At 58.5% G+C, this 57,671-nt stretch carries 48 protein-coding genes and 9 pseudogenes (2 of these 57 only partly in view); 29 read left to right on the top strand and 28 right to left on the bottom strand.

What is annotated here, in order from left to right; genetic code table 11:
• The 3 genes from HDC32_RS01140 to HDC32_RS01130 all read left to right on the top strand — a co-directional run.
• Positions 1–1,883, top strand: the 3' portion of a protein-coding gene (locus HDC32_RS01140; RefSeq protein WP_184742138.1) for an LTA synthase family protein. Its footprint begins 328 nt before the window's first position; the window shows 1,883 of its 2,211 coding nt (coding positions 329–2,211); its start codon lies beyond the left edge, outside the window; it ends in the stop codon at positions 1,881–1,883.
• 428 nt (positions 1,884–2,311) lie between these two features.
• On the top strand, positions 2,312–5,044 hold the full coding sequence (locus tag HDC32_RS01135; protein ID WP_184742137.1) for a cation-transporting P-type ATPase: 2,733 nt from the start codon (positions 2,312–2,314) through the stop codon (positions 5,042–5,044).
• Between the two features lie 67 nt (positions 5,045–5,111).
• Complete coding sequence (locus HDC32_RS01130; protein ID WP_184742136.1) at positions 5,112–5,546, top strand: universal stress protein; 435 nt, start codon at positions 5,112–5,114, stop codon at positions 5,544–5,546.
• 419 nt (positions 5,547–5,965) lie between these two features.
• On the opposite strand, the pseudogene HDC32_RS01125 reads toward HDC32_RS01130, so the two are convergent.
• A pseudogene (locus HDC32_RS01125) lies at positions 5,966–6,223 on the bottom strand (DUF190 domain-containing protein); the annotation flags it as partial.
• Between HDC32_RS01125 and HDC32_RS32325 the strand changes: the two are divergent.
• Positions 6,223–6,357: pseudogene (locus HDC32_RS32325) on the top strand (transposase); the annotation flags it as partial. The pseudogenes HDC32_RS01125 and HDC32_RS32325 overlap by 1 nt on opposite strands.
• Before the next feature lie 497 nt (positions 6,358–6,854).
• Here the strand turns inward: HDC32_RS32325 and HDC32_RS01115 are convergent.
• The 4 genes from HDC32_RS01115 to HDC32_RS01100 all read right to left on the bottom strand — a co-directional run bounded on the left by HDC32_RS01115 (position 6,855) and on the right by HDC32_RS01100 (position 9,008).
• Positions 6,855–7,199 (bottom strand): hypothetical protein, encoded by a 345-nt coding sequence (locus HDC32_RS01115; RefSeq protein ID WP_221461863.1) that lies wholly within the window; start codon positions 7,197–7,199, stop codon positions 6,855–6,857.
• 71 nt (positions 7,200–7,270) lie between these two features.
• Positions 7,271–8,110, bottom strand: a complete 840-nt coding sequence (locus HDC32_RS01110) for an MBL fold metallo-hydrolase (protein WP_184742135.1) — start codon at positions 8,108–8,110, stop codon at positions 7,271–7,273.
• A gap of 21 nt (positions 8,111–8,131) precedes the next feature.
• The gene (locus tag HDC32_RS01105; protein ID WP_184742134.1) at positions 8,132–8,458 is read right to left on the bottom strand and encodes a hypothetical protein; all 327 of its coding nucleotides are present in this window, start codon (positions 8,456–8,458) and stop codon (positions 8,132–8,134) included.
• 4 nt (positions 8,459–8,462) lie between these two features.
• A complete protein-coding gene (locus tag HDC32_RS01100) occupies positions 8,463–9,008 on the bottom strand; it encodes a sugar ABC transporter (RefSeq protein WP_167655314.1) in 546 nt (181 codons plus the stop codon).
• A gap of 158 nt (positions 9,009–9,166) precedes the next feature.
• Between HDC32_RS01100 and HDC32_RS01095 the strand changes: the two genes are divergently transcribed.
• Complete coding sequence (locus tag HDC32_RS01095; RefSeq protein WP_184742133.1) at positions 9,167–10,069, top strand: LysR substrate-binding domain-containing protein; 903 nt, start codon at positions 9,167–9,169, stop codon at positions 10,067–10,069.
• A 108-nt stretch (positions 10,070–10,177) separates the two neighbouring features.
• Here HDC32_RS01095 and HDC32_RS01090 read toward each other — a convergent pair whose 3' ends face one another.
• Positions 10,178–11,203: a LacI family DNA-binding transcriptional regulator gene (locus tag HDC32_RS01090; protein ID WP_145338680.1), complete on the bottom strand. Its 1,026-nt coding sequence runs from the start codon at positions 11,201–11,203 to the stop codon at positions 10,178–10,180.
• Positions 11,204–11,401: 198 nt separating this feature from the next.
• Between HDC32_RS01090 and HDC32_RS31940 the strand changes: the two genes are divergently transcribed.
• The 6 genes and pseudogenes from HDC32_RS31940 to HDC32_RS01065 form a co-directional block, all read left to right on the top strand.
• Positions 11,402–11,530 carry a hypothetical protein gene (locus HDC32_RS31940; protein ID WP_259242521.1) on the top strand — a complete coding sequence of 43 codons (129 nt, stop codon included), beginning with the start codon at positions 11,402–11,404 and terminating at the stop codon, positions 11,528–11,530.
• 13 nt (positions 11,531–11,543) lie between these two features.
• A complete protein-coding gene (locus tag HDC32_RS01085; RefSeq protein WP_145338679.1) occupies positions 11,544–12,572 on the top strand; it encodes a Gfo/Idh/MocA family oxidoreductase in 1,029 nt (342 codons plus the stop codon).
• The gene (locus tag HDC32_RS01080) at positions 12,569–13,528 is read left to right on the top strand and encodes a sugar phosphate isomerase/epimerase (protein ID WP_184742132.1); all 960 of its coding nucleotides are present in this window, start codon (positions 12,569–12,571) and stop codon (positions 13,526–13,528) included. Before HDC32_RS01085 ends, HDC32_RS01080 begins: the two co-directional genes overlap by 4 nt.
• A 96-nt stretch (positions 13,529–13,624) precedes the next feature.
• On the top strand, positions 13,625–15,043 hold the full coding sequence (locus HDC32_RS01075) for a sugar porter family MFS transporter (protein WP_184742131.1): 1,419 nt from the start codon (positions 13,625–13,627) through the stop codon (positions 15,041–15,043).
• A 157-nt stretch (positions 15,044–15,200) separates the two neighbouring features.
• Positions 15,201–15,758, top strand: a complete 558-nt coding sequence (locus HDC32_RS01070) for an AraC family transcriptional regulator (RefSeq protein ID WP_167655312.1) — start codon at positions 15,201–15,203, stop codon at positions 15,756–15,758.
• 130 nt (positions 15,759–15,888) lie between these two features.
• Positions 15,889–16,092, top strand: a pseudogene (locus HDC32_RS01065) (OprD family outer membrane porin); the annotation flags it as partial.
• Between the two features lie 199 nt (positions 16,093–16,291).
• Here the strand turns inward: HDC32_RS01065 and HDC32_RS01060 are convergent.
• Complete coding sequence (locus HDC32_RS01060) at positions 16,292–16,822, bottom strand: TetR/AcrR family transcriptional regulator (RefSeq protein ID WP_178116815.1); 531 nt, start codon at positions 16,820–16,822, stop codon at positions 16,292–16,294.
• Positions 16,823–16,990: 168 nt separating this feature from the next.
• On the opposite strand from HDC32_RS01060, the gene HDC32_RS01055 reads away from it, so the two are divergent.
• Together HDC32_RS01055 and HDC32_RS01050 are read left to right on the top strand one after the other, a co-directional pair.
• Positions 16,991–17,872, top strand: a complete 882-nt coding sequence (locus HDC32_RS01055; RefSeq protein ID WP_145338676.1) for an SDR family oxidoreductase — start codon at positions 16,991–16,993, stop codon at positions 17,870–17,872.
• A 210-nt stretch (positions 17,873–18,082) separates the two neighbouring features.
• Positions 18,083–18,475: an MAPEG family protein gene (locus HDC32_RS01050; protein ID WP_131696421.1), complete on the top strand. Its 393-nt coding sequence runs from the start codon at positions 18,083–18,085 to the stop codon at positions 18,473–18,475.
• A gap of 513 nt (positions 18,476–18,988) precedes the next feature.
• Here HDC32_RS01050 and HDC32_RS01045 read toward each other — a convergent pair.
• From HDC32_RS01045 to glcC, 3 genes are all read right to left on the bottom strand, one after another.
• Positions 18,989–21,097, bottom strand: a complete 2,109-nt coding sequence (locus HDC32_RS01045; RefSeq protein ID WP_260403566.1) for a Tat pathway signal sequence domain protein — start codon at positions 21,095–21,097, stop codon at positions 18,989–18,991.
• 228 nt (positions 21,098–21,325) lie between these two features.
• Positions 21,326–21,538, bottom strand: a complete 213-nt coding sequence (locus HDC32_RS01040; protein WP_053187656.1) for a hypothetical protein — start codon at positions 21,536–21,538, stop codon at positions 21,326–21,328.
• A 133-nt stretch (positions 21,539–21,671) separates the two neighbouring features.
• The gene (glcC, locus tag HDC32_RS01035; RefSeq protein WP_184742130.1) at positions 21,672–22,439 is read right to left on the bottom strand and encodes a transcriptional regulator GlcC; all 768 of its coding nucleotides are present in this window, start codon (positions 22,437–22,439) and stop codon (positions 21,672–21,674) included.
• A gap of 232 nt (positions 22,440–22,671) precedes the next feature.
• On the opposite strand from glcC, the gene glcD reads away from it, so the two are divergent.
• The 4 genes from glcD to HDC32_RS01015 are packed head-to-tail and all read left to right on the top strand — an operon-like array spanning position 22,672 to position 26,878.
• The gene (glcD, locus tag HDC32_RS01030; protein ID WP_131696423.1) at positions 22,672–24,171 is read left to right on the top strand and encodes a glycolate oxidase subunit GlcD; all 1,500 of its coding nucleotides are present in this window, start codon (positions 22,672–22,674) and stop codon (positions 24,169–24,171) included.
• Positions 24,171–25,235 carry a glycolate oxidase subunit GlcE gene (glcE, locus tag HDC32_RS01025; RefSeq protein ID WP_184742129.1) on the top strand — a complete coding sequence of 355 codons (1,065 nt, stop codon included), beginning with the start codon at positions 24,171–24,173 and terminating at the stop codon, positions 25,233–25,235. The genes glcD and glcE overlap by 1 nt, the downstream gene beginning before the upstream one ends.
• Positions 25,236–25,238: 3 nt before the next feature.
• The gene (glcF, locus tag HDC32_RS01020) at positions 25,239–26,480 is read left to right on the top strand and encodes a glycolate oxidase subunit GlcF (protein ID WP_184742128.1); all 1,242 of its coding nucleotides are present in this window, start codon (positions 25,239–25,241) and stop codon (positions 26,478–26,480) included.
• Complete coding sequence (locus tag HDC32_RS01015; RefSeq protein ID WP_184742127.1) at positions 26,477–26,878, top strand: heme-binding protein; 402 nt, start codon at positions 26,477–26,479, stop codon at positions 26,876–26,878. Before glcF ends, HDC32_RS01015 begins: the two co-directional genes overlap by 4 nt.
• Before the next feature lie 34 nt (positions 26,879–26,912).
• Here the strand turns inward: HDC32_RS01015 and HDC32_RS32200 are convergent.
• Positions 26,913–27,203, bottom strand: a pseudogene (locus HDC32_RS32200) (hypothetical protein); the annotation flags it as partial.
• 27 nt (positions 27,204–27,230) lie between these two features.
• On the opposite strand from HDC32_RS32200, the pseudogene HDC32_RS01010 reads away from it, so the two are divergent.
• A pseudogene (locus HDC32_RS01010) lies at positions 27,231–27,452 on the top strand (UTRA domain-containing protein); the annotation flags it as partial.
• A gap of 52 nt (positions 27,453–27,504) precedes the next feature.
• Here HDC32_RS01010 and HDC32_RS01005 read toward each other — a convergent pair.
• Both HDC32_RS01005 and HDC32_RS01000 read right to left on the bottom strand, forming a co-directional pair.
• Positions 27,505–29,313, bottom strand: coding sequence for an ABC transporter ATP-binding protein (locus HDC32_RS01005; protein WP_184742126.1), 1,809 nt, complete (start codon positions 29,311–29,313; stop codon positions 27,505–27,507).
• A 223-nt stretch (positions 29,314–29,536) separates the two neighbouring features.
• Complete coding sequence (locus tag HDC32_RS01000; protein WP_184742125.1) at positions 29,537–30,430, bottom strand: DMT family transporter; 894 nt, start codon at positions 30,428–30,430, stop codon at positions 29,537–29,539.
• Positions 30,431–30,586: 156 nt separating this feature from the next.
• On the opposite strand from HDC32_RS01000, the gene HDC32_RS00995 reads away from it, so the two are divergent.
• On the top strand, positions 30,587–31,168 hold the full coding sequence (locus HDC32_RS00995) for a helix-turn-helix domain-containing protein (RefSeq protein ID WP_184742124.1): 582 nt from the start codon (positions 30,587–30,589) through the stop codon (positions 31,166–31,168).
• Between the two features lie 172 nt (positions 31,169–31,340).
• Here HDC32_RS00995 and HDC32_RS00990 read toward each other — a convergent pair whose 3' ends face one another.
• A complete protein-coding gene (locus HDC32_RS00990) occupies positions 31,341–32,276 on the bottom strand; it encodes a helix-turn-helix domain-containing protein (protein ID WP_131696429.1) in 936 nt (311 codons plus the stop codon).
• Between the two features lie 242 nt (positions 32,277–32,518).
• Between HDC32_RS00990 and HDC32_RS00985 the strand changes: the two genes are divergently transcribed.
• The 8 genes and pseudogenes from HDC32_RS00985 (at position 32,519) to HDC32_RS00955 (ending at position 41,098) form a co-directional block, all read left to right on the top strand.
• A complete protein-coding gene (locus tag HDC32_RS00985) occupies positions 32,519–33,577 on the top strand; it encodes a phenylacetaldoxime dehydratase family protein (protein WP_167655305.1) in 1,059 nt (352 codons plus the stop codon).
• A gap of 332 nt (positions 33,578–33,909) precedes the next feature.
• Positions 33,910–35,424, top strand: a complete 1,515-nt coding sequence (locus tag HDC32_RS00980) for an amidase (protein WP_167655304.1) — start codon at positions 33,910–33,912, stop codon at positions 35,422–35,424.
• An 84-nt stretch (positions 35,425–35,508) separates the two neighbouring features.
• Positions 35,509–36,093 (top strand): nitrile hydratase subunit alpha, encoded by a 585-nt coding sequence (nthA, locus tag HDC32_RS00975; RefSeq protein ID WP_184742123.1) that lies wholly within the window; start codon positions 35,509–35,511, stop codon positions 36,091–36,093.
• 40 nt (positions 36,094–36,133) lie between these two features.
• Positions 36,134–36,796 carry a nitrile hydratase subunit beta gene (gene nthB / locus HDC32_RS00970; RefSeq protein ID WP_184742122.1) on the top strand — a complete coding sequence of 221 codons (663 nt, stop codon included), beginning with the start codon at positions 36,134–36,136 and terminating at the stop codon, positions 36,794–36,796.
• Positions 36,793–38,052 (top strand): GTP-binding protein, encoded by a 1,260-nt coding sequence (locus HDC32_RS00965; RefSeq protein WP_131696434.1) that lies wholly within the window; start codon positions 36,793–36,795, stop codon positions 38,050–38,052. Before nthB ends, HDC32_RS00965 begins: the two co-directional genes overlap by 4 nt.
• A gap of 19 nt (positions 38,053–38,071) precedes the next feature.
• Positions 38,072–39,085 (top strand): annotated as a pseudogene (locus tag HDC32_RS32195) (PAS domain-containing protein); the annotation flags it as partial.
• A pseudogene (locus tag HDC32_RS32320) lies at positions 39,071–39,340 on the top strand (methyl-accepting chemotaxis protein); the annotation flags it as partial. The pseudogenes HDC32_RS32195 and HDC32_RS32320, both read left to right, overlap by 15 nt.
• Before the next feature lie 117 nt (positions 39,341–39,457).
• Positions 39,458–41,098, top strand: coding sequence for an AMP-binding protein (locus HDC32_RS00955; protein WP_184742121.1), 1,641 nt, complete (start codon positions 39,458–39,460; stop codon positions 41,096–41,098).
• Between the two features lie 30 nt (positions 41,099–41,128).
• Here HDC32_RS00955 and HDC32_RS00950 read toward each other — a convergent pair whose 3' ends face one another.
• From HDC32_RS00950 to HDC32_RS00890, 14 genes and pseudogenes are all read right to left on the bottom strand, one after another.
• Positions 41,129–42,199: a chemotaxis response regulator protein-glutamate methylesterase gene (locus HDC32_RS00950; protein ID WP_131696437.1), complete on the bottom strand. Its 1,071-nt coding sequence runs from the start codon at positions 42,197–42,199 to the stop codon at positions 41,129–41,131.
• Positions 42,196–42,714 carry a chemotaxis protein CheD gene (locus tag HDC32_RS00945; protein ID WP_131696438.1) on the bottom strand — a complete coding sequence of 173 codons (519 nt, stop codon included), beginning with the start codon at positions 42,712–42,714 and terminating at the stop codon, positions 42,196–42,198. Before HDC32_RS00945 ends, HDC32_RS00950 begins: the two co-directional genes overlap by 4 nt.
• The gene (locus tag HDC32_RS00940) at positions 42,707–43,510 is read right to left on the bottom strand and encodes a protein-glutamate O-methyltransferase CheR (RefSeq protein WP_131696439.1); all 804 of its coding nucleotides are present in this window, start codon (positions 43,508–43,510) and stop codon (positions 42,707–42,709) included. The genes HDC32_RS00945 and HDC32_RS00940 overlap by 8 nt, the downstream gene beginning before the upstream one ends.
• A 21-nt stretch (positions 43,511–43,531) precedes the next feature.
• Positions 43,532–44,056 carry a chemotaxis protein CheW gene (locus HDC32_RS00935; protein WP_131696440.1) on the bottom strand — a complete coding sequence of 175 codons (525 nt, stop codon included), beginning with the start codon at positions 44,054–44,056 and terminating at the stop codon, positions 43,532–43,534.
• 55 nt (positions 44,057–44,111) lie between these two features.
• Positions 44,112–44,624 carry a chemotaxis protein CheW gene (locus HDC32_RS00930; protein ID WP_131696441.1) on the bottom strand — a complete coding sequence of 171 codons (513 nt, stop codon included), beginning with the start codon at positions 44,622–44,624 and terminating at the stop codon, positions 44,112–44,114.
• Positions 44,625–44,627: 3 nt separating this feature from the next.
• Positions 44,628–45,206: pseudogene (locus HDC32_RS31925) on the bottom strand (methyl-accepting chemotaxis protein); the annotation flags it as partial.
• A gap of 321 nt (positions 45,207–45,527) precedes the next feature.
• Positions 45,528–46,151, bottom strand: a pseudogene (locus tag HDC32_RS31920) (methyl-accepting chemotaxis protein); the annotation flags it as partial.
• Between the two features lie 917 nt (positions 46,152–47,068).
• On the bottom strand, positions 47,069–49,213 hold the full coding sequence (locus tag HDC32_RS00920) for a chemotaxis protein CheA (protein ID WP_184742120.1): 2,145 nt from the start codon (positions 49,211–49,213) through the stop codon (positions 47,069–47,071).
• A gap of 4 nt (positions 49,214–49,217) precedes the next feature.
• On the bottom strand, positions 49,218–49,535 hold the full coding sequence (locus HDC32_RS00915; protein ID WP_184742119.1) for a lipid asymmetry maintenance protein MlaB: 318 nt from the start codon (positions 49,533–49,535) through the stop codon (positions 49,218–49,220).
• Positions 49,536–49,568: 33 nt separating this feature from the next.
• Entirely contained in the window at positions 49,569–49,937 is a 369-nt protein-coding gene (locus HDC32_RS00910; RefSeq protein ID WP_027605685.1) for a response regulator, read from the bottom strand.
• A 13-nt stretch (positions 49,938–49,950) separates the two neighbouring features.
• Positions 49,951–50,982 carry a methyl-accepting chemotaxis protein gene (locus HDC32_RS00905; protein ID WP_260403594.1) on the bottom strand — a complete coding sequence of 344 codons (1,032 nt, stop codon included), beginning with the start codon at positions 50,980–50,982 and terminating at the stop codon, positions 49,951–49,953.
• Between the two features lie 316 nt (positions 50,983–51,298).
• A complete protein-coding gene (locus HDC32_RS00900; protein WP_184742118.1) occupies positions 51,299–51,928 on the bottom strand; it encodes a response regulator transcription factor in 630 nt (209 codons plus the stop codon).
• Positions 51,928–54,825 (bottom strand): PAS domain S-box protein, encoded by a 2,898-nt coding sequence (locus tag HDC32_RS00895; RefSeq protein WP_184742117.1) that lies wholly within the window; start codon positions 54,823–54,825, stop codon positions 51,928–51,930. Before HDC32_RS00895 ends, HDC32_RS00900 begins: the two co-directional genes overlap by 1 nt.
• Before the next feature lie 653 nt (positions 54,826–55,478).
• Positions 55,479–55,664, bottom strand: a complete 186-nt coding sequence (locus HDC32_RS00890) for a hypothetical protein (protein WP_131696446.1) — start codon at positions 55,662–55,664, stop codon at positions 55,479–55,481.
• A 201-nt stretch (positions 55,665–55,865) separates the two neighbouring features.
• Here HDC32_RS00890 and HDC32_RS00885 point away from each other — a divergent pair, with 201 nt between their 5' ends.
• Together HDC32_RS00885 and HDC32_RS00880 are read left to right on the top strand one after the other, a co-directional pair.
• Positions 55,866–56,255: a DUF2946 family protein gene (locus tag HDC32_RS00885; RefSeq protein WP_184742116.1), complete on the top strand. Its 390-nt coding sequence runs from the start codon at positions 55,866–55,868 to the stop codon at positions 56,253–56,255.
• An 83-nt stretch (positions 56,256–56,338) separates the two neighbouring features.
• Positions 56,339–57,671: the 5' portion of a TonB-dependent receptor gene (locus HDC32_RS00880; RefSeq protein WP_260403565.1), read on the top strand. 755 nt of this gene lie beyond the right edge of the window; 1,333 of the gene's 2,088 nt are visible here — the first part of the coding sequence; it begins with the start codon at positions 56,339–56,341; its stop codon lies beyond the right edge, outside the window.

Here is a 57,671-nt window from a genome sequence, read left to right as displayed (position 1 = left end):
TCGCCCAGCCTTGGCTAGCCGCCACTCTGTTCCTTGGACTGGTGATTTGGCTGATCACGCAGTATCTGGGGCGCTCCACTCCCGCTCCGGGCTTGCCACGAAGCGCGTGGGGAGCACCGCTACTGCTATTGATCGCCCATTGGGGCGCTCAGCACTTGTACCCCTCAGAAGAAGACCAGTGGCGCTTGTTCAACCTCCCGCATCAGTTGATGGCCGCGAGCGTTGGCGATGTTCAGGCAAGCGCAGAAGAGTGGTTGGAGGGTGATGTTGTCGATGTCCCACCGCAAATGGCGGGGCTCACTCAACTCGATTTGGACGGACAAAAATTGCTCGCGGCACCGGGGCGTGCGCGCAATGTGTTGATCATCGCGCTGGAAGGTATTCCCGGCGCTTACGTCGGCGTCAACCGCCAAGCCCTGCACAGCAGCTATCAAGAAAACCTCATGCCCAACCTCAGTCGTTGGGCAGAGCGCGGCATGAATACGCCGGACTATGTACTGCATAGCCATCAAACCATTCGCGGCCTTTACGCGATGCTTTGCGGCGATTACGACAAGCTGGACAACGGCACGCCAAAAGGCCTCGAAATGTTGACCCAGAGCGAGCGCAACCAAGCCTGCCTGCCAGCCCAGTTGCATAAGAACGGGTTTGCCACGCACTACCTTCAGGGTGCAGGCCTTCGATTCATGGCAAAAGACAAGATCATGCCGCACATCGGCTTCGATGCCACCCATGGCTTGGAATGGTTCACCAACAGTAACTATCTGGAGTTTCCTTGGGGCAAAGATGACAAGGCGTTCTTCGAAGGGGCGCTCGACTACGTCGGCCAGCTGAAAAAGCAGAAAAAACCATGGATGCTGACCCTGCTGACCGTTGGCACCCACCAACCCTATTCGGCCCCTCAGAACTATCTTGAGCGCTACGACACACCCAAGCAGGCTGCCGTCGGATATCTGGATGATGCCCTCGGGCAATTCCTCAACGGCCTGGAACGCCAAGGCATCTTGAAAAACACCTTGGTGGTGATCACCTCGGACGAATCTCACGGAATTGATGGAGTGCGCCTAGCTTCCTCTTGGGGTTTCAACCTGATGTTAGCGCCCGAGCAGGATCAGTTGCCCAAGGTAAAGTCTGGGGTCTATGGGCATGTCGATCTGAGTGCCTCAATACTCGACTATTTCGCCTTACCTGTCCCCTCAGCCTTGAGCGGTCGCTCGCTGTTTCGTGACTATGAAACAGGCCGCGAGATCATGTCGTTCACCAACGACAAGCTGCGTTATCACGATGGCCAAGGCACCTTGATCGAGTGTGACTTTCAACAGCGTTGCAGGAATTACAATAGCGCAGGGTTCATTGCCGATCACGCTATCCTTGCTGGACAGTACGGGGGCAAACGAGCACGAGAAATCACAGCAAAAGCCTCGGCGCTGGATCATTCGCTGATCCGGACACCGTTGAATCAGCACTACCAGTTCGGCAGTCCCACCATCATCCCTCTTCAGGCACAGATCAAGGATGACTGGGCCGACAACCTGATCGGTGCTCAGTATCTGGAAATGCCCAAGGGCTCACAAACACGCGTGCGCCTGACCGTGCGCTCTTTAGATCCACAGCAGAACGCCTACATCCTGCTGAAAGCCAAGGAGTTGGAGCAGGATGTGCCACTGGGGCTGCCAGCAGAAATGGTCGTCACTGCCGATCAGCCGCTGGAGATGGACTTCAGTTTCGATAATCCGCAGCCGCGTAAAGCGTTCTCGTTCCACCTGCTTGGCTATGGGCTAGGTGCCGTTGAAGTAAGTGACTTTAGCGTGATTACCGAGTTGCTAGAAGCACCGGACGCGCTGGAAGAGTCCCAAGTTGATAACGTAGCTAAATCAAGTTAGGGCGCTATGCATAACTGGGATTAAGTTGAACGCATTAATATTCCGGGTTAAACAAGGCAACACAGGAATGTTGCAAGAGCCGTATACCCTAAATATTGAATAAACAGAGCTTTCTTAAAAACATCAGTAGTATTTACTCCTCCCCCATTTTTGATTCGCGCAGTGTTCGGTTGCCTGCAACATTAGATAAAAATGTAGAAGATTAAACTTATCACCAAAACATTTTGACACATTAATTGCTGCTGATAATTTGATCTGCATCAGTAATTGCTAATCGATTGATTGCGTTACAACTATAGTTCCTGTCAGCTAGAGGGAACTATAGGATGTAGGACCGAAAATAATGTTTTCAGCCTTATATTCCTACGCTCGCTCATGATCACCTCAGCCCGTCTCACTTGAGCTGTGTGCACAGGAGATACCGATTGATGAAGAAGGTGGTCGACGCATCAACGGAGCAAACACCAATCCCTCCGCATTCCGTGGCCTGGCACTCCCTACCTGTGGAGCAGGTGACAAACCTTCTTGAGGTCAATGAACATATCGGGCTGGAGGCCGCCGAGGTTCAAGCCCGGCTTGACCGCACAGGTTTCAATCGCTTGCCAGAAGCAGCACGGCGACCCGCGTGGCTGCGATTCTTGCTGCAATTTCACAACATTCTGATTTACGTGCTTCTAGGATCCGCTGCGATTACCGCGATGCTGCAACATCTGTGGGATACGGTGGTGATTCTGGCAGTGGTCATTGCAAACGCACTCATTGGCTACGTCCAGGAAGGCAAAGCGGAAAAAGCCATGGACGCTATCCGGCAGATGCTGGCACCGCACGCCGCCGTGATTCGCGCAGGCCAACGCTTAAGTATTGTGGGCGAGGAGCTGGTACCGGGCGATATTGTCTTGCTGGAGGCGGGAGACAAAGTCCCTGCTGATTTACGCCTGCTGCACGCGAACAGACTACAGATTCAGGAAGCGATTCTTACCGGTGAATCCGTACCCGTAGAAAAGCATACGGAACCAGTAGCCCTTGGAGCAGCCCTGGGTGATCGTACTTGTATGGCATTCAGCGGCACGCTCGTGACTTGCGGGCAAGCAACTGGGGTTGTCGTTGCGACCGCAGCAGCAGCTGAAATCGGACGCATCAGTACGCTGCTTGCCGGAGTAGAAACGCTGACCACTCCGCTGGTGCAGCAAATGAACGTCTTTGCCCGTTGGCTGACGATCTTGATCTTGTTAGTCGGCGGCCTTTTGCTCGTGTTTGGCCATTATGTTGGGCACTACGAGTTCACCGAGATCTTCATGGTCGTGGTAGGGATGTCGGTAGCGGCTATACCTGAAGGGCTGCCCGCCGTCCTTACCATTACGCTGGCTGTTGGAGTGCGAGCAATGGCTCGCCGCAACGCTATTGTACGTCGCCTGCCGGCCATCGAAACACTAGGCTCAGTATCCGTCATCTGCACTGACAAGACCGGCACACTTACCCGCAACGAAATGATGGTCGCATCGGTAGTGACGAACGACCTCATATTCAGGGTCGACGGCGAAGGTTATCAGCCAATAGGAAGCATCAGTCTTGCAGATCAGCTAGTCGACATATCGACTCACCCTGCGTTGGCAGAATTGGGGAGAGCAGCCGGCCTGTGTAACGATGCTGTACTGCGCCTGCATGATGACTTATGGAAGGTAGAGGGTGACCCAATGGAGGGTGCCTTGCTGGCATTTTCCGGAAAGATCGGTATTGATAGCGATGAAAATCATCAGGCCTGGCCCCGCACCGACACCATCCCGTTTGACGCGAAACACCGCTTCATGGCGACCCTGCATCACAACCATGGTCGACATGCCTTTATCTATGTAAAAGGCGCGCCAGAACAAATACTGGCCATGAGTACGCAGCAGCTCGTAAACGCTGGCGGGACTGAACCGCTCAATGCGGACTACTGGCACGTACAGGCAAACACCATTGCTGCCAAGGGGCAGCGTGTATTGGCATTTGCAGTTAGATCAGTTTCCCCCGAGCACACCGTGTTGGAGTTCGGGGACGTGCAAGGGAAGTTAACCTTGTTGGGTATGGTCGGGCTGATTGACCCGCCGAGACCCGAGACGATCCACGCCATTCAACAGTGCCAGGCGGCAGGTATTTCCGTAAAAATGATCACGGGTGACCATGGCGGTACCGCAGCCGCTATCGGTCGGCAGATTGGCCTGCAAAATCCCGACAAGGTGCTGACTGGCGTTGACCTGGACGCTATGAACGATGCTGCCCTCAAGGAAGCGGTAAAGGACGTCAATATCTTTGCTCGCACCAGCCCTGAACATAAGCTCAGGCTAGTAATGCTGCTGCAGTCGAACGGCATGACCGTGGCCATGACCGGCGATGGAGTGAACGATGCACCAGCGCTAAAGCGCGCCGATGCAGGTATCGCGATGGGTGGAAAAGGCAGTGAAGCCGCCAAGGAAGCCGCAGACCTGGTGCTGGCCGATGACAACTTCGCGTCCATCGTCGCTGCGGTTCGCGAAGGCCGGACGGTCTACGACAACATCAAGAAAGTGCTGAGCTGGACGCTGCCTACCAACGCGGGCGAGACCATGACCATCATCGTTGCCCTGCTACTCGGCATTACGCTCCCGGTGACGCCAATACAAATTCTGTGGATCAATCTGATTACCGCCGTGACACTTGGCATCGCGCTGGCGTTCGAGCCGACCGAAGAAAACACCATGCGCAGACCGCCCCGTTCACGTAAGGAACCACTCATAAGCGGTGCTTTAGTCTGGCATATGGTGCTTGTTTCCGTTCTGTTTCTCTGCGGCGTTTACGGTATTTTTTCGTATGCGCTCGACCGTGGTTACTCAGTTGAACTGGCCCGAACCATCGCAGTGAACACCTTAGTCGTGATGGAAATTTTCCATCTGTTCTTCATTCGCAATCTTTACAGCACATCACTTACCTGGAAGGGCATTCGTGGCACCAAGGTCGTGTGGATGACCGTCGCCGTGGTGACCTTAGCTCAGTTCGCCATCACCTATGCACCACCGCTGCAAAAGGTGTTTGCCACAGAAGCCATCCCCTTCCTTGATGGCCTACTGATCATCGGAGTTGGTGTTGCGCTCTTTGCGATCATCGAGATTGAAAAACAGATTCGAATCCGCCTGTCCGAGTAGAGCGGGTTGCAAGCTAGCAATCCCCTTACGACAAGCATCTCCATGCCACTGAAAGAGGGTTTAGAAAATGCATAAAATACTTGTAGCTGTCGATGGTTCCGAGCATTCGGAGCGCGCGATTCGTTACCTTATCGGGCTGATCCAAGATGGCGGATTGCTCGGCGGGAGCGTTGAGGTACATCTGGTTAATGTGCAGTCACTTTTACCAACTCGAATCGCACACGACATGAGCGAAGATGAGATTGATCGTTACTACGGTGACAAAAGTGCTGAGGACTCACAAAAAGCTGAGGGGCTTCTGAAACAGGAAGGGATTGCATTTACACTTCATATGTTACAAGGCGATGCAGCAAGCCAAATCGTGGCGTGCTCACATTCTTTAGGATGTGACAGCATCATTCTAGGCTCACATGGTAATGGTTTTCTGGCGGGGATCTTTCTGGGTTCTGTCGCGGCCAAGGTGATTCAGCTCTCGGATGTACCAATCACCTTAGTCAAATAAGAGATCGTGAATTGCTTGAAAGCACGGCCCCACAACTGGATTATCAAAGATGGGTACTCTGGAAAAATTTTGATTGAGCTTTGCCCGTAGCCGACCATGAAGCACATGCTATCGCGTTGTCTGCGTTATGGGCGGGGTCGCGCCGGGCACCCGAAAGGGTGCCCGGCGCGAGTGGTCGGTACCCCAACCTTCGCGGCTTTGCCCACCCCCATTGACCTAAGAAGTATCGCTTTGCTTCTTCATGATGAATTTCGCGATCAAGCAATCGCCTTCTACAATGCCCTCTTCAAAATCATTGATAGCAACGACCAGCCTGGACGAGCCGTGGTCAATGTCTCGTAGCACTGAAGATAGCTAGGCGAACCGTATCCTCCGCATAGCTCATATTCATAACCCCAGGATTCTAATGAGGGGTGAGGCTAGTTGGCCTTTTTGCCGACGGTGCCCATTTCGATTGGGGTCTTTATGTAAAACACGGAGATTTCCTCAAGCTCCAACCGCTTGAACAACCTTTCGTATTCGTCCTCGGTGATAGCCATGCGAATCTCGGTCGGCTGATCCGCCATTTCAAAAAAATGCGAGGAATGCAACCGTCCGGTATGCCCACCCCCCCCGATACCTGTAGAGAGGGTCGCGCCACGCAGCCCCATTTCTTTGGCCACATCAACGATCCAGTCCCAACACACGAGTGGTCTACGACCTCTTCCATGTGGTGGCCAAATATGGCCGAGAAGTGATTGATAGGGTCCGTGTCGACGAGGCTAACCGGTTGCGTCATGACAAGCCCCCCGCAAGGTCATCAAGCGGATGGCGTACGGTTACCGGGATAGCGAATTCTTTTTCATGAAGATCAAGAGCGCCTTTCCCGGTAATCCGCAAGGTCATATGACAGCACCAGCCACAGCCACAGGTAGCTGAGTTGGAACACCACCCAGGTCAATCCTGCTATCCACGGCGGTCACACGCTCAACCCATCACTGACCATTCGACGCTTACGAATGCCCGTGCGCGATTCTATCCATTCGGGCGTGGTATCCAGCCCTCTGGAAATTTACTGATTGTCAATTATCTGAGGCGGAAGGCAGCCTCCCAGGCCACACAAGATCACAGTCGCGATCAACTCCCTTGATTTAACGATGGTTCAGATGGCGTGTGGTGTCGCGCCCAGCCCTAGGTCACTTCCTGACGCGGGGCACGGCCCAGCGGCCAACCAAAATTCATGCCCGCCGCCACCACGGCGTAGAAAAAAGCCGAAGCCAGGGCCAGGCAGATGCCGAGCAAGTGTGACGAAGCTCCATCGCTATCCCCTCATCCAGGCACTTCGGTGCGTTCAGCACGGTTTTCTCGCATCTGCCAGAGCATCCAGACGATCCCCAGGCCCACGACAATCGCACCGACCCAGGCTGTGCTGGTCAGCCCCATCGCCTCCAGGCTGGCCCCGCCCAGCAGCGAACCCAGCGCGATGCCGCCATTGAAGCCGGCGATGTTCAGCCCAGCCGCCACTGCGGGTGCCTGCGGCGCGTGGGTGTGCGACAACTCGATCACCCGCGCCTGCAAAGCGGGTACCGCCACATAGGTCAACGCACCCAGCATGCCCGTCAGCAGTACCATCAACGGCAACGACTGCGCCGATGCCCAAATCGCCAGCAGCACCGCAGTAGGCGCTGTGGGATCAATGACCTCATTCGCCGCAGCCGATGCATCGTAGGCATCTCGAACAGCCGCTAAGTTTCGTAGGAAATTTTGTAGGTTTTACCTATCCGCTCGACCTGTGCAAATCCGAGTTCGCCAAGGTGCATACCAGCGATAAGAATCTTATCCGAGCTAACAACATTCAATAGTTTGGATCGTGTTTCGGCGGAAAGAAGCGGATCTTGGTCGAATGCAATGGATACGTCGGGACGAGCAATCTGAATTTGGGGGAAATGAACGATATCTCCCCAAACCAGCAGACTACGATCATTGGAATCGAGACGATAACCGGAATGTCCTGCGGTATGCCCCAGAAGGGGCATCGCACTAATGCCAGGGAGAACTTCGCTATCAGTAAACATGCGCGTCTTCTCCCGATACTGATCGAACACCTTCCGAGCAAAAAGGAAGTTGCCACGAGCACGCTCACTTGCTCGACTGAGATTGCCATCGTCCTCCCAGAAAGAAACCTCACGCTGGTGGACGACTAGCTCTGCATCGGGAAAGGCTGCTTCCCCTGAAGAGTCAAGCAGGCCCCCAACATGGTCGGGATGTGCATGGGTAAGAAGAATGGTGTCAATGTCAGCGGGTTGCACGCCAGCGAGCGCGAGATTCGCCTTTAGCTTGCCGCCCCACTGCTTGAAACCACCAGCCCCCGCATCGATGAGGATCGTGCGGCCCATTCCACGCACCAGGTAACAGTTGATGTGGATCGAGGATGGGTCGCTCACGCCTGCGTCCTGCTGCAACTTGGACGCCTCCGCAGGATCGATATTCGAGAGGAGATCCAGACTTGCGCAAAGGTATCCGTCACTGAGGGCCGTAATCGAAAACTCGCCGATCTGCTGGCCCGGAAATTTCATGTCGCTCATTGCGGTACTCCTTGCGCGTCATCAGTTCCGCGCGTAGATGGCGAGGGGCGAATAGCCGAAGCAACGGATGCGCGCCGTTAGCCCTGTATGGCGCTTTATGGTCACCTCCAATCGCGCCGTGAAGGCGTCCATGACTGATGGCGTTCGGAGCGGTTCGAGGCGGTACCTGATTTCCGCGTAAGCAGGATGCCCGCGCCCTTGGCGAACTGAGACATAGATGACATGCACGTTGTCCAACGTAGCCTGGAGGACATCCGTGCAAAGCCGAGTACATTCTTCAGTGAGTTCCGACAGATACGCTTCGGGCGGCATGTTTTCCGCCTGGATGAAGATCGTCAGGTTAGGCATGGTCCTACACCTGGGTCTGCGGCACTGTGCCGTCGTGACTCGTCAATTGCGCGGTCATCGGGGCATAGAGATGCACGCCCTTGGGAAGCGCATTCAAACCAAGACTAATGGCGCTATCCAGCTTCGCCAGCCACCTGTTTTCAGGACACTTCTCCAATGCGACAGCCCACATCTGCTCAGGCGTGAGCCCCATCTCGATGAGCGGCTCGGGACCGACTGCGCTCACGATCAGATGCTCGCCTTCACCGATGGCAGGTGCACGCTCAAGGCCGCCGTAAAGATTGCGGTGCCAATCGGTGATGTGCTGCTGCCAACGTGCGAAGTTGCCCCCGCCCTTCTGGCGATACTCATCGCCCTCAAGCACGGCCAGACCGTCGATCGAATGCACGGCAAGGTAGACAGGGCAACCCGTGCTCAACGCCTTGAAGCGCTGCGAGGTATGGAACCCGCTCACGGAAATAAGCGCGGGTAGCTTTTCCAGGCTATAGAAATCATTCCACTCTGCTTCGCTGGCTGGGTCGGCAAAGCTGCACTCTACGGTGTAGATCATGGATCACTCGCTACCGGACTTCTTGTACGTCCGGCCCTCTTTGTTGATGTCTCATCATCGTATGACCTTGATCTCGGCGCATAAAACGATTATTCGGTACGCTTCAGTGACAAAAGATCAAGCTAAGCTGGATCGCCATCTTCACAACGGAAACGCTTATGCGAAAGAAAATCCCGAGCAGCACGGCATTGACAGCATTCGAAGCGGCCGCTCGTCACGGCAGCTTCGCGCGCGCGGCAGAGGAACTGTCTTTGACTGAAGGCGCCATCAGTCGCCAGATTGGCCGGCTGGAAGCCTTCCTCGGTGTCGCGCTATTCGAGCGAGTCGGCAATCGTGTCCGGCTCCTGCCCAACGGGGAACGCTACGCGGCCCAAGTTCGCGAATCGCTGGACCGCTTGGATCGGGACAGTCAGTACTTAATGGGGCAGCCGAACGATGGCGCGAGCCTGGACATCGCCACTATCCCGACTTTCGCGATGCGATGGCTCATCCCTCGCTTGACACGATTCCAGCAAAAGCACCCGAACATCACTGTGCATTTGGCTGAGCGCATGGACCCCTTCGTTCTCGCCGGGAGCGGATTCGATGCTGCCATCCATTTCGAGCACCCAGCCTGGACGGGGATGCGGACTCACCACCTTTTGCATGAAGTGCTGGTTCCTGTTTGTCATCCTGCATTGCTCCAGGAGAGCACAGGAGCAGCAACACTGGACAAGCTTCCACGCCTGCACCGACGCCAGAACCCGGATGCCTGGCAGCGCTATTCCCTGGAAACGGGGATCCCACTTACCAATCCAGCGATTGGTGCACGCCACGATCTTCACGGCATGTTGATCGAGGCTGCATTGGCCGGCCTCGGTGTTGCGCTGGTCCCGCGTCTTTACGTTGAAACCGAACTTGCGTTAGGACGTCTGGTCGCTCCGTGGCCAGAGGGGAAAACCACTTCCAAAACCTTCTGTCTCATCCTCCCCGAGCCCATCGCATTGAGCAGAGAGCCAATACAAGCGTTTGCTCAATGGATGCTAGACGAAGCGAAGAAAACAACGACGGTTGAGTCGTAGGGAACCTCCTTTTGCAGGCCTGCCACCAGGTTGTCCCATACGCTTTTATGTAGGCATCGAGGACGCAGTGGTCGAAGTACAAAATTGGATACCGACCGCAACGTGACCTTACGCACCACAGTTGTATCGGGTGTGAATCAAGATCTGTGTTGAAGGTGGCGTTGTCACCGCTCCCTCAATCGCTCCTCGTATCCAGCGCACCGCTGCGGCAGTCTCGCCAACGAAATCATGAGAGATAACATAATCCATGACGCCGGACTCAAGCATCGCCCGCGTATGAACCGTCAGCTCATGACCGACAAAAATAGGCCGATCCTCAGCCGCAATAGTCTCTATGGCCTGAGCAACACCCCGATTGGCGCCGGCCACGTTGTAGATGGCTGCGGGATAGTTGTGCTTGGAAAAATAGCGCGTCAATTGTTCAGTCGTGGTCTGAGGGCGATCGTCGGACATCACTCGTTCGTCGATTTTCAGATACGGAAACTCGGAACGGAGCACCCTGCGAAACCCCATCTCCCGCTCCTGCTGACAGCGAAACGGCACACTGGTCACCAGCAGGATTTTCGCGGGCTTTTTAGGTAAAGCATTGCCGATCAGCAATCCGGCGACACTACCCGCCGCATATTGATCATTGCCAACGTAAGCACTACGCCCGGAGTTAGGCAGGTCGGTGGTCAGGCACACGACGGGGATACCCAGGCTGCACAGTTTGCGAATCGCTCGGTTGATCGCCGGGTGCTCGCGCGATACGACGATCACACCATCCGCTGAGGCGCCCTCAGCCTGAACCTGATCAGCAAAAGTGGCGGGATCGACCTGGTTAGTCGGTACATAGTAGCCATGCACGACGACGCCAGGTGTCGAAGCGTTCACCAACGCCTCGGCACCGGCCAACGTAGCATTGAAGGTTTCACCCGAATCGCAAAATAGCTTGATCTGCAAAGTTGCCATGCCGTCAGCCAAATCTTTCTTTAGCTTATCCAGCGCCGCCAGCACTTTCAGACGGGTGTTTTCCCGTACGCCAGGACGGTTATTCAGCACACGATCAACGGTCGCTACCCCGACCCTGGCCACCTTGGCGACCTGTTGAACAGTGGGCCCCTTCCATAAACGCGCCGATGTTTGCATGGTCATATAGCCAGCCCTTTTTTGATGTTATTTACACCATATACGCATTGCTAATAATTGTTTCAAGAGCAATGACAGGCATGAAAGCATCTTCGTATTTGAGGTGTTTTACATCATAAACCGCCTATGGCGCTGCTTGATGATTGCTTTTTCGGTGCTAATAATCGAGGCATAACAAACACAACAAACCGCCAGGATCGCCCCATGAGTAACTCGTCCCCATCGGTTGATTTCGACCGCCGCGGCTACGCCGCTTTTGCCCCATTGTGCACCGCCTTTCTCAATCAACACGCTCGCGAGTTCGACGCCGCGTTGATGACTTTCGCCCATTGATAGGTAGTTGAATATGAGCATACGAATCGCCGTTATCGGCGCAGGGATTATGGGGGAAGATCACGCCCGCATCATTGCCCAGGACCTTCCGGGAGCCACGTTGCATGTGGTGTGTGATGCGTCGCCAGAGCGAGCGAAGCTGATAGCTGACCGTTATGGCGCCGCTGACGTTTCCACTGATCCACTGTTCACACTTTCAAGGTCCGATGTCGATGCAATCATCATCGCCAGCCCGGACGAAACCCATGCGGTCCTGACCATGGCAGCCATCGAGGCTGGGAAACCTGCACTGTGTGAAAAGCCGCTGTCTCAAAGCCCGGACCAGTGCCTGGCGGTCATCGACAAAGAGGCCTCCCGGGGTCGCCAATTCGTGCAACTGGGCTTCATGCGCCGGTTTGACCCGTCGTACAGGGAAATGAAAAGTGCCTTGGGCGACGGCGTGATAGGTCGGGCTGTGATGATGCACAATTTCCATCGCAACGTAGAAGCTCCCGCCAACTTCAGCGGGCAAATGGCGATCAGTAACTCCGCGCCTCATGAGTTCGATGTGGCCCGTCATGTGCTCGACACTGAATACGTTGCCATTTCAGTGTTCCAACCTACCCGCACGTCTGAGGATGGCGCCGGTGCTCCGGTATTCATGGTGCTGGAAACCCGGGAAGGCCATCTGGTGAACATCGAAATCAACAACAACGCCCATTACGGGTACGACGTGCGTGGCGAGCTCGTGGGCGAGCTGGGTTCCGTGCAACTGGCCACACCCGTAAATGCTCGTTTCAATACCCGTCTTCAAGGCTTTGAACGGTACGCTGCCGATTGGCGGCCGCGTTTCGCCGACGCCTACCGCCTGCAGAACAAAGCATTCGTGGAGTTCATCAACACAGGCGTATTCCCTGTCCATGCCGCGAATGCCTGGGACGGCTATTGCGCAGCCATCGTCGCCCAAGCCGGTATCGAGGCACTCAATCAGCGTCGCCGGGTAGTTTTGCCAACGCTGGAAGTACCGCCCCTCTACCGATCGCGAGAAGGAGCTACGTCATGAAGCTGGGATTCGTCACCGACAGCCTCGGTAACCTGCCATTGCGGGAGATGCTCAAGCAGGCTGAACGCCTGGAAGTGTCGGGCCTGGAGATCAACACCGGCGGATGGTCGACCGCGCCGCACTTTAACTTGGCGCAGATGCTCGCCAGCGCCGAGGAACGCCAGGCACTCAAACGCAGCTTCCAGGAGCACGGCCTGGAAATCATTTCCCTGAACGCCAACGGCAACCCTTTGCATCCCACGCAGCCCGAGCAAGGCCAGTGTCTCAAGGACACGATACGCGTAGCCGGTGAACTGGGAGTCAAGACCGTTTGCACCATGTCCGGCTTACCAGAGGGTCGGGCCGGCGACAGGATGCCGAACTGGGTGGTTGCCTCATGGCCTCCCGAAACCCAGACAATGCTGCGCTATCAATGGGAAGAACGCCTGCTGCCCTTCTGGAGCGAGATCGCTGATCTGGCCAAGGAGAACGGTGTGGAGCGTATCGCTTTGGAATTGCACGGTAACCAGTGCGTCTACAACGTCCGTTCGCTGCTGAAACTACGCAATGCGATCGGACCGGTGATAGGAGCCAACCTGGATCCCTCGCATCTGTTCTGGATGGGCGCTGACCCGCTGGTCGCCGCCGAGGCACTGGGCGACGCCATTTACCATGTGCACGCCAAAGATACTTTGCTTAACGCGCCAGTCCAGGCCGTGGATACACTCCTGGAAAATGGCTCATTGATGGATATCCCATCCCGAAGCTGGTCCTACATCACGCTTGGATTCGGCCACGGTGAGCAATGGTGGCGGCAATTCTGCTACCGCTTGAAGATGGCTGGCTACGATGGCTGGCTATCGATTGAGCATGAGGACGTTTTACTCAACAGCCTCGAGGGCTTGGAAAAGTCCGTAAGACTGCTAAAGAGCGTCATGCCGGTTGCCGCCAGCGATTTCAAACCCCAGTCCATCTGAATCGCACCACGAGAAAAAACCAATGTAATTCCATATTAAATCGCTCACCGCAATGGCGAGTGAGCATCCCCATAAGTTTCAGTCAGGAATATCACAATGACAATTAATTCCTACGGAAATACGGCATACACTTCAGCCGCCTATGTAAGTCCTGAAAAACGCCAGGCACAGCGCTACCTGCAAAAAGTGACTTGGATTGCCACGTTTGGCGGCCTGCTGTTCGGCTTCGATACCGGCGTCATCAATGGCGCCCTGCTCTATATGAAGGATGACTTGGGCCTGACGCCATTTACGGAGGGCTTGGTCGCCAGCGCCCTATTGATCGGCGCAATGATGGGGGCGCTGTGCAGCGGTCGCCTATCGGACCTCAAGGGTCGCCGCCGTATCATTCTTTTCCTCGCCGTAGTGTTTTTTCTTGGCGCGTTGGCCTGTGCGCTGGCGCCCACCCTCAACGTCATGGTGGCCGCCCGCTTCACGCTGGGGTTAGCGGTGGGCGGCGCGTCGGTCGTCGTGCCGGCGTATCTTGCGGAAATGGCCCCATCCAGCATCCGCGGTCGCATCATCACTCGCAACGAGCTGATGATCGTCACCGGGCAATTCCTGGCCTTCACCACCAACGCCACACTGGGCAATTTGTTCAGCGATCTCGATGGTGTTTGGAGATGGATGCTTGCCTTGGCAACCCTGCCAGCCGTGGCACTCTGGTTGGGTATGCTCTACATGCCGGAAAGCCCGCGCTGGCTAGCCACCAAAGGGCGCTTCAGAGAGGGCCTGGAGGTACTGAAACTGGTACGGGAGGAGTACTACGCCAAGGCTGAGATGGAGGCCATCACTCAGCAGATCAGCAACGAGCGATTCATCAAAAAAGGTGGCTGGCGCGATCTGTCTCAAAAAGGCGCGCGACGAATCTTTTTGATTGGCATCGGTATCGCTGTTACGTCGCAGCTGACCGGAGTCAATTCAATCATGTACTTCGGCACCCAGATCCTCACAGAAGCAGGCCTGGAACAACGTAGCGCACTGATAGCCAATGTCGTAAACGGCATTATCTCGATTGGCGCAACGTTCGTGGGTATTGCTCTGCTGGACCGCGTGGGGCGTCGCCCAATGATGTTGCTCGGCTTCACCGGCACCACATTGTCTTTGCTGTTGATTGGCCTGGTTTCAGTTTTTGTCGACCCCTCCGTCACCCGCGCCATGCTCATTCTCGGCGCCATGGCGATGTTCTTGGCCTCCATGCAAGGGCTGATCGGGCCTGCTTTCTGGGTACTTTTGGCAGAAATTTTCCCAATGCGCATCCGTGGCGGATGCATGGGCATGGCGATCGCAGCCTTCTGGTTGACCAACGTGATGATCGGCATGTTCTTTCCATCCTTGGTTGCAACGATCGGGATCGGCCAAACCTTCTTTGTGTTCGTGGGAGCAGGACTTCTGTCCCTGACCTTCGTTGCAGTGTGGGTACCGGAGACACGAGGCAGCACGCTCGAAGAGATTGAACAGCGGTTGTATGGTTAGACGAGGATGAAGTCTCTACGCTGACTTCCGTTCTTCCGCTTCCTATTTCGTCGCCTTTTTTGGGAAGCGGCTCTTCTCTGCTGAAGCGGCTCGTCGCACTGGCGGTGAACCGGCGTTAGCCCTACATTATTGCCAATCACACCTGTGCGGAATATCCATGACGCCCCTCCAGGATAAAGGCACCACGTCAATTGCCTTGGTGCATGAAGCATTGTATAGCGCCAGGCAAAGGCAACTGGACCTGACAGCTGCGTTAGCCAATGCAGACTTCGACCCTCAACTGCTCAACGCCCCAAAAGCCAGGGTCTCAGCGACCTCCTTTGCCCGACTGTGGGTGGAGATAGCCAACCTGCTGGACGATGAATTTTTTGGCATCGACAGTCATCCCATGCGTCGCGGCAGCTTCAAACTGATGTGCCATGCGCTCTTGGACTGCCCGGAAAAATGGCCCGAACGTGATGACCTGGCGGTGGAACTTCACATGTCCAACTCCACGCTGCAACGCCGCTTGCAGGCAGAGGGCACGCATTATCAAAGCCTCAGGGACGACCTTCGCCGCGACATGGCGATTGACCTGCTGTCGCGTGGCGATATGACGGTAACGCAAGTCGCCGCCGCCACCGGCTTCCAGGAAACCAGCGCGTTTCATCGGGCTTTCAAGAAATGGACTGGCGTCAGCCCTGGCGCCTATCGACGCGGCCACCTGGAAGAATAACCTCCCCCCTGTTACGCCCCGCCCAACTTCGTGCACTGCGTTGCACCACAACGCAACTCAACCGACTTCGAACGGCTCACGGCCTTTGGGTACAAGCCTGTAAAAGCCGATCATTTCACCTATCTGGCGGTTGACTACACGTCAGGCTGCCCGCTTGCGACTCGGAGGAGAGGACGGTAAGGAATGGGAGCGAGTGACCGATATCACCTACACCGTCCAGAGTGGGCCGTTCAAAAATGTGTCAGCGCAGTGGCGCAACTCGACCAATCGGTCGACGTACGCCGATAGCGCCAACGAAAACCGCCTGATTTTCCGGTACTCACTTAAATTTTGATGGAATGGTCGGCTGCGCCAACAGCCGTCCAGCCGCACCCACCAACGTCATAGGAAGGCACCGTCCGCTGCCGGTCGTGACGAGCTTATTTCGCGCCAACTCGCCTACCCAAAGGGCAGCGCTCAGGCCGTAAACGATTTCGGCGACAGTACACTGGTTTTTCGTCTAACCAGAAACACTGAGCAAAGAGTCATACTCCTCAGAACACAGAAAAAGCGACTAATAGCATTTTCTTTACAATTTGCGGATCCTCACCACGAGATATCTGCGACGCAGCATTACTTAACTGTGCATCGATATAGGCAGATGCAAACTCTGATGAAATGTCTGCAGAAAACTCACCTTTGGCCTTTGAACGCTCCACCCATTTCCTGTAGGCAGCCAAAGCTTGCTCCTGTATGAAGTCAATTTGTGCTCGTGTTGCTTCACCCAAGTGCATGCGTGATTCGCGCATCTTTATCAAAAGACATCCCTTTGGAACTTCTTGACTATCACTCACTGAGGTGGCAAATGACACTAGGTTATCAAGCGCCTCTCGAAACGGCATTTCTGTGTTTAACATCTGCAGCACAGAATCTAGCACCTGTTCCTGATATTTAAGAATAACCGCTTTCATCAAGCCATCTTCATTCCAAAATTCACGATAAAGACCTGGCTTCGATATATCACATCTTCTGCAAATCTCATTAAGGGACAAACCACGTACACCCTCTTTCCAATAGGCTTCCATTGCCACATCCAAAACGTGATCGCGGTCTAGGGTCTTAGGTCGTCCCCTTAAAGGTTTTGTTGGATCTAAAATCATTTCGTACCACCCAGTATTTTAACTTGACACATGATGCCACCCCACATTATCGTACCACACGGTACTTAATTTACAGCCAGGCAGGAAAGAAAAATGAGCGAAGCACAAAAAAACGTAATCATCACCGGTAGCAGCAGCGGATTTGGCCTAAAAGCAGTGAAAGACTTTGCCGACAAGGGCTACCGAGTGTTCGCTACCATGCGTGGCACAGAAGGCAAGAACGCCGCAGTCAAGGCCGAGCTGGAAGCGTATAGCAACCTCATCCATGTTGTAGATATGGATGTCACCAGCGACGAATCCGTCAAAACAGCCGTTGCCGGTTTGCTGGCTAAAGCGGGCAAGATTGATATTTTGATTAACAATGCAGGCGTAATGTACCTTGGTATTACGGAGGCATTTAGTATTGCCCAAGCCAGGGAACAGATGGAAACCAACTACTATGGCGCTATGCGTATTATACAGGCTGTCTTGCCCGCGATGCGGGAAGCCAAGTCCGGCCTGATCATTAACACCTCATCAATGGTCGGCCAGATCTCAGCGCCGTATTTCTCTACATACGCCGCCACCAAGCACGCTCTGGAAGGCTACGTCCAAGGCTTACGTTACGAAGTGGCTCCCTTCGGTATTGATGTTGCCATCGTACAACCAGGCCCGTTCCCTACAGGTCTGAGTGCAGGCGGGCAAGAGCCTTCCCGTCTTGACGTGCTTGACAGTTATGGTGAATTGGCAAAGATACCTGGCGCTATGTTCGCTGAGTTCGCGAAATTCATGCAGTCTGACCAAGCACCCGATCCACAGCTGGTCGTAGATACTTATTTAGCGCTAGCAGATATGCCTGCTGGCAAACGCCCTACGCGCACAGCTGTCGGCATGGTTTGGGGTGTTGATGAAATTAACGCTGCCAAGCAGCCCATTCAAGACCGTGTTTTAAAAGAAATGCAACTTGAAAATATTTTAGGCGGTGCTGACGCTTAACTCCTGTATCAGGGCAAACTATTTCTTGCCCTGTTTCCGCCATATCAAAATCGCATTCTTCCTTGGGAGACGTCCAGTAGCAATGCTTCAGCTTCGACTAACGCAGCGCAATTGAAAGAGCGAAGATGACCACTACACGGACTGCACAACACTTCGAAGCGAGCGACTTTAGACACTAGCCAAGCCCCCTCTTTGGGCAAGGAACACATAATGAAAGTTACAATCCTCTATAGCGGACTACTTGCAATTTTGTTCGTTGTGCTAAGTGTCCGAGTAATTATTGGAAGAGTAGGTCCCGGCAGTCCCAGTTTTGGTGACGGTGGCAACCCCGTCATGTTTCGGCGCATCAGAGGACACGGCAATTTCGCTGAGTACGTTCCACTGGCACTCTTGCTGATTGGACTTCTAGAATTAAGCGGCTCACCGCAATGGCAACTGCATGCACTTGGTTCAATACTGCTTGTTGGTCGCATTCTGCATGGCTATGCACTTTCGTTTACAACCAATAATATTTTTGGTCGTAACGCCGGCATTATTGCAACTCTTTTAGTCCTGTCCTCCTCGGCTGTGCTTTGCATTTGCAGGTATTTTGGTGGGGCCTAATTAGGCGTGCAATGCGGTCAGCATGCAGTTCACATGTCGGACTTGCGGCTGCACTTCCAAGTTAGCAGCGATCATTTTGATGCCTCTGCTGTGTGCCTCCTCTGATCGCGGCCAGGAGCGCGCAGGTCATTTCGCTTTTGCTGCAGAGCTCTCAGCGCTGGGGTGGTTCGCCAGCACCCTAAGTGGCTAACCTGGATTGCAACTGGTCGGTTTGATTGCTGCGACAGCAGGCGGTTTTTCAGCGATGCCCGTACTGTGGACTCATCGAGCCGCTCAGGGAGAAAGTGGCCGCAGGCAACACCGGTCTGCGCAGCGGGCAAGGGTTCTATCGCTGGGATGAAGAGCGCCGCGAACGGCAGCTGAACCGGCACGGACACCAGCTACGGCTGCTCTCAAACCCTGAACCTATCAGCAGGAACATCGCTGCAAAACAAGTCCCGGCCTACCGGTTGCATGTTACTCGCAGCACCAATGGCCTATGGCCGAATTCGTGAGAAATTACCTGGGCATTTCCTACTCCACTACTACTCGCACTCTTGCCAGATTTCCGACCCGCGTAAACTCCGCCGTGGCGTCACCCTCACGCTGGACGGTAGCGCGGAGCACGGGATAGTAGGTGCCAGGTTCCGAGTAGGTGAGTGTTTTATGTATAGCGAGCGTTTCTGACGGCTGATGAGGAAGCGGAGCGTCTAGAAAATCATCGTTCCCCGTCTGGCTCCATTCCGTTTTCACAATTTTGCCGGCAGATGGCGAGACGGTAATGTCACCCAGCAGCGTGACGGGCTCCCCGACTTTGGCAATGATTCTCTCACCGCTCCTGGACGTGAGTTTCACAACAGGCTGGATGCCTTGCCTTGCTGATGCGTCTGCAGGTAATGAGACCTGGCCATTATTGAGCCCATACTGAGTGGAGCGAGGCGGCGCTGTACCATTTTCCACCCAGGCACTTACGTCCCTGACGGCCTGTTCGAGGATGCCGTTGTAATCTACAAGTCTCACAAACTGATTGTCAGCCGCGCCCGAGGCAACAACGCTGCCATCCAAATGGTCTGCATTATCGTTTAACCAGATTCGCACCTTCTCGTCGTACTGATTACCCTCTCCCGCCTTCAATCGCTGGCCATACCAGTTGGCATCCCAAGGGTAGGCATCGACATCAAGTGCATTGGCTATGATTATCATCTTGCTGTTTATCTTGCCGGTGAAGCTACCGCCTCCGCTGACACCTGCGCTGATTATTGAGCCTACCTCTTGGGGGCGTTGCGGGTAGCGCGGAGAACCGTCTGCATTGCGAAATTGATCCCACACAGCAAATCCACCAGAAACCGGTACCTGATGCCGATGGTAGGAGGTCAACGCAATTGCCCAGCGATTGTCGACACGAATCTTGGTTCCAGTTGTCAGAGTGTTAAGCATGTCGACTTGATTTTGCGCGGACAGCGTAATGACTCCGCGCTCGGCATCCAAAGACCCAAGCAATTTTCGATTGCCCCCTTCTGCCCCTTCGAGAGTGAAGTCCAACCAAGAGCTGTTTTTGAGGTGCGACAACCCGGCCACGTGCAAGCTTAATGGCTTACCAGCCGAGTCACGATCTATCCTTTGAACCGACACTACGCGCTCAATTTTCGCCCTTCGTACAAGAGTGCCCAGAGTGGATTGCGCGGTACCGAGGTAGCCAGGTTTACTCCAGAAGTCATCTGCATAACCGGGATCAATGCCTTTGACCGAACTGGCAAACCCCAGTAAACCTTGCGGGTCGTTGAGACCCAGGATGTAGGCGTAATTATCCCAACCGCGCAGGGGCACGCCCATTGCCGTGACCTCCGCAAGAACCGAGGCCTGCGTGGCGTCAAGTGCTGCAAAAGGATCGCCGCTACCTCCCGGTCGCATAGCGTCGGCAATGTGTGACGCTTTATCTTCGAGTACAAGACGTGCGAAAGCACGAACAAAAAAATTGGTAGGAATGGATGTTGGAACGCCAATGACGAATGGAACGGCACCCTCCCATACCCCCGACGAGTTCTCAGCCGCTGCAATGGTCAGATAAGACCCGCCGCTGCCACCATAGATGTAGCCGTGGATCTGAGAAGCGGGCAGTCCATAGTATTCCCCAGCGACCATCTTCGAGAACTTTGCAGCCGCCGCGTTGGCTCGATAGCCAGAGGGCGAAACAGTATCCACGGTATACGCACCGCTGTCGGCACCAAATTTGATTACCCGGTCCGGAACGCTACCGTCACCCAAGGGATAAACCTTGTGGAAGAAACGCCCTTTCCATTGGGCTTTCGGCGGGAAGAAAAAGCTGAACTTTACATCGGTGCCTTCGAAGTGCCCGGAAACGCGATGCGTCAGAACAGGGCTTTTCAAATCTTCTCGGCTATCTATTACCGGGCGGTCGAACTCCGGATCGACGCAGTCTTGAGTAATGAACATTATCCCGCCCGGTGGTGTTTCACACGGCGGGGATTGAGACGCGGCGGAAGCTAATGTCGACAACCCACCAAGCGACACTGCAAGTACCAAGCATCTGGAAGCGACGAACTTCTTATTGAAACCGTCACCGCGATGGAAATCTGTGCCAGGTGGAGCAGCCACTAAAGTCAGTTTTTTAGCGTTGTTCATAATGGCTGTGAATTCCTTGAGGAGCTTCAATGACGGCAGACCGACACTGCTGGGTAAGTTTTTGAGTCGTTTGAGGATGAGACCGCTCCGGCTGGGTCTCTCATTTTCCAGCTTGAGAAGCGTGACGTGCTCTACCAGGCGCTCACCTGCGCCTGGACAGAGCCTTAGTACCAAGCATAGGCTGGAGATGTCTACGATGCCGGGGGCAGTCCACCCAACAACGACGATTCACATGGCGTAGAGAAGAAACGCCAAGCCTTCGCTGATTGCACTGCAGGCTTCGCTGTTGGCCTGACAAGGGAGAGGTTTGCCGGTAACGAATGGAACGGCAATGGAGGAAAAAGAACTGATGCGGATATTGCCGGCGTGATAAATCGCTGCGTGGGCGCCGTCATGCGACAGAGCCTCAAGGCTGATTTGGAAGATTCGGGCGCCAGACATAGTCGTACCATAACAATAGGATTGAACATATCCGGCGGTCCGGTGACAGCAAGGTAGCATGATGATTAATACGACCAAGGAATATATTCTATTATTCTTATTCCTAAAATGAATAATAGATCCAGACGCTGCATCACGCCCACCCCTCCAGTCGCAACGTGGACCGAATCAGCCGTTGCTCTTCGCTTTCAATTTCCCTGAGGTTTTCGCAGATGCTCTGGATGTGCGCGATGGCCGCCTTGCGCGCCTGCTCCGGCAGGCGCCCGGTCACGGCGTTATACAGCCGTGCGTGTTGGCGATCGATCTGGCGCTTCTGCGGTTCACGGTGATAGAGGTTGTTGACCGAAGCGAAGACGGTGTTGAGCAGCAAGTCCGTCAGCGAGCGCAAGGTCTGTACCAGCACCGGGTTGTGCGACGCCTCGCAGATCGCCAGGTGGAACGCATGATCAAGCCGAGCATGTTCGCTCGCCTCCAGCAAATGGCCGTGGGCATCGAGCAATGCCTCATAAGCGCGGGTGATCAGGACAAAATCGGCGTCGGTGCCACGCAGGGCCGCTAAGCGGGCGGATTCGCCCTCGAGCAGGCTACGCACTTCGAACAGGTCGTAGAGCGTCCGCGGCTGCGAGCTGAACAGGTGCAGCAGCGGTGACGCCACGCCCGGCCCCGACAGGTCGGCCACGAATGAGCCCTTGCCTTGCTCGGTGTTGATAATCCCGCGAGCGCGCAACACCTTGAGTCCCTCGCGAAGGGCGGTACGCGAGACGCCGAGTTTTTCCGTCAACCGCCGCTCCGAAGGCAACAGTTGCCCGGTCTTGAGCACACCGTCGACGATCAGGCGCTCGATCCGCTCACAGACCACGTCGGCAACTTGCTGGGTACGGCCCGTTTCTGTGCTGTCCATGCGATCTCCAACTGGTATGACCAGCTTCAGCGTCCGACTCGCCAGTGCTCAAACACCCGGTTAATCGACTGTTTTTGATGGTCTTTTTTAACCGAATAAAGAAACAACGATTAAACAACTGGTTCGACCAGACCAACAACCCATAGACAGTAAAACGCCCCAGGCGAATGATGCAAGCCAGCTGCATCGGAACAGACCTCGAATAAAAACAACTGAGGGTCGCCTACCGACTATGAATATTCTCTACGATGAACGCGTCGACGGCGTCCTGCCTGACGTCGACAAACAGGCGCTGCTGCAGGCCCTGCAGACTCGGTTGCCTGATCTGGAAATCCTGCACCAGCGCGAAGCGCTCAAGCCATACGAATGCGACGGCCTCTCCGCTTATCGCACCACGCCCATGCTGGTGGTGCTGCCGCGCCACATCGATCAGGTGCAGGGCGTGCTTCGAGTCTGCCATGAGCGGCGTGTACCGGTTGTGGCTCGTGGTGCGGGCACTGGTTTATCCGGCGGTGCGCTGCCGCTGGAAAAAGGCGTGTTGCTGGTGATGGCGCGCTTCAACAACATTCTGCACATCGACCCCGCCGCCCGCACCGCCCGGGTTCAGCCAGGGGTACGCAACCTGGCGATTTCCCAAGCGGCTGCGCCATTTGGTTTGTATTACGCGCCGGACCCTTCCTCGCAGATCGCCTGTTCCATCGGCGGTAATGTGGCGGAAAACGCCGGTGGCGTGCATTGCCTGAAGTATGGGCTGACCGTGCACAACCTGCTCAACGTCGACGTGCTAACCGTCGACGGCGAACACGTGAGCCTGGGGTCCCAGGCCCTCGACTCTCCGGGTTTCGATCTGCTCGCGTTGTTCACCGGCTCCGAAGGCATGCTCGGGGTGATCACCGAGGTCACGGTCAAGCTGCTGCCCAAACCACAAACGGCCAAAGTGCTGCTGGCAGCCTTCGACTGCGTCGAAAAGGCTGGCCGTGCGGTGGGGGACATCATTGCCGCCGGCATCATCCCAGGCGGCCTGGAAATGATGGACAACCTGGCCATTCGCGCCGCCGAAGACTTCATTCACGCCGGCTACCCGGTGGACGCCGAAGCGATTCTGTTGTGTGAACTCGATGGCGTAGAAGCCGACGTCCACGACGACTGCGACCGCGTGCGCCAAGTGCTGGAACAGGCCGGCGCCACCGAAGTGCGCCAGGCTCGCGATGAGGCCGAACGCGTGCGTTTCTGGGCCGGGCGCAAGAATGCGTTTCCGGCGGTGGGCCGCCTCTCACCGGATTATTACTGTATGGACGGGACGATCCCGCGCCGCGAACTGCCTGGCGTGCTGCACGCTATCGCGGCGTTATCGACCGAGTACGACCTGCGGGTAGCGAATGTTTTCCACGCCGGCGACGGCAACATGCACCCGCTGATCCTGTTCGATGCCAATCAACCGGGCGAACTCGATCGCGCCGAAGCCCTGGGCGGCAAGATCCTCGAATTGTGCGTGAAGGTCGGCGGCAGCATTACCGGTGAACATGGTGTGGGCCGCGAAAAGATCAATCAGATGTGCGCCCAGTTCAATAGCGATGAGCTGAACGTGTTCCACGCCGTCAAAGCCGCATTCGACCCAGGCGGATTGCTCAACCCTGGCAAGAACATCCCGACATTGCATCGATGCGCTGAGTTTGGCGCCATGCACGTTCATCTGGGTCAGATGCCCTTCCCCGACCTGGAGCGTTTCTGATGCACAGCGAACACGCTATCGACGCCAGCGCAGCGCTGCTGGAGCAGGTCAACCAGGCGCTGAACAACGCCACGCCGCTGCTCATCCAGGGTTCCAACAGCAAGGCGTTCCTTGGACGCGCAGTCACAGGTGAAGTCCTCGACACGCGCGCCCACCGTGGCATCGTCAGCTACGACCCGACTGAACTGGTGATCACCGCCCGTTGCGGCACGCCCTTGGCGGAGTTGGCAGAAGTGCTGGACGCCTCGCAACAGATGCTGCCTTGCGAACCGCCCTCCTTCGGTGAACACGCCACCGTGGGCGGCATGATTGCCTGCGGACTCTCGGGGCCACGGCGTCCGTGGTCAGGATCGGTCCGCGACTTCATCCTCGGAACACGGCTGATCACCGGACAGGGCAAGCATTTGCGCTTCGGCGGCGAGGTCATGAAGAACGTCGCCGGCTACGATCTGTCGCGCTTGATGGCCGGCAGTTACGGCGCGCTTGGGGTGGTGACCGAAGTGTCCCTCAAGGTCCTGCCCAAACCACGGCAAACCTTGAGCATCAGCCTGGAGCTGGACACCGACCGTGCCTTGCTGCGCCTGGCGGAATGGGGGCAACAACCGCTGCCGATCAGCGCCGCGTGTCACGATGGCCAGCGCCTGCACCTGCGACTCGAAGGGGGTGAAGGCTCGGTGGCGGCGGCCCATGACCGCCTGGGCGGTGAGTGTCTGGACGCTGCCTACTGGCATGACCTGAACGAACACCGGTTGAGTTTCTTCGATGAGGACCTGCCCCTTTGGCGCCTGTCCTTGCCGCACAACACGCCCCGATTGTCGCTGCCAGGGACGCAACTGATCGATTGGGGGGGCGCCCAGCGCTGGCTCAAATCCGACGCCGACGCGAGTGTCATTCGCACGGTGGTCGATAAACTCGGCGGGCATGCGACCTGCTACCACCCGGGCCTGATCGACAGTCCCTTCCAACCGCTGCCCGACACGTTGATGCGCTACCACCGGAATCTGAAGCAGCAACTCGATCCACGGGGCATCTTCAACCCCGGTCGCCTGTACGCGGAGCTTTGAACCATGCAGACCACCTTGAGCGAAGACGCCCGCCGACTGCCTCGCGCTGAAGAAGCCGAAAACATCCTGCGCAGTTGCGTGCACTGCGGTTTTTGCAATGCCACCTGCCCGACCTATCAACTGCTGGGCGATGAACTGGATGGTCCGAGGGGGCGCATCTACCTGATCAAGCAAGTGCTCGAAGGCAATGAAGTCACGCGCAAGACCCAGGAGCACCTGGACCGTTGCCTGTCCTGCCGTAACTGCGAAAGCACCTGCCCCTCAGGCGTCGAATATCACAACTTGCTCGACATCGGCCGGGCGGTGGTCGACGCGGCAGTGCAACGCCCGCTCAGTCAACGCTTGCTGCGCGAAGGGTTACGCAGCGTCGTTCCCAATCCCGCGCTATTCAACGTGCTGATCGGCAGTGGCCAGCTATTTCGGGCGTTGTTGCCCAACACCTTGCAGGCCAAGTTGCCTCGCCGCGCCTACCCGGTCAAACCGCGCCCGGCCCCACACCACGCCCGCCAGGTATTGATGCTTGAGGGCTGCGTGCAGCCGAGTCTGTCCCCCAATACCAACGCCGCCACGGCGCGGGTGCTGGATCGACTGGGGATCAGCGTCATATCGACCCATGAGGCAGGCTGCTGCGGTGCCGTGGACTATCACCTCGACGCTCAGGCGGCCGGCCTTGAGCGTGCGCGGCGCAACATCGATGCATGGTGGCCGAGCATTGAAAGCGGTGCCGAGGCCATTGTGCAAACCGCCAGCGGCTGCGGTGCCTTTATCAAGGATTATGGCCACCTGCTCAGCACCGACCCGGCGTATGCCGACAAGGCGAAAAGGGTCAGTGCCCTGGCCAGGGACTTGGTTGAAGTGCTGCGCGGCGAGCCGCTGGATAAGCTCGGCGTACACAGCGACCAGCGCCTGGCGTTCCACTGCCCCTGCACGTTGCAGCACGCGCAAAAACTCGGCGGTGCCGTTGAAGCCATGCTGACAAGCCTGGGATTCAACCTGACCGCTGTTCCCGACAGCCACCTGTGCTGCGGCTCGGCGGGCACCTACTCGCTGACCCAGCCCGAATTGTCGCGACAACTGCGCGATAACAAGCTCACTGCGTTGGAAAGCGGCCACCCCGACGTCATCGCCACCGCCAATATTGGCTGCCAGTCCCACCTCGACGGAGCGGGGCGCACCCCGGTCAGGCACTGGATCGAACTGGTCGAGGCCGCGTTGCCCTCACCCAGTACTGGAGAATCCCCATGAAAACCAAAGCTCTACTGAGCCAGACCGAAGTCAGCCAAATCCTTGCGGCTGCACGCACCGAAGCCCACAGCAATCAATGGGCCGTGACCATCGTCATTGTCGATGACGGCGGCCATCCCCTGGCCCTTGAACGCCTCGACGGCTGCGCGCCGGTCAGTGCCTACATCGCCACCGAAAAGGCCCGCACCTCGGCACTGGGCCGGCGTGAGTCCAAAGGGTATGAAGAGATGGTCAATGGCGGGCGCTACGCCTTTTTGTCAGCGCCCTTGTTGACCTCCCTCGAAGGCGGTGTGCCGATCATCGTCGACGGCCAGGTCATCGGCGCCGTCGGTGTGTCCGGGGTCAAGTCTGGCCAGGATGCACAGGTGGCCAAAGCCGGGGCGCAATGCCTGAGCTGAACCGGACCCTTGTGGCGAGCGGGCTTGCCCCGCGTTGGGGTTCAGACGGATCGCCGACCTTGATGTAGTTGTCGATGCGGCTGCGGATCTGCAACGTCGCGCCGGCCAATTGCGACAGGTCGATTTCGATACTGTCGGTGTCGCCGTTGGTGTCGGTGCGAAAGGCCAGGGTCGTGGCGCCCTTGCGCCATACGGTTTGCTCCGGGTGATCGAGGCCCAAGGCGCGAAAACCGTTGATGACCGCTCCCGTCACGCGCATTTCTCCGGTCCAGTAGGCGCCGCGAAAACGGTCCTTGATGCGTGCGCCGCCCAGGCGCAACCGGACGGCCCGAGGATCGCGACGAATTCACTCGGCCTGGCCGTCATCCGTGCCGACCTGGCCATTCGTGCGCAAACGGCCGATACCAGCCTGGCCAGCACCCTGCACGTCAAACGCGGCACCGCGCTGCTGGTGATGGAGCGCAGCTCTTACTTTGCCGACGGGCGCTGCTGCGACCGCACCACCTTCTTTATCCGCCCGGAACGCTATGCGTTTGTGCTCAGCGGCGTGTTCAAATCCGGCCCTGCCAAATAGAGGTCCGCACACGTCGCTTGAAGGGATCGGAAGATACGCGGCGGTGGGTTTCCTAGCGATAACCCCGCGCCTGAACGTCGAACAGCTCGGCATACCGTCCACCCGCAGCCATCAGCTGGCTATGGCTGCCCTCCTCCAGAATCTGCCCGCGTTCCAACACAATAATGTGATCCGCACTGCGCACACTGGAAAACCGGTGGGAAATCAACAGAGTCATGCGGCCCTTGGCATGCTCGCGAAAGTGCTCGAACACCGCCGCCTCAGCCCCGGCATCCAGCGCGGCGGTGGGTTCATCGAGGATCAGCAGATCGGCATCCTGACGCATGTACGCCCGCGACAAGGCGACTTTCTGCCACTGCCCACCGGACAGTTCCTGACCTCCGAACCAGCGTCCCAGCTGGGTTGAATAGGTATGGCTCAGGCGCTCGATAAAATCGGCCGCCACGCCTTGAGTGGCAGCGCTGCGCCAGCGTACCTGGTCGTCCAGGGCGTCGACGTCACCCACCCCCAGGTTTTCGCCGACGGTCATCTGGTAGCGGATGTAGTCCTGGAAAATAACGCCGATACGCTGGCGCAGGGTGTGTTCGTCCCACTCCTGCAGGTCGCTGCCATCCAGCAGGATGCGGCCTTCATCCGGGGCATACAGACGGGTCAGCAGTTTGATCAGGCTGGTTTTGCCGGAGCCATTTTCACCCACCAGCGCCAGGCTTTTCCCCGGTGCCAGGTGCAGGTTGATATTGCGCAGCGCGGCAGATTCAGCACCTGGGTAGGTGAAACTCACCTGTTCGCAGCGCAGGCCATCGCCAGGGCGCGCCCCTTGGGTGAGTCGGCCGCGCGGCGTGATTACGGGGGTTTCAAGGTATTCATACAGGTCCGAGAGAAACAGGCTGTCGTCGTACAGCCCGGCAATGGCGCTGAGGCTGGCGGTGATTGCGGCTTGCCCCTGCTTGAACAGCACGATGTACATGGTCATCTGGCCCAGGCTCGTCTGGCCACGCACGGTGTCGAGTACCACCCAGGCGTAGGCCAGGTAAAACGCTGCGGTGCCCAGCAGGCCCAATGTGAAGCCCCAGGCGTCACGGCGCAGCGTCAGTTGGCGGTCCTCCGTATACAAACGCTGGGCGTTGTCGCGATAGCGCTGGAGGAACAGCGGTGCCAGGCCAAACAGCTTGACCTCCTTGGCATGGGACTCGTGGGAGAGCAAGGATTCCAGGTAGTTCTGCTGACGCGTCTCCGGTGCACGGCGGTGGAACAAGCGGAACGCATTGCCGGAAAAATGCGTCTCGGCGAAGAACACCGGCAACGCACCGACCACCAGAATCAACAGGGCCCACGGCGAAAAGTGCACCAACAGGACAGCAAAGCTGACCAGCGAAATGAGGTTCTGCACCAACCCCAGTCCTTTCGTCACCAGGCTCAGCGGGCGCGTCGAAGCACCCTGGCGCACACGCACCAACTTGTCGTAGAACTCAGCGTCTTCAAATTGCAGCAGCGAAAGGGTCTGGGCTTTCTCCAGGACCATCAGGTTGACCTTCACGCCCAGCTTCACCCGCAGCAGCGACTGCTGCATCGACAGCGCCCGTTGCGCCGCCGCCAACAACGCCAGCACACCGGCCTCGGCCAGCACGTAGCGCATCACCGGCCACACGGGTGCCTGGCTGCCGGCCGCATGAACCTGCATGGCGTGGACCACGCCATCAACAATGCGCTGTCCAATCCAGGCGGCCAGTGCGGGCAGCAGTCCGGCGACAATCGTTGCCAGCAACAGCCCCGTGAACAGTGGCCGTGAGGTTTCCCACACCAGTCCCAGTGCCCTGCGCGCCTGGATCGAAAACGCGCTCAATCGATTGAACAGCACCATGAATGGCACGGACTCCTTGAGGGTTGTGAAAGCGGGCCGGACTGCCGAGAGCCATGGATACGGGCGGGCTCTGCGCCACTCGCTCCCGGATCCAGGCGCGCCCCCGGATTATGACAGGCCGTGACACCAGAACCATGAGTATTCATGGATGTTCTTCCCAGGCGCATTGCCGCCAGTGGTTGGCGTGACGTCTTTTCACTCGATGGCGGTTGGGCGCCCGACCTTACGTCACGTCCTGACGCCCCGCGCGGCCCAGCGACCAGCCAAAATTCATGCCCGCCGCCGCCAGCAGGATCGCGCCTGCGCCCATCACTTGCAGGGTGCTGAGGGGATGGGCGAAGGCTACCCAGTCGACCAGGATAGCGACAATCGGATAGATGAACGACAGTGCCCCGACCAGTGCCGTGGGGATTTTCTGGATGGCGCTGTACAGCAGGGTCGACATCAGCCCGGTATGGACCACCCCGATAATGATCAGGTAAGTCCAGGCGCCCTTGAGCGTTTCGCCCCCAGTGAAGTCCACGAACGGTGCCAGCACCAGCACGCCGACCACCATCTGGATCAGCACGATCAGGTGCGCGGGAAAATCCTTGAGACGCTTGGTGATCGCCGCCGCCACGGCATAGAAAAAGGCCGAAGCCAGGGCCAGGCAGACGCCCAGCACGTAGTCGGCGCCGGTGGCCTGCCCATGGCCCTTGGCGGACACGATCAGCATCAGCCCGGCGAAGGCCAACAGCAGCCAGCCGACCTTGGCGACACTGAGGCGTTCGGCAAAAAACAGCGCACCCAGGCCGACCAGCATGAACGGCTGAACGTGGTAGACCACCGTGGCAATGGCGATAGAGGCATGTGTGTAGGCACCGAACAGCAGCACCCAGTTGAGGATCAGCGCCACCCCGCCCAGGCACACCAGAATGAATGGCCGGGCAGCGATCCGCGCGCTGCGCAGCCCCCCAGGCACCAGGTACGCGACCAGCATCGCCATGGCGCCGAACAGGCAACGCCAGAACACCACCGCCTCCGGGCTCTGCCCCGACATGACGACGAACCAGCCGACTGTGCCGGAGATGGCCATGGCCAAGGTCATTTCGAGCGTCCCACGGGTTTTCGACTTCATCACTTATGGCTTCCTTGCTATCGACATCACCCTGGCCCAAGCCACCGTTCGCGGGGAAATAGGCTGGCAAATACAACTTTATAATGAACTAATGGCCGATATACTGAACATACCCCCCAAGAGCGTCAACCTATTCAAGGATGGTTTATAAAACAAATGACCGATATAACGAACAACCTGCCGGGAAATAATCCGAGTCGAATCGATCTGCTGGCGCTGTCAATCAAGCGCGAGCGCCTGGCCGCCGGGCTTTCCTTGACCGAGCTGGCGAAGCGCGCCGGGGTAGCGAAGTCGACCTTGTCTCAATTGGAGTCGGGCATCGGTAACCCCAGCATCGAAACCTTGTGGTCGCTGGCGATGGCCATGGGCTTGCAAGTCACCCGGTTCTTCGAACAGCCCCGGCAGGCCCTGCGGGTGATTCGCGCTAACGAGGGCATGACCGCCTATGCCGAGACGGCCCATTACGCAGCGACACTGCTTGCCGATTGCCCGGCCGGCGTACAGCGCGATATCTACCGACTCAAGGTGCAGCCCGGCGAAGTTCGTCTGTCTCAGCCTCACCCGCAGGGCACCGTAGAGCATGTGGTGCTGTGCAGTGGCAGTGCACGTATCGGCCCGGCGAGTGGCCCGGTGTTGCTCAACGCCGGCGACTACATCAGCTACTTGGCGAATGTGCCTCATGTGTTCGAGGCACTTGAGGCGGACACCACGGCGGTGATGATGATCGAGCATTCCTGAGGTGGGAGCACCTTGACGCCTGTCAAATCCGTAGCTGCCGAGCCCCGGCGAGGCTGCGTCGGTCGCGACTCGGGCTTGAATCGGCAGGGGGATCGCTAGCAACTTAACCCTTTCATCTCGTCAATTTTATCGAGCAGGACGCCAATAACCCCCGCCTTTTTTTGGGGCCCCGTCAGTTGCGCGTCAAGAGCGTGTGAGGCGCAACACCAAACGCCTTGCGAAACGCGTGGCTGAAGTGGGAGAAATCGGAAAAACCGAAGTCCAGTGCGGCTTGGGAAACGCTGCGCACCTGGCCGCACTCGATGGCCGCGCGACTGGCATTCAGCCGTTCTTTCCAGATCTCTGCGACCGGGCTTTTCTGATGACGGGCGAATGCACGGGTCACCGTTCGGGTGGACACGTGGTGGGCTTGGGCGATCAGCTCGATCGACAGTTCTCGCTCGCTCAAGTGGTGCTGGATATAGGTCATTATCCGCGCATAAAGATCCAGCTCCTGATGAGTCGTCTTCAGGTCCTGGAGTTCCAGGCTGATCACGAGCAGGTCGATTATCGTGTTGGAGTAACGATTGCAAATGCCTCCATCCTCCAGAAGCACGGGAGTGTTCGCCATCTGGCGCAGCATCTCGCGCAACGGCACCACGCCGGGGCGGCGGTCATCCAGCACCATTGCGGTGCATTCCGCCACACGCGGCAACCGCTCAGTCAGTAACTGCCGAGGGATGCGCATCAAGTGGTTTTCGCTCCCCCCCAGGCTGAATCGGAACGGTCGGGTTGCGTCATAAAGGAACAAATTACCGGCCCCCAGTGTGGCCTTGCGCCCCTCTTGCTCAATTTCGCCATACCCATTGAGGGTGAAGCCCAGCCACAGGTCTTCTGCGGGGCCACTGCGTAAATGCCGCTCGGAACGGACCCAATGATGCAGCGGGGACGACAGCCTGGAGACATCCAGCGCCCCCACACCGGAGACCTGGAGCGTTCCGTTGAAATCGCTCTGGGTCGAGGGTTTGCTGTCAGCCATAAGACAATGGCGACACACCACTTCTTTCCAGTAATCGAAGCGACGCGGTTGCGAAACGGCAAGGGTGGAATATTGATTGTTCTGAGCCATGGCACTCACCTTAATGCAACGACTTGAAGCAGCGACACGCTGCCGGTCGATCCTGGGAAGCAAAATTCAGACCACGCCCAGCCCCCTTTATCGCTCCTGAGCCCTGGCATCCGGCACCTGTCTTTTCCAACCAAACGGTTGTCCTGGCGAACAAAGCGAGGCGGTTCGCACATGCCTGACTATGACCTCACGGCCTGTCCAGCCCGCTACGCCTGAACCTGAAAAAAAACAAGGAGCCGCCCATGGAATCTGCGATCGACAAACACCTTAGATGCCCACGGACGTTGTCCCGCCGTGTGCCCGAGGACTACCAGCCGCCCTTCCCTATGTGGGTCGGCCGCGCCGACGAACACTTGAAGCAAGTGGTGATGGCCTACCTGGGCGTGCAGTTTCGCGGTGAGGCGCAGCGTGCGCGCGCCCTTAAGGCCATGCGCGACATCGTCGGCAGCTTCAGCCTGCCCGACGGCCCGCAGACCCATGATCTGACCCACCACACGGACAACAGTGGCTACGACAACCTGATGATCGTCGGCTACTGGAAGGACGCGGCGGCCTATTGCCGCTGGTTGCGATCACCGCCCGTCAATGACTGGTGGGCATCGCCGGATCGCCTGAACGACGGCCTGGGTTATTTTCGCGAAATCACCGCGCCGCGTGCCGAGCAATTCGAAACCCTCTACGCCTTCCAGAAGCAGTTGCCGGGGGTGGGCGCGATCATGGACACGACCAGCGGCGAGATCGAAGAGCACGGTTACTGGGGCTCGATGCGCGATCGTTTCCCGGCGTCCCAGACGGACTGGATGAGCCCCACGGGCGAACTGAAGGTGGTGCTGGGCGACCCGGCCAAAGGTGGCCGCGTCATCGTCATGGGCCATGACAACATCGCGCTGATACGCTCCGGCCAGGATTGGGCTGACGCCGAGGCTGACGAGCGTTCACTGTACCTCGACGAAATCCTGCCGACGTTGCAGGACGGCATGGATTTCCTGCGCGATAACGGGGCGCCCCTGGGCTGCTACAGCAATCGATTCGTACGCAACATCGACCTCGACGGCAACTTCCTCGACATGAGCTACAACATCGGCCACTGGCGTTCGGTCGAGAAACTGGAACGCTGGGCGGAATCCCATCCCACCCACCTGCGCATTTTCGTCACCTTCTTCCGCGTGGCGGCCGGTCTGGTGAAGTTGCGGCTGTACCACGAAGTGTCGGTCTCGGACGCCAAGAGCCAGCTGTTCGAGTACATCAACTGCCACCCGCAGACCGGCATGTTGCGTGATGCAGGTGTCGCGCAAAGCTGACACCCGGCACCGCGCCCTTCGTCCCGATTATTTTTTGGCCCTCGTCTCTAGCGCATGAGGTCGGGGCCACTTTTTGGCAGGTATTTGACCATGAAGTCTCGTCGAGTCGTGCTTGGAATGCTGCCGTTTGTCAAAAGCCAAGCCCTTGAAGTGGCACCGGGCTGAGCTGTCCTGTTCAGCCAAACGAGTGTCCTGTTCAACCAAGCCGCCGTGGCAAAACAGGCCTAATTTGTTCTCCATTGCCACCCGGAATGATCCGACCCCGAAGGTGCAGGAAGTGTTTGAACAGCCTCACGCCTTCCCACCGACCACCGATGAAATCAAGGAAAATCATGGCCATTATTCGCCCCACGCTTGATCAACTGCAGGACCTCGCCACCCAGTTGCACATGCAACTGACGCCTGAACAGGCAGCGCAGTATCTGGACCTGATGCAACCGAGTTTCGATGCCTACGACCTGGTCGACGAACTGCCTGATTTCGTTCCGCCCATACGCTACGAACGCAGTTCGGGCTATCGTCCCTCGGACAAGGAAAACCCGCTGAACGCCTGGTACTGCCGGGCTGAAGTGAACGGGGCCCGTGAGGGCCTGCTGGCCGGCAAAACCGTCGCGTTGAAAGACAACATTTCCCTGGCGGGTGTGCCGATGATGAACGGCGCGGCGCCGCTGGCCGGTTTCGTACCGTCATTCGACGCCACCGTGGTCACACGTCTGCTGGATGCCGGGGTGACGATCCTGGGCAAGGCCACCTGTGAGCATTACTGTTTGTCCGGCGGCAGCCACACTTCTGATCCGGCCCCCGTGCACAACCCCCATCGTCACGGTTACGCCGCCGGCGGTTCTTCCTCGGGCAGTGCGGCGTTGGTCGCAGCCGGAGAGGTGGACATGGCCGTTGGCGGTGATCAAGGCGGGTCCATCCGAATCCCGTCGTCCTTCTGCGGCACCTACGGCATGAAGCCGACCCACGGCCTGGTGCCCTACTCCGGGGTCATGGCGATTGAAGCCACGATCGATCATGTCGGCCCCATCACCGCCAACGTACGCGACAACGCGCTGATGCTGCAAGCCATGGCCGGCGCGGATGGGCTTGATCCACGCCAGGCCTCGCCGCAGGTCGATGACTATCAGAGCTACCTGGCGAGGGGTGTGCGCGGGCTCAGGATCGGCGTATTGCAAGAGGGGTTTGCGCTTGCCAACCAGGATCCTCGCGTCGCCGAGAAAGTGCGTGACGCCATCGCCCGTCTCGAGGCGTTGGGCGCGCATGTCGAGCCGGTGTCCGTTCCCGAGCACAACCTGGCAGGGTCGTTGTGGCACCCCATCGGCTGCGAAGGGTTGACCATGCAGATGATGCATGGCAACGGCGCGGGCTTTAACTGGAAAGGCCTCTACGATGTCGGCCTGCTGGACAAACAGGCCGGCTGGCGCGAACAGGCCGACCAATTATCCGCGTCGCTCAAGCTGTGCATGTTCGTCGGTCAATACGGACTCACCCACTACAACGGGCGTTATTACGCCAAAGCGCAAAACCTCGCGCGCTTTGCCCGACAGGGCTATGACAAGGCACTCCAGACCTACGACCTGCTGGTGATGCCGACCACGCCGATCATCGCCCAACCCCACCCACCGGCCGATTGCTCGATCACTGAGTACGTGGCGCGCGCACTGGAAATGATCGGCAACACCGCGCCACAGGACATCACCGGGCATCCCGCCATGTCGATTCCGTGCGGGCGGGTAGACGGCCTGCCCGTCGGGCTGATGCTCGTCGCCAAACACTATGCCGAAGGCACCCTTTACCAGGCTGCGGCGGCGTTTGAAGCATCCGTGGACTGGCGCACGCTCTGAGCCGTCTACGGGCGTCGCCGGCGCCCGAAGAACAATAAGAAATCCAATGACTTTACCCCCGTGTTGACTGATAGGAATAACCCCATGAGTACAGCTACTTCAACGCCCGGCGAAAGAGCCTGGGCATTGTTTCAAGTCCTCAAGAGCAAGGAACTCATCCCGGAGGGCTATGTCGAGCAGCTCACGCAATTGATGGAGCACGGCTGGAGCCCCGAGAACGGCGCCCGTGTGGTGGCCAAGGCATGGGTCGATCCGCACTTCCGGGCACTGTTGCTCAAGGACGGCACCGCTGCGTGCGCCCAGTTCGGCTACACCGGCCCCCAGGGCGAATACATCGTCGCCCTGGAGGATACGCCGACGGTGAAGAACGTCATTGTCTGCAGCCTGTGCTCCTGCACCAACTGGCCGGTCCTCGGCCTGCCACCGGAGTGGTACAAGGGTTTCGAGTTTCGCGCACGCCTGGTCCGGGAGGGGCGTACGGTACTGCGCGAACTGGGAACGGAGTTGCCGCGGGACATGGTGGTCAAGGTCTGGGATACCAGCGCCGAAAGCCGCTACCTGGTCGTGCCGGTCAGGCCTGAAGGCTCAGAACACATGAGCGAAGAGCAGCTTCGAACGCTGGTGACCAAAGACGTGCTGATTGGCGTCGCCCTGCCCCGCGTGGGCTGAAAACAACACCTCATCATCGTTCACTCCCGGAGTTTTGATTATGGATGGCTTTCACGATCTCGGCGGTTTCCAAGGCTTTGGAAAAGTCCCCCACACCATCAATAGCCTGAGCTACAAACAGGTGTTCAAGCAGGACTGGGAGCATCTGGCCTACAGCTTGATGTTCATCGGTGCCGACCACTTGAAAAAGTTCAGCGTGGACGAAGTGCGTCACGCCGTCGAACGCCTGGACGTGCGCCAGCATGTCGGCACCCAGTACTACGAACGCTACGTCATCGCGACCGCCACCCTGCTGGTCGAAACCGGCGTGATCACCCAGGCTGAGCTTGATCAGGCCTTGGGCTCCCACTTCAAGCTGGCGAATCCCGCCCATGCCGAGGGCCGCGCGGCGATCACGGGGCGGCCGCCCTTCGAGGTGGGAGATCGGGTGGTCGTGCGAGACGAATATGTGGCCGGACACATCCGCATGCCCGCCTACGTGCGCGGCAAGGAAGGCGTGGTCCTGCACCGGACGTCAGAGAAATGGCCGTTCCCGGACGCGATTGGCCATGGCGATGTAAGCGCCGCCCATCAACCCACCTACCACGTCGAGTTTGCCGTGAAAGACTTGTGGGGGGATGCGGCCGATGAGGGTTTTGTGGTGGTCGACCTGTTCGAAAGCTACCTGGACAAGGCCGCCGGCGCGGGCGCGGTGAACGCATGACAGACGGCGCCCAGGCAAGTCGACTGCCGGTGACGGTCCTTTCGGGCTTCCTCGGCGCCGGCAAAACCACCCTGCTCAACCATATCCTGCGCAATCGCGAAGGCCTGCGCGTGGCCGTCATCGTCAATGACATGAGCGAAGTCAATATCGATGCCGAAGAGGTGCAGCGCGATGTCGCGCTGCACCGGGGTCGCGATGAGCTGATCGAGATGAGCAACGGTTGCATCTGCTGCACCCTGCGCGCTGACTTGCTCGAGCAGATCAGTATGCTCGCACGCCAGCAGCGTTTCGATTACCTGCTGATTGAATCCACGGGGATCTCCGAGCCGATGCCGGTCGCGGAGACGTTCGCCTTCCTTGACGCTGAGGGCTTCAGCCTCAGCGAACTGGCGCGGTTGGATACCTTGGTAACGGTGGTCGATGGCAGTCGTTTCCAGGAACTGCTCGAATCACCGGACACCGTTGACCGCGACGACGCAACACCGGACGCGCCCAAGCGCCATCTGGCCGATCTGCTGATCGAACAGGTGGAGTACGCCAACGTTATTCTCGTCAACAAGCTGGACCTGATCGATGCGGCGCACTACCAGGCCGTGCAGGCGATCCTCACGGGCCTCAACCCGACTGCGCGGATCCTGCCGATGGCCCACGGCAACGTGCCGTTAGCCAGCCTCCTTGGCACCCATCTGTTTGATTTACCCAGCCTCGCGGCGTCGCCGGGCTGGATGCGGAAAATGGAAGTGGCAGACGCGGCGGTCTCCGAGTCAGACACCTATGGCGTAACGTCCTGGGTGTACCGTGAGCGCGCACCGTTCCACCCGCAACGTTTGCTCGACTTTCTCGAGCGGCCCTGGTGCAACGGGCGGTTGCTGCGCAGTAAAGGTTACTTCTGGATTGCCAGCCGCCACCTGGAAACCGGCCTGTTGGTGCAAAGCGGCAAGCGGTTCCAGTGGGACTATGTCGGGCGCTGGTGGAACTTCATCGAGCCGTCGCAATGGCCCCAGGATGAATATCGGCTGCAGAGCCTCATGGCCAAATGGGACAGCGTGGTCGGCGACTGCCGGCAGGAGTTGGTGTTTATCGGCCAGGGGCTCGACACCGACGCGTTACAGCGCGAGCTCGACACCTGCCTGCTGAGTGCGCGGGAAATCGCCGCCGGCCCCCTGGCCTGGCAGGCACTGCCAGGGGCGACAGCCTTTGACCAACGGGCCCTTGTCCGCATACCCACACAGCCCATGGCGATCGACCCCATTTGATCCGAGATAGAGGTGGCCCATGCTCTTTTTCAGCCGAACCAACCGCTGGGTATTGGCTCCGCTTGCCGACAGACTGGATGAGCCTGACCAGGCGAGTACACCGCTGTCGTCGAGCAACCCGTTATTGCGACGCATCCTGGCGGGCGTCGAGACATTGCTGCAAGAGCGGCGAGCACTGAAAGCACAGACACACGCGCTGGCATTGGAAGCCGCCCAATTGGCCGAGCACCTGGCCCGCCGCGACGCGCTTCTGCAGGAACGGGAGGCTAGCTGGGCGCTTATCGCTCAAGGCGCAGGTGAACTGTTTTGGGAACTGGAACCGACAGGTGTTGCTGCACCCGCGCCGGAGTGGGCCATGAGGTGGACAGGGTCCGCGTCGATCCCGACCCAAGGTATTGATCTACTTGGCCGCTGGAACGAGCAACTGCACGCGACGGACCGGCAACGCCATCTTGACGCGCTTGCCCGGCACCTGGCTGATCGCAGCGGGCGAACCCCCTTTACGCTGGACGTACGCATGGCCCTTGCATCAGACGGTGACTATCGCTGGTGCAGGATCAGCGGAGTCGCGCGCCGCGATGCGCAAGGCGTACCGGTCGCCATCGGCGGAAACCTGCGTGACATTCATGAACAGCGCCTGCACGAAGAGTCACTCGAACTGGCGGCCACACGCTTCGAGATTTCCCGTGAAATGCTCCATGACGGGCTCTGGGACATTGAGGTGGTGGCGGGTGATCCGGCGAACCCGAAAAACACCATCTGGTGGTCTTCGCAAATGCGGCGACTGCTGGGTTACACCACGGTTGAGGAATTTCCCAATACATTGGAAAGCTGGACCTCACGCCTCCATCCAGACGACAGCGCGCGGGCAATCGCGGCGTTTGTCGCCCACGTCGAAGACCACAGCGGAAAAACACCCTTTGATGTCGATTATCGGCTCAAGCACAGCAGTGGCAATTACCGCTGGTTTCGCGGCCGTGGGCAAACGCGCCGCGCAGAGGACGGTTCCCCGCAAAGAGTGGTGGGCGCCATCACCGATATCCATGCCCACCATGAAGAAAACACCCTGCGTGAGGCTCAGGAACACCAGCACCGAGTGATGCAGGAGACCCTGCGCAAGCTGACGCACATTGTCGCCACCATCCAGGGCATCGCCAGCCAGACCAACCTGTTGGCATTGAACGCTGCCATTGAGGCCGCCCGCGCTGGCGAAGCCGGACGCGGGTTCGCGGTGGTCGCCGATGAAGTTCGCAAGCTGGCGACCCGCACCAGCCAGGCGACCCAGCAAGCGGCCGACATGATGGACAGCTAGCCCCCCTCAGCGACGCGTCGTCGTTCAATGGGCAAGTCGTGGGCAACGCAACTATTGGCAGTACACACCCAACAATAAGAACCAGGTATCGTTATGCGTGATTATCAAGCTGTGGCCACATCCTTCAATTACCAGCAGACCGCCGAGCGGGCTTTGCACGGCGACCTCACTGCCCTGAACGCCTGCGTCGAATGCTGCGACCGACACGCCCACGACGACGCCGTGGCGTTGTATTGCGAAGCGCAGGATGGCAGCGCCACGCAATACACATTCAGCCAGTTGCAGGCCAGCGCTGCACGCTTCGGTCATTTTTTGCGCGAGCAAGGGGTAAAACCGGGCGACCGCGTTGCCGGCCTGATGCCACGCACGGTTGAACTGCTGATTGCCATCTTGGGGACCTGGCGGGTGGGCGCGGTCTATCAGCCGCTCTTCACCGCATTTGGTCCCAAGGCGATCGAGCAACGATTGGGCTGCTCCAACGCGCGCTGGATCGTAACGGATCCCCAAAACCGTCCCAAGCTGGATGAGATTGCCAACTGCCCAAGCGTCGTCATCACCGGCGACTGCCCGCAAAACCCAAGCGATTACCCGTTCTGGAGCACCCTGGACTGCCAGGGCGCAGAATGCGAACCGGTGCTGCTGGACGCCGACGCGCCGTTCCTGCTCATGTGCACATCGGGTACCACGGGGCCGGCCAAGCCGCTGGAAGTGCCGTTGCGCGCCATGCTGGCCTTCAAGGGCTATATGCGCGATTCGATTGGCCTGCGTGAGGACGACCGCTTCTGGAACCTGGCCGATCCCGGCTGGGCCTATGGCCTGTATTACGCAGTGACCGGCCCGCTGGCGTGTGGTCATGCCACGCTGTTCTACAACGGCCCTTTCACGGTGGAGAGCACGTGCCGAGTCCTTGCCAAGTACGCAATCACCCATCTGGCCGGCTCACCCACGGCTTATCGCCTGTTGATTGCCGAAGGCGCAGCGTTCGCCGGCGCCGTGCGCGGCCGCCTGCGTGCCGTCAGCAGTGCCGGCGAGCCGCTCAACCCACACGTGATCCGTTGGTTTGCCGAGCAACTCGGCGTGACCATTCACGACCATTACGGCCAGACGGAAATCGGCATGGTGTTGTGCAATCACCATGGTTTGCGTCACCCGGTCCGTGAGGGCTCGGCGGGTTATGCGGTGCCCGGTTACCGCATCGTCGTGCTGGATGAGGCGCATCGGGAATTGCCGGCGGGTCAGCCGGGCGTCCTGGCGGTGGATCGCGAGCGCTCGCCCCTTTGCTGGTTCGACGGCTACCTGGGTATGCCCACTCGGGCCTTTGTGGGCCGCTATTACCTCAGCGGCGACAGTGTGGAACTGAATGACGACGGCAGTATCAGCTTCGTTGGCCGCAACGATGATGTGATCACCACGTCCGGCTACCGCGTCGGGCCGTTCGACGTCGAGAGCGCGCTGATCGAACACCCGGCGGTGATCGAAGCGGCGGTGATCGGCAAGCCCGACCCGCAGCGCACCGAGCTGATCAAAGCCTTTGTCGTACTCGGCAGCCAGTATCAGCCGAGTGCCGAGCTGGCCGAAGTACTGCGCCTGCATGTGCGGGAACGCCTGGCCGCGCATGCTTATCCCCGGGAAGTGGAGTTCGTCGACCAGCTCCCCAAGACCCCCAGTGGCAAGTTACAGCGCTTCATTCTGCGCAATCAGGAAATTGCCCGGCAGCAGGCGCTCGATGCATGAAAGCGTGGCCGTTATGCCCAGGCTGAACAGTCAGCGGCGCTGATGCATGGATTGCAGAATGGCCGCCGAGATCTGCTCAAGGGGCAACTCACGCTCCACGGCACCCAGCTTGAACGCCTCCTTGGGCATGCCATACACCACACAGGACTCTTCATCCTGGCCCAGGGTGCGGGCACCGTTGTCGTGCATTTCCTTCAGGCCCCGGGCGCCATCGTCGCCCATCCCCGTCATGATGATCCCCAACGCGTTACTGCCGGCACTGCGGGCAACCGAACGAAACAGCACATCAACCGAAGGTCGATGGCGGCTGACCGGCGGACCGTCGACAATTTCCACCTGGTATTGGGCGCCGCTGCGCTTGAGCACCATATGTCGGCCACCGGGGGCAATCAGCGCGCAACCGGGGATAACCCGGTCACCGTTCTTCGCCTCCCTGACCTCGATCTCGCACAGTCGATTGAGGCGCTCGGCAAACGCAGCGGTGAAGTGTTCGGGCATGTGCTGCACGATCACGATTCCCGGGCAAACCCTGGGCAAGGCGGTCAACACCAACTCCAGGGCTTGGGTGCCGCCCGTGGACGTACCAATGGCGACAATGTTCTCGGTGGTGCGCGCCATCGCCTGGGTACCCGCGGGCAATATGACGTCGGCCGTCAGCCTTGCCGGTACCCGTTCACTGGACGGCACCATACGCTTCATGTTGGCCCGCGCAGCGGCCTTGACGGCGCCCGCCAATTCATCAGAACTGTCGGTCAGAAACTGACGCAGGTTGAGTTGTGGCTTGGTCACAATACTGACCGCGCCGGCCGCCAGGGCCTGCATGGTCGTGGCCGCGCCCTTTTCGGTCAGCGTGGAGCAGATGACCACGGGCGTGGGGCGTTCGGCCATCAACTTCTTCAGGAACGTAATGCCATCCATCCGTGGCATCTCGACGTCCAACACAATCACATCCGGCCATTGCTTGTTCATCTTGTCCATGGCAAACACCGGGTCTGCCGCCGCGCCGATCACCTCAATAGCGGGGTCTTGCCCCAGGGTCGCCGTCAGCACCTGACGCACAACGGCGGAATCATCAATGATCAGCACTTTGATAAGGCTCATGTCGCACGCTCTCCATGAGGGCTGCTAGGGGTTCGCAAGGCCAGGTAGTTGAGTTCTATTTCGCCGCTGGTGAGATCGAACACAATGGTCCGATAACCCACGCCTTCCACATGAAAGTGTTGACACTGCAAATGATGCAGATCGAGCAGGCGCATGGCCTGCTCGACATTGCGCTGGCCGACGTAATCGTTGTCCGAGCGCACAAACCCAGGAAACATGTTCCCGCCGCCAAATACGCTGATCCTGAACTCAGCAGGCCGGGCCTTGATCGACTGTATTCGAGCGAGCAACAATTCAAACGCCTCATTGCCGTAGCGACCATCCAGGACGCCGGGTTTGGCCACGGCGCGCTGTGGCAGCAGGTAGTGACACATGCCCCCCAGCAAGCGCCGGGGATGCCAGAACACCAAGGCAACACACGACCCCAGCACCGTACGTAGGTGAATCGCACCCGAGCCGAAAAACCAATCGCCAGGATTCAGGAACACCTCGTTGGACGGTCGGCTGTCAGGCATGTGGCCTCCGGTAGATGGAAGGCTTGACCAGTCGCAGCTGGTCGGTAATGCCGTTGAGGCTCTCCGAATGGCTGACCAGAAAGTACCCGCCCGGCTTCAAGTGGCTGATCAGTCGCTTGACCACTTGCACTTTGGTGTCGTTGTCAAAATAGATCATCACGTTGCGCAGGAAGATCACATCAAACATCCCCAGTTTCGGCAGCGGGTTGTTCAGATTGATCGACTGGAAATTGATCTTTGCCGCCAGCGCCGGGTCGACCATGAAACAACCGTGGTTGGCTCCCACGCCCTTGAGGCAATACTTGTTCAGCAGCGCCTCAGGGATGCCACGTGTGCCGTCGAGGGGATAACGCCCAAGGCGGGCTTTGTCCAACACCCGGCTGCTAATGTCCGATGCGACAATCTCCCAGGGCCGGCCGGCGAGGTTGTCAGCCAGGACCATCGCCAGGGTATAGGGTTCTTCACCGGTCGAGCACGCGCCACTCCATATGCGCAACGGTCCGCTGCCACGCAGTTCGGGCAACGCTACATCACGCAGGAAATCAAAATGCTTGGGCTCACGAAAAAAGTAGGTTTCGTTGGTCGTCAGCAGATCCACCGCCACCTGCAACTCCGCGCTGTCCTTCATCAACACCCTGTAGTAAGCGCCGTAAGTGTTGAGCGTGAGCACCTGCAAGCGCTTGGCCAGGCGAGTGCTCACCAACTGTTTTTTGGCATCGGACAGGCTGATGCCCGCGATTTGGTAAATGAGGTCACGAAACTGCGCGAACTCGGCGTCAGAAAGGATCACGTTCATAAGGACATTCCCACAGCACACTCAGGCGATCGAAGGTAGCGAAGACTCAAGGTTGGACAGCGCATCGACCTGTTCCAGGGACAACACGCGACCGATGTCCAGTAACAGCACAAAACCGCTTTCCAGCTTGCCGATACCCAGTAAAAAATCGGCCCTCACATCGGTACCGAAATTCAACGAAGGCTCTATATCCTGATCGGCGATCTCCAGTACCTCGCTGACCGCATCGACGATGATGCCCACCGGTTTGCGCTGGGCATTGGCCTGTACCTCGATGATCACAAAGCAGGTCCTTGGGGTCTGCACCGTGCGTTCGCCGCGAAAGCGCACCCCCAGGTCGAGCACGGGGACCGCCGCGCCACGCAGATTAATCACCCCGCGTATGCTGGGAGGCAGCAACGGCACGCTGGTGATCGGCCCGTATTCGATGATTTCCCGGACGTTGAGCGTGCCCACGGCAAACATCTCCTCCCCCAGCACAAAGGTTAGGTACTGGCTCGGGCTCGATACTGTGGCATTGCCTGGACTGTCGATGGGTAGGGCCATGATTCACCTCGGATCAAATACTTTCCAGTCACGCCCGCAGGCGCTGGTGTGCTCGTCAAACAGACATCAGGCCGGCCATCTCATCGACACACAGCACATGCTCGATCTGCAGGAGCGTGACGAACTCGCCTCGCACCTTGGTCATCCCCCGGATGAAGTCGGTGCGAATATGATTGCCGAACGCCGGTGCGGGCTTGATATCAATGTCGAGTATCTCGATGACTTCGCTGACCGAATCCACCACCACCCCCAGGACCTGGGATTCGCCCTCCTTCGCGGCCTCAAGGATGACGATGCAGGTCCGACTGCCCAGTTCCGTCGTCCCCTTGTCAAAGCGTGCCTTGAGGTCCACGACCGGCACCACTGAGCCGCGCAGATTGATGACCCCCCGCAGGAATGCCGGCATCATCGGTACGGTGGTCACCTGGTTGTATTCGATGATTTCACGAACACTCAGGGTATTGACCGCGTACATCTCCTGAGCCGCCAGGAAGGTCAGGTACTGCAACGGTTCATCCACTGGCGGCGCAGGTTCGACAGCGCCCTGCCTGACCGCTGAGGTGCCCATGGGTCAACTCCCAAAGCGGACGAAACCGCCGTCCAAGGAGCGACTGTCATGGTCCTGCGTGGACATCGCGCGGCTGATCTGGGGCGTCGAGACATTGCGTCCGGCACGTTTGCTTTGCACGGTGAAAAACCCCATGAGTTCCTGCAGCTGCTCGGCCTGGCCACTCATTTCCTCGGCCGTCGCCGCCAGCTCCTCGGAGGCCGACGCGTTTTGCTGGGTCAGTTGGCTCATCTGCGACATTGCGCTGTTGATTTGCTCGGAACCGATGGATTGCTCTTCCGACGCAGCCGCAATTTCCTGCACCAGGTCGGAGGTCTTGGCAATCGAAGGCACTATCTCGTCCAGCAAGTTGCCCGCCCGCTCGGCCAAGGCCACGCTGTTCTTGGCCACTTCACTGATTTCCTGTGCGGCGATCTGGCTGCGCTCCGCCAGTTTGCGCACTTCGGCCGCGACCACCGCGAAGCCTTTGCCGTGCTCGCCGGCCCGTGCCGCTTCGATCGCTGCGTTGAGCGCCAGCAAGTTGGTCTGGTAGGCGATGGAATCGACGATGCCGATTTTTTCGGCGATGGTTTTCATCGCTGCCACGGTGTCCTTCACGGCACGACCGCCTTCCGACGCTTCCTTGTTGGCTTTACCCGCCATGCCGTCGGTGACCTTGGCATTTTCGGTGTTCTGGGAAATGGACGCCGACATTTGCTCCATCGACGACGAGGTCTGTTCGACCGATGCCGCTTGCTCGGAAGCCGACTGAGCCATGCTTTGGGCGGTGGCGGAGATCTCTTCCGAGGCACTCGACAGCGAGTCCGCTGACCCGCGCACTTCGCCGATGATTTCCGAGAGTTTTTCCACCGTGTCGTTGACCGAGTTCTTCAGCTCGAGGAACTTGCCCTGGTAGTCACCGGTAATGGTGCGAGTCAGGTCGCCACCGGACATCGCCGACAACACGTCCATGGCCTCGGTAATCGGTACGATGATTGCGTCCAGAGAACCATTGATCCCGACGATGATGCGGCGGAAATCCCCCTGGTGCCGGGCCACGTCAGGCCGGGTGTCCAGCTTGCCGATCAGCGCACTGTCACTGATCTGGCTGGTGTCCTCGACAAGGGCCAGGATATTGGCGCGCAGTTGCTCGATGTTTTCGTTGATAAAGGCCTTTTTGCCGGGGAACTGCTCCAGCGGAGCGGACAAATCACCCTCGCCGAACGCGCGAATACAGGCCATGGCTTTTTTCTTCACGCTGATATGGCCGTTGACCATCTCATTGATACCCTGGCCGATATCACGGTACGAGCCCGCGAACCGCTCGACGTCAATCATGACGTCAATGTCACCTTTTTCATGCTCGCTGGACATGTGCTGCATTTCATTGATCAGCGCCAGGATGTTGGTGCGCAGCAGCTCGATGTTTTCGTTGATAAAGGCCTTTTTGCCGGGGAATTGTTCCAGGGGTGCAGACAGATCACCGTTACCAAAGGAGCGTATGCAGGCCATGGCTTTTTTCTTCACCGCGATGTGGCCGTTGACCATATCGTTGATGCCCTGGGCCATGGAGCGGTAACTGCCATGAAAGCGGCCGGCATCGATCTGTGCGTCGATCTCGCCCTTGTCGTGTTCACTGGACATACGGTCCATCTCCACGATCAACGCGTGCAGGTTCGCGCCCAACTGCTGCATGCTCGCCATCAGGCTGGTGGTGTCGCCCTGCTTGAGCGTCGCCTTGGCATTCAGCTCGCCAGCCGATAGACGTGCCGCATAGGCTTGCACCACGGTCGGTTCGGCACCGAGCCGGCGCATCAGGTTACGCCCGAGCAAGGTGCCGACCAGGATGGTTGCGAACAGAGTCAGGCCGCTCACCAACAGGATGATGTAGCGCGCATTCTTCTCGATGGCGGTGGCTTGCAATTGGCCTTTTCGCCCCAGCTCCAGGTTGTATTCGCGCAGCTCACTGATCGCTGAAATCACCGTGGTCTGCAACGGTTGGCTCGTCTCAATCAATGTACGGGCCGAGGCTTGATCACCGTTGTCGATAAGCTTGTCGAAACGCGCCTGCAAGGCAGCGAACTCAGCCAAGTGACCACGCAGTTGTTTCAACAGCGACGCGTCATGCTCGTCGGAGGTCAACTCGGCCTGATAGCGATCCAGGGCTTTGCCAACCACACTGAAGTCCTGTGCCACGCTGTCCGCGTAACTGGGGACCAGATTTTTTCCGGGATCGTTCAAGCGCTGCCATTGCAAGGCGTGAAGGTCGGTGAACGCTGTTGCGGCACGGTCGATTTCCAGCAGGCTGGGCACCGTATTGACGTTGGCATAGCTGGCGCTCGTCTTGATTTCACCAGCCAGATACAGGCTGGTGCCACCCAACACGACGACACCCAGCATTGCCGTGAAAACCAACAACATGATGTTTCTGATAACGGTCATGGCGAGGCACTCCTGATGACGCTTCATTGAGTCGATAAAGAATTGGGGATCGAACGGTGGGTGGCTTCCTTGGCAATACGTCCCAGCAAATTGGGTATGTCCAGAATCAGGGCGACGGTTCCGCTGCCGAGGATCGTGAAACCGCCCAGCCCATGGGCGTCACCAAACACTTTGCCGAGTGGTTTGATCACGGTTTGAAACTCCCCCTGCAAGCGATCTACCACCAGGCCGGCCCGCAGGCCTGCGTATTGCACGACGACCACGTTCTCGCGGTTGCCTCCGGGCTCTTGCACATCAAACAGGTCCCTTAACCGCAGGATCGGCAGCACATCCCCGCGCAGGTCCAGGTAATCGGTTTCGGCTCCCGCCTGAGGCGCCAGCTCGATGCACTCCTCGACCATATTCAGCGGAATGACATAGGAAGCCTTGCCCACCCCGATCAGAAAGCCGTCAATGATTGCCAGCGTCAGCGGCAGGCGGATGCGCACAGTCGTGCCCTGCCCCAGTTCACTCTCGAGGCTGACGCTGCCGCGCAACGCCGTAATATTGCGCTTCACCACGTCCATGCCCACGCCACGGCCGGACAGGTTGCTGACCTGGTCGGCGGTGGAGAATCCCGGCTCGAAGATCAAATTCAGAATGTCTTTGTCCGACGGCTGCTGGCCCTCTCCCACCAAGCCGCGCTCACGGGCCTTGGCCAGGATCTTGTCCTTGGCCAGGCCGCCGCCGTCGTCGGACACCTCAATCACGATGCTGCCGGATTCGTGATAGGCGTTCAGGCGTACCGTGCCCTGGGCCGGCTTGCCCCGCTGGAGCCGCGTCGCCGCCGGCTCGATGCCGTGGTCCATGGCATTGCGCACCAAATGGGTCAGCGGGTCGCCGATGCGTTCGACGACGGTCTTGTCCAGCTCGGTCTCACCGCCGCCGATGTGCAGCACAATGTCCTTGCCCAACTCTTTGGAGACGTCCCGCACCACACGCTGGAACCGCGTGAAGGTCGCGCCGATCTGCACCATGCGCAGGGTCAGTGCCGAGTCGCGTACTTCCTCAACCAATCGCGATAACAGGCTGGTGGCTTCGATCATCTCGCCGATGCCGCTGCGCACCGCCACCAGGTTGGCGCCGGCACCGGCGATGATCAGCTCACCGACCAGGTTGATCAGTTGGTCCAGCTTGGCGGCATCGACCCGAATCAGGCTGGCTTCGTTGCTCGCCGCAGCCTTGCCGGCCTTGATCAACGGCGTCGTCGGATCCTGGGCATCAGGCTCACTGCGCGTCTCGACCGGTGCGGGCTCAGCGTCCTGGGTCACGAGCAAGGCCTGGGCCTCGGTCAGTGTGCCGCAACGCACCAACAGCTCGAGCAGCCCGGCATTGTCTTCGGGTAGTGCGTCGAGATGGGCGCGACATGCCTGCACCGTGGCGTGTGGTGCGAGGATCTGCACGAGCGCGTCCTCGCGGACAAAATCAAAGGCACCGTCGATCACCTCAAGGGGGGCGTCGCTGGCCAGTGCGAGTTCAAACCCCAGGTAGTTGGTTTCCGCGTCCATGGCGGCCAGGGGTGGCAAGCCATCGAACAAGGTAACGGTGTGCAGCAAACGCCCCAGCGTGCTCAGGTAACGCAGGAACGCCAAGGGGTCCATGCCATTGCGCAACACATCCGGGCCAAAGCGCAGGGACAAATGCCAATGGCCGGGACTGCCGCCCTGCTCATCCGCCGGCGACGTCGCTTGAAGGGCCGGCGCTGGCGCCGAGACCGCCGCCTCCAGATACAGCGACAGCCGCTCAATGAGCGATTGACCCTGCGCCCGCAGCGGTTCATCCAAGCGATCCAGGTTGCCGTCCTCGGCCAACAGGTCAATCAATTGGCCGATATGGTCGCGGGCGTCGAGAAACAACGCACTCAGCGCCTCATCGACGCGCACCTCCAGGCTGCGCACCCGGTCCAGCACGCTTTCGGCGACATGGGTGAACTCAACGATCGGCATCAAGCCAAACAGGCCGGCCGAGCCTTTGATGGTGTGGGCCACGCGGAACAGGCCGTTGATAGTGTCCAGGTCCTGCGGCGACTTCTCGATCTGCAGCAGCGCATCTTCCATTTGCAACAGAAGCTCGCGACTTTCGGCAATGAAAGTCTGCAGCACATCATCCATGTTCATGGGCTGGGCCATACGATTACGCTCCGACCGACTGGGTGAAACAGGCATTGGTGAAGTAGTCGTCAAGACCGCTGAGGCGCAGTGCTTCGCTCACCGTAGCGCTGGGGTTGCTCAGCAACAGCTGGGTTCCCTCCTTGAGGGACTCGCGTTTGATGAGGATCAACAGCTGCAACCCGGCACTGTCCAGCTCGTCGACATTCGACAGGTCCAACGCCACTTCATGGGCCAGAGGAAACAACGACAACAGCACGTCCTTTTGCTCGGCAGCCGTATAGATCGTCAGCGGGCCCTCCATGACCTGGATTCGACGCAGCATCGGGACGGAGCTTTTCATGCAAACCTCCTGGCCAGCGGTCGCTGGTCATCGCTATGGCAGGATCAACTTGGAGACGGCAGTCAGCATTTGCGCCGGCTGGAAGGGCTTGACCATCCAGGCCTTGGCGCCGGAGGCCTGGCCTTGCTGCTTCATCGCATCGCTGGCTTCGGTGGTCAGCATGATGACCGGCGTAAACTTGTAGGCCGGCAACAGCTTGGCGGCCTTGACGAAACTGAGGCCATCCATGTTGGGCATGTTCACATCACTGACAATCAGGTGGATTTTGCGACCGTCCAATTTGCTCAGGGCGTCTTTGCCGTCACAGCCTTCGATCACGTCGTAACCGGCGCCTTTGAGCGTGATGCTGACCACTTGCCGGATGGACGCCGAGTCATCGACGATCAGAATGGTTTTGCTCATCGGAAAAGCTCCTCTAGAAGAAAGTGATTTCGTTGGCATCCGCCTTCGCATGCGGTTTACCGTCATGAATGGCGTGCTGCTCCGGCATGGTGTAAGCCGTTGATAGCTCGTGCAGCCAACGGTCGCTGGTCATCGGCGCCAGGGTATGTCCGCTGAGGCTCAACTCATTGCGCTCGTCCAGTTGCTGCTGCAACTTGTCCAGGTCGTGGGTAATCAAGGTCAACATCTGGCTGACGCGGTCCTGGAACTGCAGGGCAACCAGCACCTGGGCAATCTCGTCGGCGACGTTGGCGCTCTGCTGCTGCAGGTCATGGCTGTTGCGCACGATGGTCTGGGCGGTCGCGCGAAAATGTTCGATGACCTGCGAGACCACGCGCTCCGAATCGGCGAGGGTCAGGGTGTCTTGTTCGGCGTGGTGGCGGGACATTTGCACCGTACGGGCGATGGAGGCGTTGACGGTGATCACGGTTTCGCTGATCTTGCGCCCGGTCTCGCCGGACATGCTCGACAGCTTACGCACTTCATCGGCGACCACCGCAAACCCTCGCCCCGCCTCCCCGGCTCGCGCGGCTTCAATCGCCGCGTTGAGGGCAAGCAGGTTGGTTTGACTGGCGATGTCACCGACAAACTTGGCCATCTGCTGAAGTTGCTCGGTGAACCCGGAGAGTTGCATGACTTCCTTGAGTTCATTCTCTTTATTGGAGAGCGCAGCACGCAGGGCCAGGACGATGGAATTGAGGTCATGCTGGCCGACTTCCAGCAAGTCGACCAATTGTTGCGAGGCATCCTGGCCGCCGTTGCTGGACACGCTGTGACTGATGTTTGAGGAGAGCGTGCCAAAGCGTTCGCTGAGCTTGAGGATCGACGTTTCACTGATCGAGCGAGCCGCTTCTATCTGCCGGGACCAGATCGGCAGCACGCTGACGCACACTTGTGCCAAGCCGTTATCGACGGCCAGCGTCGGCGGCACCGAAGCCGCTTGATCAAGCTGTTGCTGAAGGCGATTGCAGTGTGCCTGGTACCGCTTGTTCGTCCACAAGCCCATGCCAATACACAGCGTAAACAACGCGGCCCCTGCCACCATCGCCTCCAGGCTGAAGCGCTCGCTGTAGGCTATCGCAAGTCCGCCGAGCAGGCCCGCAGAGGCGACGGGAAACAGAGCCAGAGCCGCGCTAGGAAATGGTGTCTGATCGGTCACGGTCTATCTCCCAGTCAAAGCCTGTCGCCACCGCCTGATCGGCAATTCGGCTGCTTGAAGGGAATACTGGCCCAATAATGGCATTGCCACCATCAGAGCATCCCTATTCTGGGGTAGGGATACCGGGAATCAGGCTAGGAAAATTCCTACCCCCGTACGCGCGTCACGAAATACCCAGGGTCATGGCGAAACGCACAATGTCGGCGGTGGAAGAAAATCCCATTTTTTCCATCAGCCGAGTCTTGTGGGTACTGACCGTCTTGTTGCTGATGACGAGTTGCTCGGCAATCTGGTTGACGCTCATGCCGTGCGCCAGCAAGCGCAGGATCTGGAACTCACGATCGGACAAGCTTTCGACAAAGGTCTGCTGCTTCAAGCCACTGCTCTGCAGCGCGATCTGTTCTGCCAGCCCAGGGTCCAGGTAACGTTGGCCGCTGACCACCCGACGGATCGCCACCAATAGGGTTTCGGGATCGCGGTCCTTGGTGAGGTAGCCAAGCGCACCGGCACGTAATGCCCGTTGCGCGATATGGATTTCGTTATGCATGCTCAACACCAGAATCGGCAGGTTCGGGTAATGGGTATGCAGGCGCGCGATCAAGATCTCGCCGCTGATGCCCGGCATATTCATGTCGAGCAGCAACAGGTCGATCTCGACCTTACGCAACAATTCGATCAGTTGCGTTCCACTCTCGGCTTCGGCCACTACCTGCAAATCGGCGACCAGCGAGAACAACTGTTTGAGCCCTTCGCGCATGATGGTGTGGTCATCTGCGATCAGCATTCGAATCATCAATACCTATCCTTGTGCATCGGAATGAAAGCCTGGACCGTCGTGCCTTGTCCGGGGTGGCTGAAAATGATCACTTTGCCGCCCAACATCAAGCCACGCTCACGCATGCCTGCCAGGCCCAACGTCTTGCGGCCGACGGCATCGGGGTCAAACCCCTTGCCGTTATCCTGGACCTCCAGCAGCCAGTGCGTCTCCTGCGGGGTCAGGGTCACGCTGACCTGTGTCGCCTCGGCGTAGCGGGCGATGTTGGTCAATGACTCCTGCACGATGCGAAATGCAGCGGTAACGTGGGTGTCCGGCAGGGTCAAGGGAATCAAAGGCAGGTTCAACGCGCAGGGAACCCGGGTAGAGGTGACGAATTCGGCTGTCAGCCATTCAAGACCGGACACCAGCCCCAGGTTCAGCGCGGAGGGTCGCAGGCTGGTGGAGACATCACGCACCACCTGGATCGTCTTATCGGTCAGGGCCATCAAGCGCTCGACCTGAGGGGTGAGCTCAGGCGTATCGGTGCCGAACTGAAACCTCAATAACGAGATGCCCATGCGCAGTGCCGTCAGGTGCTGGCCCAGTTCATCATGGATTTCTCTGGCGATCAGTTTGCGTTCCTCTTCCCGCGCCGTTTCCCGGCGGGTCGACAGGTCACGTAATTGGGCGTTGGAATTGGCCAGGCGGCGTTCCGCAGCGCGCAGCTTGGAAATATCGCGCCCCACGGCCAGTACGCTGACGACGCGCTGGCCGTCAAGCTCAGGGACAAAATGGATCAACACCACCTTGGGCGCGGTTTTCAAACCCGACAATAAAAATTCCTGCTCCGTGGCTTTGTTCTGCTGAATCACCTGGGCCACCAACTCTCGAAAAAGCTGGGACTGAGCGTTCAGGGGAAACACCTCATCCATGGGCATGCCCATCAGTTCCGGCCAGGCACCGCCCACCCACTTCTTCAACTGCGCATTGACATAGAGCACTTCGCCTTGAGCACTCAATCGGGCGACCGCGTCCGGGCTGTTTTCCACCAGTGCGTTGATGTCGTGCTGGCGTTCCAGTTCTTTTTGCCGGGCCCTGGTCAGATGAGTCACATCGCGACAGATCACCAGTACCCGTTGGCCCGCGCTGCCGGAATCAGCCACCGGCACCAAGGTAAAATGCAAGTTACGGACTTCGTTGCGAACCAGCATGCCTTCATCCGACTCCACCACCCGTGCGGCGGCCCTGCACTGCTCGTAGAGCGTCTGGATTTTTCGCGCGTTCGACCGACCAAAAATCGACTCCAGCGCCTCGCCGATAACATCATCATGCGGTTTTCCAAGCACCTGCAGCAACGCGGGGTTGACCTCAACGCAGCGTAGGTCACCGAGTGGCGTAACCTCCAGCAGGCACAACATGTCCAGGGTATGGTCGGAAATATCCCGGTAACGGCGCTCGCGCTCCCTGAGTAACGATTCGGAGCGCAAGCGCTCAATGGCAATGGCCGCAATGTGACAGGTCTGGCGTACGCGCTGCAGGTCGCTCTCTTGCGGCAGGGAACCAGGCGACTGAGATAACTCGAAAGCCCCCAGGATGTGCCCCTGGTTATCCACGATGGGCTCGGACCAGAATGAAGGAACGCCTTCTCCAAGAGTCGGGGCAGAAGGCTTGCGTGCCGACGACCCGAGACTTTGCGGGTCGGCAAGCACGACGCCACAGGAACGGTGGGGCAAGGCCAACTGAAGGTAGCCCACCAGCAACGCCAGCGTTTCGTCTAAAGGAGCCCCTGTGGCCATGGTTTCGAATATGCGTAAACGCGCATCTTCAAGCACTTGCTGCTTACGCAGCTCAGTGATGTCGTGGGCCAGCGCCAACACCCCCACCACCTCACCTGAAGGGCTGCGCTCGGCCATCAAGCTGACCACACAACTCACATAATCACCACTGGGCGCGACCACCCAGCTATTCAGAAATTGAGCCGTCTCGCCTGTGGATGCCACGTGACGCAGTTGATTCAGGTAGTCGCCGGACTCCTGCATGGGGCTGGCGCCGATCGCTTCGTCGTAGGACATGCCGGTCAAGAGCAGGAACGTCGGGTTGACGTACGTGCGCAACAAGTTGCGATCGTAACGAACAATGATATTGGGTGAGTTTTCCGCGAGGGTGAGGAATTTGAGCTCGCTGCCCAGCAAGGTTTCGCGCAGTTGCCAGTTCTCGGTGATGTCTTCCAGTTGGGAGACAAAACAGATCGGCTGCCCCTGGTCGTCCCGCACCAGACCCACGGTCAAGCGTACCCAGACAACCTGACCGTCGTGGTGGATGTAGCGTTTATGCAAGGTGGCGCCCTGCCGTGCACCGCCCTTCAATTCTTCTATCAACTGCTTGCCCACCTCGCGGTCCTCGGGGTGGGTCAAAGCCATGAACGTGGTGCTTTGCAGCTGCGCTTCGCTGTAGCCCAACAGCGTGCAAATCACGTTATTGGCCCGTAGCCACCGACCGTCAAGCGCCACGAGCGCCAACCCGGTACCAGATGAATCGAAAATCGATTTAAGGGGTATATCTGAAAAGTGCTCGCCGTCGGCGGTAGAGCGAGTGAGTTCCAGGCCAGGGGTAATCTCAGCGATAAAGTAGTCGTGCTGCCACGGCGTTATCGATACGCCCAACCGGCCCACTCCCCTCGCTGTCGCCTCAAAAAACACCCGGGACTTTCCATCGGCCTTCTCGAGCGCCGCATAAAAAAGCCCGTAGTCCTCTGGCCGCAGCAGGGCGAGAAACTCGGCCCCTGCATCAGGTGGTACTCCATGCTGGAGCTGCAACGCCGAAAACGCAGGGTTACCCACGACGACCAGGGCAGATCGATCCAAGACAACAACCGCACCCGAAAGGCAGGCAAGTACGCCTTTAAGGGTTTGCAGCACTTCCTTGTCAGCCATCGCAGCTCCTGCAAACGTCTACTCTTACGACCAGGAAATAACCCACCGTAAACGCTTCGAAAGGTTTTTATGGTCGACGAATAAGAATTCAGTTTCCCGGCGAAGCCTGTAGCCGCCCATTCGATTGAATACACATCCCAGTAAGATTCACACCAGCAGCACCATACGGATGGTCTCTACAGCGACGCTGTAGATTATCGTAGCCTCATTTACGGGCTGCGCCAGCCAGACCAAAGTTTATGACACCAATGAACGCCAAACCTCATCCTTTCGAGAGCAAACACCCCGTTACTGACAAGCGAACATCAGAGCGAAGCTGCGTTTAAGCGTCTACGCTGTCTTTTTCCTTGAGTAACTCCGATGACTTATCAAGATAACGACCAAACCGAAAATACACGTCAACACAGGGCGGTGAGCACACTCGGATGACATTGCTTTACCCTTATCACCCTCCCGACAACACACCAATAAACAAACCGGCAGAAGCAACTAAAGCTATCAACAAACCCTCCTTAATTTGTGCCGAGCGGTTTAATACGCTGCATCTAATCCACTACTCAAAATACCCCATGAATTTGGCTCATTTACCAGCGTTATTTACACTTCACCTGCTAATAGCCTGATAGCGTGCCCCCCTAAAACTCCGATATTCCCTACCCGCCCTTGAACAGCCCCTCGCCGTCCTGGAAGTCTTGCAGGTACAGGCGTCGGAATTCCAGCAGTGAGTGAGGCGCCTCGGGCACGCCCAACAGGGCGAGCCAGTTGCGCTGGACCCGCGCCTCACCGTGCTCGACAGCATTTACGAGCCCGGTCGGATAGAACCAAAGCCGGGCGCCCATGTTTGAGTAAGGCCGGGAGATAAACCTCAATGACCCTATCAGCAACCGGTGCACGCCAGGGTATCGAAACCACACTGCCACTTCCTCCGGGGGCCGCCACGCCTCTCTCATCAGCCGAAGACAGTGCTGCGGCAAAATAGCGCGTTTTACTTCATGCCTGAACTGCGGCTAAATACCCGCCCTTTTGCGTCGATTGCTTCGATGGCTATGTTCAAACGTATCAGCCCCTGGATCGCCTGCCTGGCCCTGTTGCTCAACATGCTGGCCATGCCGCTGAGCCGTGCCCTGCAAACGCCGGACAGCGGCCTGATGCTTTGGGGCGGTTTCTGCTCCGGGGGCGCGTCGCAAGCCCTGCCGCCAGGCTTTGCCAAGCTGATCGACCCTTCGCAGCAAGCTCCGGCACCCACCGCCATGAAGCACAGCGATTGCTGCTGTGGCCATGCCGGGCTGGCCGCCCTGCCCCCCAGCCATTACCGGCATCTGCTGCCGCGCTATACACCCGATATCGCCCTCGACAACCCGTTACTGCCGACGTTGCAACCCAAGGTTCGCTGGCCGAACCTGAACCCGCGCGCCTCTCCTGTCGCCTGATCGCCCCGAACCCTGCGTTATCAGTTGCCCTATGCGGGTGACTGGAACGTCCTTGCAGTTTTTGGCTATCAGGAAGTATGTCCATGCCTGTTCTCTTGACTGCGCCGCGTGCGCAGCGTCACGCCGTGTCCCGTTGCCTGTGGCCGCTGATTTCAGCCGGCCTGTTCGCCCTCAACCCGTTATGTTCAGCCCTTGCCCAAGCCGGCAAAAGCGAAGACTCGGCCCTGACCCTCGGCACCGTCACGGTCCAGGGTGCAAGCGGCGCCAGCGGCCCGTTGAGTACCGCCAGCGTGCTCAGCTCGGTGGATATCCTCGGCGCCGACATCCTCGAAAAAATGCCGGTCAACTACAGCTGGGAGCTGTTCAGCCGCGCGCCGGGGGTGATGCTCACCGAGTTCAACCAGGGCACCACCTCCGGCAAGATTTCCTTTCGCGGCTTCAACGGCGAAGGTGAAGTGAATGCGGTGAAGCTGCTGATCGATGGTATTCCGAGCAACAGCAACGACGGCAACATGCCCTTCATGGACATGATTTTCCCGATGGAGCTGGACAGTATCGAAGTGGTGCGCGGCACCAGCGATGCGCGCTACGGCCTGAACAACATTGCAGGCAACGTCAATATGCTCACCCGCACGGGCGGAGACTACACCAATGCGCGCCTGCGTTATGGCAGCTTCAACACCCAGGAAACGCAGTTCGCCAAAGGCATCCAGGGCAGCAATTTGACGCAGAACTACTTCTTCGCCTACCAGAAATCCGCCGGTTACCGCGACCATGCCGAGGCGGACAAATTCTCGATGTCCGGCAAATGGTTCTACACCCCTGACGACAACAGCTACCGCATCGGCCTGATCGCCCGTCACTACGAAACCGAGGCACAGGAGCCCGGTTACTTGAGCGAGGACGATGCGCGCCGACACCCGACCATGACCAACCGCTACAACGCCAGCGATAAAGGCACACGGCGCATGAATCAGGTCAGTGTGCATTTCGACACCGAACTGGCCGACACCCTTGCCTGGTCGGCGAAAACCTACGTCAACACGTTCGATGACCGACGCTGGACCCAGTACTGGCGCACCAGTGCCCAGCAGGAGCGCGACGCCTACGAAACCCAGTACGGTGCCCTCACCTCGCTGACCTGGCGCCCGCAAGTCAGTTGGTTGTATGACTTCGCCCTGGAAGGCGGCGCCGATACCCAACAGCAACAGAACCGGAGCGAGCGCTACCGCACCCTGGACCGCGCGCGCCTGGCGCAAACCCGCGACCAGCAGTTCGACTTCGACACCTACGGCGCCTACATGCAGGCCGAGATCAAGCCGTTCGAGTCGTTGAAGATCATCCCGGCGTATCGCGTCGACAAGATCCAGGGCAACTTCACCAATGAAATGACCGGCCTGGACTACGACATCAATG

The sequence above is a fragment of the Pseudomonas sp. JAI120 genome (assembly GCF_014207255.1).
GTDB lineage: Bacteria > Pseudomonadota > Gammaproteobacteria > Pseudomonadales > Pseudomonadaceae > Aquipseudomonas.
Note: the sequence above shows the minus strand (reverse complement) of the source record. Positions and strands in the feature narration are given on the sequence as shown.

Bases quoted from the DNA above. Each gene is read 5' to 3' on its own strand.
- HDC32_RS01135 (WP_184742137.1), top strand. From the start codon at position 2,312: ATGAAGAAGGTGGTCGACGCATCAACGGAGCAAACACCAATCCCTCCG.
- HDC32_RS01130 (WP_184742136.1), top strand. From the start codon at position 5,112: ATGCATAAAATACTTGTAGCTGTCGATGGTTCCGAGCATTCGGAGCGC.
- HDC32_RS01110 (WP_184742135.1), bottom strand. From the start codon at position 8,110: ATGAGCGACATGAAATTTCCGGGCCAGCAGATCGGCGAGTTTTCGATT.
- HDC32_RS01105 (WP_184742134.1), bottom strand. From the start codon at position 8,458: ATGCCTAACCTGACGATCTTCATCCAGGCGGAAAACATGCCGCCCGAA.
- HDC32_RS01100 (WP_167655314.1), bottom strand. From the start codon at position 9,008: ATGATCTACACCGTAGAGTGCAGCTTTGCCGACCCAGCCAGCGAAGCA.
- HDC32_RS01095 (WP_184742133.1), top strand. From the start codon at position 9,167: ATGCGAAAGAAAATCCCGAGCAGCACGGCATTGACAGCATTCGAAGCG.
- HDC32_RS01090 (WP_145338680.1), bottom strand. From the start codon at position 11,203: ATGACCATGCAAACATCGGCGCGTTTATGGAAGGGGCCCACTGTTCAA.
- HDC32_RS31940 (WP_259242521.1), top strand. From the start codon at position 11,402: ATGAGTAACTCGTCCCCATCGGTTGATTTCGACCGCCGCGGCTACGCC.
- HDC32_RS01085 (WP_145338679.1), top strand. From the start codon at position 11,544: ATGAGCATACGAATCGCCGTTATCGGCGCAGGGATTATGGGGGAAGAT.
- HDC32_RS01080 (WP_184742132.1), top strand. From the start codon at position 12,569: ATGAAGCTGGGATTCGTCACCGACAGCCTCGGTAACCTGCCATTGCGG.
- HDC32_RS01075 (WP_184742131.1), top strand. From the start codon at position 13,625: ATGACAATTAATTCCTACGGAAATACGGCATACACTTCAGCCGCCTAT.
- HDC32_RS01070 (WP_167655312.1), top strand. From the start codon at position 15,201: ATGACGCCCCTCCAGGATAAAGGCACCACGTCAATTGCCTTGGTGCAT.
- HDC32_RS01060 (WP_178116815.1), bottom strand. From the start codon at position 16,822: ATGGAAGCCTATTGGAAAGAGGGTGTACGTGGTTTGTCCCTTAATGAG.
- HDC32_RS01055 (WP_145338676.1), top strand. From the start codon at position 16,991: ATGAGCGAAGCACAAAAAAACGTAATCATCACCGGTAGCAGCAGCGGA.
- HDC32_RS01050 (WP_131696421.1), top strand. From the start codon at position 18,083: ATGAAAGTTACAATCCTCTATAGCGGACTACTTGCAATTTTGTTCGTT.
- HDC32_RS01045 (WP_260403566.1), bottom strand. From the start codon at position 21,097: ATGAACAACGCTAAAAAACTGACTTTAGTGGCTGCTCCACCTGGCACA.
- HDC32_RS01040 (WP_053187656.1), bottom strand. From the start codon at position 21,538: ATGTCTGGCGCCCGAATCTTCCAAATCAGCCTTGAGGCTCTGTCGCAT.
- glcC (WP_184742130.1), bottom strand. From the start codon at position 22,439: ATGGACAGCACAGAAACGGGCCGTACCCAGCAAGTTGCCGACGTGGTC.
- glcD (WP_131696423.1), top strand. From the start codon at position 22,672: ATGAATATTCTCTACGATGAACGCGTCGACGGCGTCCTGCCTGACGTC.
- glcE (WP_184742129.1), top strand. From the start codon at position 24,171: ATGCACAGCGAACACGCTATCGACGCCAGCGCAGCGCTGCTGGAGCAG.
- glcF (WP_184742128.1), top strand. From the start codon at position 25,239: ATGCAGACCACCTTGAGCGAAGACGCCCGCCGACTGCCTCGCGCTGAA.
- HDC32_RS01015 (WP_184742127.1), top strand. From the start codon at position 26,477: ATGAAAACCAAAGCTCTACTGAGCCAGACCGAAGTCAGCCAAATCCTT.
- HDC32_RS01005 (WP_184742126.1), bottom strand. From the start codon at position 29,313: ATGGTGCTGTTCAATCGATTGAGCGCGTTTTCGATCCAGGCGCGCAGG.
- HDC32_RS01000 (WP_184742125.1), bottom strand. From the start codon at position 30,430: ATGAAGTCGAAAACCCGTGGGACGCTCGAAATGACCTTGGCCATGGCC.
- HDC32_RS00995 (WP_184742124.1), top strand. From the start codon at position 30,587: ATGACCGATATAACGAACAACCTGCCGGGAAATAATCCGAGTCGAATC.
- HDC32_RS00990 (WP_131696429.1), bottom strand. From the start codon at position 32,276: ATGGCTCAGAACAATCAATATTCCACCCTTGCCGTTTCGCAACCGCGT.
- HDC32_RS00985 (WP_167655305.1), top strand. From the start codon at position 32,519: ATGGAATCTGCGATCGACAAACACCTTAGATGCCCACGGACGTTGTCC.
- HDC32_RS00980 (WP_167655304.1), top strand. From the start codon at position 33,910: ATGGCCATTATTCGCCCCACGCTTGATCAACTGCAGGACCTCGCCACC.
- nthA (WP_184742123.1), top strand. From the start codon at position 35,509: ATGAGTACAGCTACTTCAACGCCCGGCGAAAGAGCCTGGGCATTGTTT.
- nthB (WP_184742122.1), top strand. From the start codon at position 36,134: ATGGATGGCTTTCACGATCTCGGCGGTTTCCAAGGCTTTGGAAAAGTC.
- HDC32_RS00965 (WP_131696434.1), top strand. From the start codon at position 36,793: ATGACAGACGGCGCCCAGGCAAGTCGACTGCCGGTGACGGTCCTTTCG.
- HDC32_RS00955 (WP_184742121.1), top strand. From the start codon at position 39,458: ATGCGTGATTATCAAGCTGTGGCCACATCCTTCAATTACCAGCAGACC.
- HDC32_RS00950 (WP_131696437.1), bottom strand. From the start codon at position 42,199: ATGAGCCTTATCAAAGTGCTGATCATTGATGATTCCGCCGTTGTGCGT.
- HDC32_RS00945 (WP_131696438.1), bottom strand. From the start codon at position 42,714: ATGCCTGACAGCCGACCGTCCAACGAGGTGTTCCTGAATCCTGGCGAT.
- HDC32_RS00940 (WP_131696439.1), bottom strand. From the start codon at position 43,510: ATGAACGTGATCCTTTCTGACGCCGAGTTCGCGCAGTTTCGTGACCTC.
- HDC32_RS00935 (WP_131696440.1), bottom strand. From the start codon at position 44,056: ATGGCCCTACCCATCGACAGTCCAGGCAATGCCACAGTATCGAGCCCG.
- HDC32_RS00930 (WP_131696441.1), bottom strand. From the start codon at position 44,624: ATGGGCACCTCAGCGGTCAGGCAGGGCGCTGTCGAACCTGCGCCGCCA.
- HDC32_RS00920 (WP_184742120.1), bottom strand. From the start codon at position 49,213: ATGGCCCAGCCCATGAACATGGATGATGTGCTGCAGACTTTCATTGCC.
- HDC32_RS00915 (WP_184742119.1), bottom strand. From the start codon at position 49,535: ATGAAAAGCTCCGTCCCGATGCTGCGTCGAATCCAGGTCATGGAGGGC.
- HDC32_RS00910 (WP_027605685.1), bottom strand. From the start codon at position 49,937: ATGAGCAAAACCATTCTGATCGTCGATGACTCGGCGTCCATCCGGCAA.
- HDC32_RS00905 (WP_260403594.1), bottom strand. From the start codon at position 50,982: ATGGGCTTGTGGACGAACAAGCGGTACCAGGCACACTGCAATCGCCTT.
- HDC32_RS00900 (WP_184742118.1), bottom strand. From the start codon at position 51,928: ATGATTCGAATGCTGATCGCAGATGACCACACCATCATGCGCGAAGGG.
- HDC32_RS00895 (WP_184742117.1), bottom strand. From the start codon at position 54,825: ATGGCTGACAAGGAAGTGCTGCAAACCCTTAAAGGCGTACTTGCCTGC.
- HDC32_RS00890 (WP_131696446.1), bottom strand. From the start codon at position 55,664: ATGGGCGCCCGGCTTTGGTTCTATCCGACCGGGCTCGTAAATGCTGTC.
- HDC32_RS00885 (WP_184742116.1), top strand. From the start codon at position 55,866: ATGGCTATGTTCAAACGTATCAGCCCCTGGATCGCCTGCCTGGCCCTG.